A 51,984-nucleotide genomic window follows, 5' to 3' on the forward strand; every position below is an offset into this window, starting at 1 on the left:
TGTCGCGGTGCTGTTCGCGAGCGGCTTGATCATGTTCGTGCCCAATGGCGGGGAGACCGAGTTCGGCTGGGGCCTCGGCTGGTCGCTGCTCGGGAACGTCTACGTCCTCACGGCTGCGATCGCCATCACAGGCCTGGCGGTGCGGGAGCTGCGACGCGGGTCCGCCCAGGTCGTGGCGGTGGCGGCCAAGTAATCTCTCCGTCGTTATGGACAAACGAACCGGTCTTCCGATCGTGGGCATGGTGGGCGGCGGACAGCTGGCCAGGATGACCCACCAGGCGGCGATCTCCCTCGGCCAGTCCCTGCGCGTGCTGGCCGCCGGGGAGAACGAATCCGCCGGCCTCGTCGCGGGTGAGGTCGTGCACGGGCACCACACCGACCTCGAAGCGCTGCGCTCGTTCGCCGCCGGGGTCGACGTGCTCACCTTCGACCACGAGCACGTCCCCGGCGAGCACCTGCTGACGCTCGCGATGGAAGGCGTCACCATCCGGCCCGACCCGGCCGCGTTGTCGATGGCGCAGAACAAGCTCGTCATGCGCGAGATGATGGCCGGGCTCGAGATCCCCGGACCCGCCTTCGCCGAAGTGTCCTCTGTGGACGATGTGATCACCTTCGGCGACAAGCACTCGTGGCCGGTGGTGCTCAAGGCGGCGCAAGGCGGCTACGACGGTCGCGGCGTCTGGATGCTCGACACCGCGCAGCACGCCCGCGAGACCGTCCCCGAACTGCTCGACGCCGGAACCCCCTTGCTGGTCGAGGAAAAGGTCGTCATGCGGCGCGAACTGTCCGCGCTCGTGGCCCGGTCGCCGTTCGGACAGGGGGCGGCGTGGCCGGTGGTGGAGACCGTGCAGTCCGGCGGGATCAACACCGAGGTGCTCGCGCCGGCGCCGGGGCTGAGCGTCGAGCGCACGCAGGAAGCGCAGGACCTGGCGCTGCGGATCGCCGCGACGCTGAACGTGACCGGCCTGCTCGCCGTCGAGCTGTTCGAGACCGGCGAAGGCCTGCTGGTCAACGAACTCGCCATGCGCCCGCACAACTCGGGACACTGGACCCAGGACGGTTCGAAGACCTCACAGTTCGAGCAGCACCTGCGTGCCGTGCTCGACTACCCGCTCGGCGTGACCGACCTGATCGCCCCCGCCTGTGTGATGGCGAACGTCCTCGGTGCCCCCGAGGCTCCGGAGATGGGCCCGGACGAACGGCTGCACCACCTGTTCGCGCGGTACCCGGACATCCGCGTGCACCTGTACGGCAAGGGCGAGCGTCCCGGCCGCAAACTCGGCCACGTCAACCTCGTCGGCGACCGCATGGAGGAGCTGCGCGACCGCGCGCTGCTCGCCGCGCACTGGCTTTCCCACGCCGTCTGGCTCGACGGCTACGAAATTCACTAGGAGTAGGAAATGGCGCCGCAGGTTGGCCTGATCATGGGCAGCGATTCGGACTGGCCGACGATGGAAGCGGCCGGGCAGGCGCTGGCCGAGTTCGGCGTCGAATACGAGGTCGGGGTCTACTCGGCGCACCGCACTCCGCAGCGGATGCTCGACTACGCGGCTTCGGCCGCTTCGCGCGGTGTGCGCGTGATCATCGCGGGCGCCGGCGGTGCCGCGCATCTGCCGGGCATGGTCGCGTCGGCGACGGTGCTGCCGGTGATCGGCGTGCCGGTCCCGCTGAAGTACCTCGACGGCATGGATTCGCTGCTCTCGATCGTGCAGATGCCCGCGGGCGTCCCGGTCGCGACGGTCTCCGTCGGCGGGGCGCGCAATGCGGGCCTGCTCGCGGTGCGCATCCTCGCCGCGTCCGACGAGGAGCTTCAGGCGAAGATGGCGCGGTTCCAGGCGGATCTGGAACAGCTGGTGCTCGACAAGGACGCCGCACTGCGTAAACGCGTCGAAGGCTGAATCTGCTCCATTTCCTCCGGTTCTTTGGAACCTGCTTGCGGGCACCCGTCGTCACAGTAAGGTGTCAGGCGGGCACTGCCGGTCAGAACGGTCCGGTGGTGGAGGAGGGAGCACGATGCTTTGCTTTGTGATGCCGTCATGACGGCGCCGCAGGATCCGCGAGTGTTTCGCGATCGGGTGCGGGCCATGGAAGCCCGACTCACGGGGACCGTGCACATTGGACGGTCCGCGGATCAGGCGGTGGCCGCGACGGTGACCGGACGCGGCGAACTCGTCGATCTGCGGATCTCGGACCACGCACTGGACCGCGCACACCCTCAGCTGCTCGGAAACAGCATCGTGCAGGCCGTCCAGGCCGCGCGTGGCGTCGCGCACTCGGCTGCGGCACCAGAGCTGGCGGCCCTGCTCGGAAACAAGCCGGCGTCGGCATACCTGCCTGCTGACCGGGCGATACCGGGTTCAGCCCAGCCGGCGCCCGCTGGACCTCGGCGTTCTCGGAGCGTGCGAGACGAAGCGCCTTACGAAGAGAGTTTCGATCAGGTCGACTTTCTCTCCGATGACGATCCCGACGATCAGGGCGGACACCGGTGAACACTCACGACAGGTTGTATCACCTGGCCAAGGAGATCGATGCCAGAGTAATCGCGATCGAGGAGGCCGCGGAAACAGGCCGGACGGCGATGCTGACTTGGCGTATCGCAGCGGGACTCGGAACGGTCACGGTGGACGGAAAGGGGACGTTGACCTCAGTCGACTTGGACCCCGATGCCGTCGAGACGCAGACAGAGGCAAGCCTGGCCCGGCACGTCCTTCGGGCGATCAATGACGCGGAGAGTGAAGTGCGCACGAGGCGTGACTCGGTGATCGAGGAAGCGGCAAGGGGGCGGCTTCGATGAGTGGTCCGTTCGATCCACTCGACTCCGGAGGCTCGGGGTATGAGGTCTACCCGGAAGCCCTTCGGAGGGCGACCGAGGATGTTTTTCATGCCGCGGGTCGCCTTCGTGATTTCGCCGATGTCGATATCGACGGACTGCGGCTTGGCGTTCACGACGTCGGCCTGCTCGGTGAGCAATCAGGCATCATCGAAGCCTTCAACGGGATGATCGCCGAATTGCAGGAGAAGAGCACTCGCGGCTTTGAACGTTTGTTCAAAGTGGGCGATGCCATGGACAAGGCCGCCGACTATTACGACGCACAGGACGAGGAATACTACAAGCGCCTCCGTCACCTCGAGAAGGATGGGGGATGATCGTGGGTGAATTGCCGCCGTACCCGGTCGCCGCAGATCAGAAGATCCGTGATTTCGCCGGACTTCCGATTGTCGGTCGTTCTGATGTATTCTTGATGCTCGACGACATTCGGACAAGGCTTCTCGGAAACGCCGTAGGTGTCCAGTCCTTGGCCGGAACCTGGACCGGCCGGGCCGCCGATCAGTTCGTCGCGCACGCCGCCAACGTCACCAATGCGCTCAAGGCGGAGCAAGAGGCGGTGGCCAGTGTTTCCGGAGTGATGACTGATATCGCGAACAAGGTGATAGAAACCTATGCGGCGGCCATCGGATTCTCGGGTGAGTGTGCAGGAGAGCTGGCAAAGATTGATTTGAAGGCGCTTGTCGCCGCTCTTGCCTCTGTCATTCCAGTGGTGAATCTGATCGGCTTCGCCGATGTCATCGATTCGGTCATCGAGGCACTCGGGAATCTCGTGACGAGAATCGTCGCCTTGTTCACCGAAGCGGTCAAGGTGATCAATGGTTTCAAGGGGAGCGCCGTCGGTCTCGAGCAGATCAAAGCGAATTTCGTCGAGGTTCCGGACCTGCGTGCGGGTTCCGGAGTTGACGAGCAGAAGCAATGGAAGGTTGAGCCGGATGCGTTCCCGGAATAGCATGAGGCCGGCGTTCATGGTCTTGTTCGCGGTGGCCGTGCTGGTCGCCGGTTGCGATCTGGGCCAGCCGGACCCGCTCCTCGATGGTCCGCCCGTACCGGCTCGGGTGGGAGGTGCGATCCCGCTCGCTCCTGTGAAGGATCCTGTGGATCTTACGTCTTTTCGAGCGGATCCTTGTGGCTCGTTGAAGCGTGAGGATGTCGCGGCTCTGATCATTGATCCGCCGGATCAGGTCAATCCCAGTCGAGCCGATTCGGCTCCGACAGGATGTTCGTGGTACGTCTGGCGTGGGCCATTGCTGAGCGTGCGCCTTCCCGCTGGGAAAGAAAAGACCCTCGTTGAGCTGGCGGCGCTCAGTGAGCGAGACCCTGGCCTCTACCCCGGGTGGCAAGAATTGTCGATCGGCGGCCTGCCCGCAGCCCAGTACCGCTTATCCGGCGACATGAAGTCTTGTGATCTGGTGGTCGGTATGGCGGATGACGCAGCGCTCACGTTCGGCTACCGAGTCGGCGGTGAAGACAGTTCTCAGTATTGGGGTGCTGATCGGTGTGCGGCCGTGTTCAAGGCGGCAGAGCTCGTGATCGGCAATCTGCGTGGCCGTTGACCTGCGGCGAGTGACGGAAGGGCGGCGTTTGCGACCTTTGTGCTTGGGCGGCTGCATCCTGTTGACCTTGCTGGTTGCCGGTTGTGGCAGCGGGAGAATTCTCGAGAACGGACCTTCGCCTGCCCTGACGGGGCCTGCGATTCCGGTCGTGCCGGTACAAGATCCGTTGCCGCTGGATTCCTTCACCGTGGACCCTTGCGGCGTTCTCGGTCGTGCTGAAGTCGCCGCGCTGATCGCTGATCCGCCGGACAAGGTGAAAGCGGAGCGGTACTCCGTCGGATATGACCGCGCCTGCAAGTGGGACCAGTTCCGCGCGGGCTCGTTGACAGTGGGGATCCCCCGGGCGGCCACGGGCGGTCTTGAGGAGCGGGTGGACCAGCACAAGCGAGATCCGTCGAAGTTCTCACGGTGGCGTGAGTTGTCGATCCACGGTCTTCCCGCGGTCGAACAGGTCGGGAACCCGTCGGTCTTCGAGTACAACGGCTCCACCCTCAGTGCCTGCACCGTCGAGGTCGGAGCAACGGACACCGAGCTGCTGGGGTTCAGCTACTCCCAGGTCAACGACGGCAAGTCCGAGTACTGGGGCGATGATCGGTGCGCGGCGGCGCTCAAGGCCGCGGAGCTGGTGATCGGCAACCTCCGCGGCCGCTGAGCGTCAGTCGGCGAGTTGCTTCCGCAGTTCCCGTTTGAGCACCTTCCCGGCGGCCGACACCGGGATCTGGTCGACGAAGTGGATCGCCCGCAGCCGCTTGTACGGCAGGACGCGGGCGCCGACGGCCTCCAGGAGTTGCTCGGCGGTGACGTTCTCGTCGCTGCGCACCACGAACGCGACCGGTAGCTCGCCGACTTCGGTGTCCGGTTTGCCGACGACGGCCGCCGCGGCGACGCCGGGCAGGGTGATCAGCAGCTCTTCGAGTTCGCGTGGGAAGACGTTGTATCCCTTGTACAGCAGCATGTCCTTCTTGCGGTCCACAATGGACAAATAGCCGTCCTCGTCGAGGATGCCGATGTCGCCGGTGTGCAGCCAGCCGTCGACGAGCGCGGCCGCGGTCTCCTCGGGGCGGTTGCGATAGCCGGTCATCACCTGCGGGCCGCGCAGGCACACCTCACCGCTTTCCCCGGCGGGCAAAGGATCTTCGCCGCCTTCGGCCGGGACGATCTTGATCTCGGTGTCGGGCAGCGGAAGGCCGACCGAGCCCACCTTCCGGGTGGCGGAGCGATACGACGGCGCGATGACGGCGCCCATGGTGACCTCGGTGAGGCCGTAGCCCTCGGTGATGATCACTCCGGGGAAGCGTTTCTGCAGGGCGCGGATCATCTCGTGGTTCATCGGCGCCGCGCCGGAACCGATGGTCAGTACCGAAGACAGGTCGGCTGTGTGAAACTCGGGGCAGGCGAGCAAGGCGGCGAACAGCGCCGGTGCTCCGCCGATCGTGGTGACCCGCAGCAGTTCGGCGTCGGCCACATACGCCGCCGGGTCGAAGCGGTCTTGCAGGACGACGGTGCCGCCGTCGAGCAGCGGGACGTTGAGCGCGGCGATGGTGCCCATGGCGTGGAACCACGGCGTCAGGTTGAGGGCGACGCCGGTGCCGATCCGGGACGGCCATTCGTCCGGACCGCCGAGCTGCTCGACGATCACCTCTCCTGACGCGTCGAGGGCCGGGACCGCGCCCAGCCGCCAGCAAGAACTCTGAAGGCTGTTGACCACGACGTTCCGGTGCGGCAGGCACACGCCCTTCGAGCGTCCGGTGGTGCCGCCGGTGTACGCCAGATGGGCGAGATCGCGGTAGATGTCGATCTCGACGTCCGGCCGCTCGTCGGAGTGAGCGGAGGAGAACTCGGTGAACTCCACCTCTCCCTGCCCCAATGCCTCGGGCGGGTGAACGACGATGCTCAGCCGGACCGATGTCCGGTCACGGAGCGAAGCGAGTACCCGCGCGACGGGGCCGACGGTGACGGCGGCGACCGCCCCGGCGTCGGCCAGCTGGAAGGCGAGGTCGTCCGGCGGGAGCAGCGGGTTCGCCGGGCTGAAGGTGGCCCCGGCGAGCAGTATCCCGTAGTACGCGACCGGGTACGCCAGGCAGTTCGGCAGGTGGAGCGCGACGACGTCGCCTCGCCCGACGCCCTCGGCGCGCAGGGCGTTCGCGAAGCGGCAGGCCGCGCTGTACGTCTCGGCGAAGGTGAGGCTCTGGCCTCTGTGGGCGAAGGCCGTGCGGGTGCCCCAGCGGGCAGCGGCGCCGGCGAGCACCGAGCCGACCGGGACCTCGGGATAGTCGAGCGACCGGGGGAACGGGGTGAGCTCCATCACTCGAACGTACGGACTTTGCGGTCAAAGACACAAGCGCTCGCGATGTCGCACAATGTGAACGAGCGCTAACATCGGTCAAACTCCCAAACGCGGTTAGAAGAGGTGACGAAGGTGTCTGACGGCCCGGGTCTGTACCAGCTTGCCGAAGAGCACGAGGAGCTGCGGGCCGCGGTGCGTGCCCTCGCGGAGAAGGAGATCGAGCCGTACGCGGCCGAGGTCGACGAGGACGAGCGCTACCCGATCGAGGCGTACAACGCGCTGGTCAAGTCGGGTTTCAACGCCGTCCACATCGGTGAGGCCTACGACGGTCAGGGCGCGGACGCCATCGCCGCCTGCATCGTGATCGAGGAGGTCGCGCGTGTCGACGCGTCGGCGTCGTTGATCCCGGCGGTGAACAAGCTGGGCACGGTGCCGATCATTCTTTCGGCGTCGGAAGACCTCAAGAAGCTGGTGCTGCCGTCGATCGCCTCCGGTGAAGCGTCGGCGTCGTACGCGCTTTCGGAGCGCGAAGCCGGCTCGGACACCGCGTCGATGCGCACCCGCGCGAAGCTCGACGGCGACCACTGGGTGCTGAACGGCACCAAGTGCTGGATCACCAACGCGGGTGAATCGTCCTGGTACACCGTGATGGCGGTGACCGACCCGAACGCCGAAAAGAAGGCCAACGGCATCTCCGCGTTCGTCGTGCACAAGGACGACCCCGGCTTCACCGTCGGCTCGAAGGAGCGGAAGCTCGGCATCAAGGGCTCGCCGACCCGCGAAATCCACTTCGAGAACTGCACCATCCCGGCCGACCGCATCATCGGCGAGCCCGGCACCGGCCTGAAGACCGCGCTGCGCACCCTCGACCACACCCGCCCGACCATCGGCGCGCAGGCGCTGGGCATCGCGCAGGGCGCGCTCGACGCGTCGATCGCGTACGTCAAGGAGCGCAAGCAGTTCGGCAAGTCGATCTCGGAGTTCCAGGGCGTCCAGTTCATGCTGGCCGACATGGGCATCAAGATCGAAGCCGCCCGGAACCTCGTCTACGCCTCCGCCGCGGCGACCGAGCGTGGCGACAAGCGCGGCGGCTACATGGCCGCGGCCGCGAAGGCGTACGCGTCGGACATCGCGATGTCGGTGACGACGGACGCCGTGCAGCTCTTCGGTGGCGCGGGCTACACGCGCGACTTCCCGGTGGAGCGCATGATGCGCGACGCGAAGATCACCCAGATCTACGAAGGCACCAACCAGATCCAGCGCATGGTCATGGCCCGCGCCCTGCTCAAGGGCTGATTCGTTCCCGCGTGAAGGCCCCCTTCCTCGGCTCAGCCGAGGGGGCCTTCACGCGCTTCGGGGCTCGCATTCAGGTGACGAAATGCGCAGGTGAGATCGCCCCTCGGTGAGATGCTTCACGGAAGTACGGCGATCATGGACCGCCGATGTCACTCTCGAAAGATGTTCTGGTTCGCACCGGTGTCGTGGACACCGCACGACGAGGCCGAGCTGATCGCCGGCTGGCGGTTGTGGCTCGAACTCGGGGATCGCATGTGGCCGTCGGCCGCGTGGGACGGGACGGCGGCCGACGTCGTCAGGCCGTTGCGTGAGCTGGTCGCGGCCTGCGACGAGATCGAGACGGGCTACCGCGAGGCTGTCGACGAGCCGTCGGAGGGGTTCATCCGGATCATCCAGTTCCTCGTGTGGACCGTCAGCACGGTGATCGAACTGTGGGCCGACGACGAGGTTCCGCTCGACGCCGAGCGGATAGCGTTGCTGCACGCCGATCTGGCCGGCTTCGCGGAGCAGGCCGAGCGGGTGCTCGAGGTGCTGGCCGTCAGTGGCGGGTGGACGGGTCTGGCCGCGGAGCACCGGCGGACGGGTCGCTGAGCGACTCCGGTTTCTCGACCCACGCGAACCGCGAGCCCGCCAGGTGCTCGGTCAGCGGGCGGTCCAGCGAGAGCAGGGTCACCGGGGTGCCGAACGGGTCTTCACCGCGCGCGATTTCGTACCCCAGCTCGATGACGGACTCCTCCTTCTCATCGGACTCGACGTCGTGACGGGTGACACCGTTGTCGATCGACCACGTGCCCTCGATGGTGCGATGGAACTTCAAGACCAGGTCGCCCGGGCTCGCCCAGGTGAAGCGAAACACCGCGAACTCTGTGCTCCAGCTCGACCAGTAGAGCCATCCGGAGCCGTCGCGGCGGAACACCAGGTCCACGGACTCGACGCTGCCGGGATGCAGGATTTCATCCGACCACAGGCCGGCCAGCCGTTCGTCCGTCACGGACGAGAGTCTGCCGTACCGGAAACGACCGGGTCCGCTTCCTGTCGGGTACCTGTCGATCACGCTCCGGAGGTGCCATCGGAGCCGCCCGGTGCCTTACCGTGATCCGAGTAAGTTGAATATTCACCGACCAGAAAGCTGATACCCGATGTTCGCTCGTTTCAAGGATGTCGCCCTCCTGCTCGGCCGGATCGGGGTCGGTGTGGTCTTCCTCGCACACGGCCTGCAAAAGTGGGAAAACGGGATCGACGGCACCGCGAAGTTCTTCGAGCAGACCGGAATCCCGCTGCCGACGCTCGCGGCGATCTTCGCGATCGCGGTGGAGATCGTGGGCGGGATCTTGTTCATCGTCGGTTTCCTGACGCCGCTGGTTGGCCTCGGCTTCGTCGTGGTCTCCGTCGGTGCTCTGCTCTCGGTGCACCTCGACAACGGCCTCACCGGTCAGGGCGGTTACGAACTTGTCCTCGTCCTGGCGGTCGCCGGGCTCGCGCTCGGTTTCAACGCCGGCAAGCTGTCGCTCGACCACGCGCTTTTCGGGCGCAAGCGTGAGGCGAAGCAGCTCCAGGACGCCTGACTCCGGATGCTATGAAGGGACCTTTCCTTGCAAATTTCGCAAGGAAAGGTCCCTTCATGGCATTTCAGGAGGGTAGATCCGCCGTCGTCCGCTCGGCTTCGCGCCGGGAAGCGAGTTTGGCCGGATCCGCGTCGGTGACCTGGACCAGATGCGCACCCGCGGCCAACGGCGTGAGAAAGCCCGCGAGAATCCCTTCCTCGCCTGCCCACTCCACAGTGGACAGAACGCGATCCTCGGCGGACAGGCCCGCAGCGGAAGCGCGAGAGCGGGCTTCGGCGAGCACTTCGTCCACAGTGGACGAACCCAGTGCCGGAGTGTCGCCGGGCACGGGGAACAGCGGGCTGAACTGGTCACCCGAAAGCCGGGCTTCGGTCAGGTAGTCCAGTGCGCCGTCCGGTACGGAACCGGCGGGCAGCCCGAGACCCATCGGGTGCAGCGAGACGACGGCCGTGGCGGCCGCGTCGGACGCGCCGCCCGGGGCGACGAACGCCACCCGTGCGCCCGCGGTCTCCGTCACCACCCTGGCGCCGCACCACCACGCGCCCAGCAGGACACCGGCGGTCTGCCAATGCGACGGCAGTACCACGGCGACCTCGTCCCCGGGTTCGACGTCGAACTCGTCGACCAGCCAGTTCGCCGTCTTGGCCGCCCAGTTCACCGTGGTCGCCACGGACAGTTCGACCCGGCTGCCCTGCTTGTCGTCGTAGTGCGTGATCAGCGGTTTCGCGGGCGACCCGAGTACGGGCCGCAGCAGCAATTCGGTGAGGCTCACGCCACGACGTTAGTTCACGCAGGGAACGCTCGACGCGGCGAGCACCGGAGCCGCGCCGGGAGCGCCGCCACCGCCGCCCCTGCCCGCCAGACCGGAGACGAAGCTCCGCACGGCGGCTGGGTCGATCTCGACGATGCTCTGGCCGTCCGCGCTGCGGCCGTTGATGTTCACCACCGGGATGGTCGTGAACGTCAGGTCGCCCGACGCGATCCCCTTCGCCTGCTGCGCGAACTCCAGCAGGTCCAGTCCTTCGTCCAGGACGATCGAGCGGCGCACGACGTCCATCAGTCCCGCCATCGTCGAAGGGCTGGTCAGCGTCCCCGCCGAAAGCACCTGATTCAGCGCCGAGGACAGGAACGTCTGCTGCCGCACGATGCGGTCGAGGTCGCCGCGCGGCAGGTTCTTCCGCTGCCGCACGAAGGAAAGCGCCTCGCCGCCCGACACGGTCTGTTCGCCGCGCCGGAAGTTCGCGCCGGAGTCCTTGTCCTCGGTCGCGTGATTCAGGCAGACCTTGACGCCGCCCAGCGCCTCGGTCAGGAGGTAGAACCCGAGCAGGTTGACCTCGGCGTAGTGGTCGATGCGGATCTGCGTCAGTTCCTGAACGGTCTGGACCAGTGCCTTGCGGCCTTCCTGGTCGGAATCACGTTCGAGTTTCGCCTGATCGGTTTCACCCCGATGGGCGTTCGCGTAGTTGGTCTTCGCGACGCCGTACGCCGAATTGATCTTGTTCGGACCGCGACCGGGGATCTCGGTCCAGGTGTCGCGCGGGATCGAGACGCCGGACGGTTTCCCGCCGTTCTTCGGAATGCGGAGGATGATGATGGTGTCGGTGTTGACGCCGGCCTTGTCCTCGGTGCGCAGCTGCTTGAGCATGCGGAGAGGCAGCGGGTTGCCCTGTGCGTCGGTCCGCGCGTCGCTGCCGACCAGGAGGATGTCGGTCGCGCCGTCGTCGGCGGGCGGCGCGGCGGGATCGTCGGCCTTGCTCAGGGCGTTCGTCGTGGGGACGTTGTTCTGCAACTGGTCCTTGGTGACGTACGCGTAGCCCGTCGTGCCGAGGGCGAGCAGGGACACGAGGCCGACCGCGATCCGCCGGGTGATCCGGCCGGCGCGGCGCAGCGGGCGCTCGGGCACGTCGAGCACACCCGAACTCGGTTCGTCTTCGTCCTCTGCGGGGGCCGACGGCTGAGGGAGCGGCGGATTCCGCGGGTACGGCGTCGGGACGGGCTTTTCGTCACTCTCGGTGTCCGAATTGCCGTCCTCTTCGGACTTCGGCTCTTCGGCGTCCAAGTGCTCAGAACGTTCGTTGACGCTCTTGTCCTCGTCGCTCATCCCTGATCACCTCCCCTGGCGCTGCAGCTGGTCCGATCGTAGGAGAAGGCTAAGCCACCGTGAGGGCGGCCACGCTGAGTACCCGGAATTAATTGACGCAGGGCATATTGCCCGCGACGATCGGCTTCGAGGTGGGCGCCGCCGGAGCGCTGGAGGGCGGCTGAGCCGGCTTCGAGGGCGCCGACGTCTTCGCCGGCGGCGTGACCGCGCCGGTGGACGCGCCCTTGAAGTCCTTGCCGAGCAGTACCCGCACCTTGCCGGGCGCGACGTCACGGTCCGCCTCGGCCTGCACCGCGGTGCCGAAGACCTGCTTGATCAGGTCCAGCGCGGCGTCGTCACCCGGCGCGTGCCGGATGACCGTCGAGTTCCGGGTGCTGAGCTTGGTGTCGGCAGTGAGTTTGAAACCCTTGCCCTGCAACAGAGTCCGGGTCTCGGTGGCCACCGTGGGCGAGCCTGTCCCGTCGAAGAGCTCGACGGTCACCGCTTCCGCGCCCGGCAGGGTGGCCGGGGTCTCGGACGGCGCCGCCTCCCCATCAGCGGTCAGGCGGGCGACCTCGGCCTGCACCTGAGCCGGGTCCACGCGGAGCACGGCGGCCCCGCCGATGGTCGCGTCGCCCTGGGTCGGGATCGTGTGGAACTCGACGTTGCCGCTGGTCAGCCCGCGCATCTGCGCGGCGAACTCCGGCAGATCCCAGCCCGCCGACAGCACGACCGACTTCTTCACCGCGCCGATCAGGTCCGAGATCTTCGCCGGGTTGAGCAGGACGTCCGAGGAGAGGACCTTGTTCGCCAGCCCGGACAGGAAGGCCTGCTGCCGCGCGATCCGGTCGAGGTCACCGTTCTGCAGGTCGTACCGCTGACGGACGAACGCGAGCGCCTGGACCCCTTCGACGGTCGACTTCCCGGCGGGCAGGTCCACGCCGGACTTCTTCTCCTTGACCGCGTTGTTGAGGCAGACCTCGACGCCGCCGATCGCCTTGGTGATCTCGTAGAAGCTCGACAGGTTCACCTCGGCGTACCGGTCGATCATCTTCGGCTTGCCGATGAACTTCTCCAGCGTCGTGATCAGGTTCTTGCGACCGGCGTCCTTGGCCTTGGCGTCGACGTCCTTGAGGTCGGTGTTGCCCTGCTGCTGCAGCGTCTTCGACGTGTCGTTGTAGGCGTACACGTACGCGCTGTTGAGCTTGTGCTTGCCGAAACCGCCGGTGATCTCGACCCACGAGTCGCGGGGGAAGGAGATCGCGACCGCCTTCTTGCCGTTCTGGGGGATGTGCACCAGGATCATCGTGTCTGTCTGGCGCTCGCCGTCCGAAACACCGGCGTGCAGCATGTCGAGGACCTCTCGCGGCAGCGGGTTACCCTGCGCGTCGGTGCGGCTGTCCTGGCCGACGAGCAGGATGTCGATCGCGCCGTCCAGCGGTTTCGCCGGCGGGTGACCGTCGTCCTCGAAGATGTTCGTGGTCGCGAAGCCCTGCGACAGGTCGCCGATGGACTGCCAGCCCCACCAGGTCAGCGTCAGGATCGTGATCGAGACCAGGCTGAACACGACCTTCACGCCACGGCGAGCGAACACCACGACGCCGCCACGGCGCGCCGGAATGGGTGGCCCGGGCCACTCGGTCACGTGCGGTCCTCCACGAATCTCCCCAGGGCACACGCGTGCCTCGTCCATAACTCTACTGATCCTCGTGTTAGACGCCCGTAGGCTGGTGAAAGGTTGCCCCGGTCGTGACACACTCGGCCGGTCGGGATGAAGCAGAGGGAGGATCGCGGCATGCGAGTGCTGGTCACCGGTGGCGCCGGGTTCATCGGTTCGCATTACGTCCGGCAGGTGCTGACGGGTGCGTACCCGAGCATGGCCGGCGCCGAGCTAATCGTGCTCGACAAGCTTACCTACGCGGGCAACGAAGCGAACCTGGAGCCCGTGCGCGACAACCCGCGCTACCGGTTCGAAAAGGGCGACATCTGTGACGCCGCCCTGGTCGGTGAGCTGATGCGGGGTATCGACCTGGTCGTGCACTTCGCCGCCGAGTCCCATGTGGACCGTTCGATCGCCGGCGCGGCCGACTTCGTGCTGACGAACGTGCTCGGTACCCAGACCCTGTTGCAGGCCGCGCTCGAGGCGCAGGTCGGGAAGTTCGTCCACGTGTCCACCGACGAGGTCTACGGCTCGATCGACAACGGATCCTGGGACGAGGACCACGCGCTGGAGCCGAATTCGCCGTACTCGGCGTCGAAGGCGTCCTCGGATCTGCTGGCCCGTTCGTTCTTCCGTACGCACGGATTGCCCGTCTGTGTCACGAGGTGCTCGAACAACTACGGTCCGTACCAATTCCCCGAAAAGGTCATCCCGCTCTTCGTGACCAACCTGCTCGACGGCAAGAAGGTCCCGCTCTACGGCGACGGGCTCAACGTGCGTGACTGGCTGCACGTGGACGATCACTGCAACGGCATCCAGCTCGTCGCCGACGGCGGCAGGCCGGGCGAGGTCTACAACATCGGCGGCGGCACCGAACTGACCAACCGCGAGCTGACCGAGCGGCTCCTGGCCGCCGTCGGCGCCGGCTGGGACAGCGTCGAGCCGGTCGAGGACCGCAAGGGACACGACCGCCGGTACTCCGTCGACATCACCAAGATCTCGCGGGAGCTCGGTTACGCGCCGCGGAAGTCCTTTGAGGACGGTCTGGCCGACACTGTCGCCTGGTACAACGAGAATCGGTCTTGGTGGGAGCCGCTGAAGAAGCGCGCGGGGGAGTGAAGAAGTGCTGAGCATTCTCGTACCGGGCGGATCCGGGCAGCTGGGGCGGGACCTCGCGGCACTGGCTGTGGACTCCATCGACGCCACGACCCCGTCGTCGTCTGAGCTGGACGTGCGCGACACCGGTCAGGTCGTCGCCGCGGTGACCGAGCTGGCCGGCCGGGCGCGGGCGGCGGGAACGTCGCCGGTGGTGATCAACGCGGCGGCGTACACCGCGGTCGACGCGGCGGAAACCGATGAGGAGCGGGCGTTCGCGGTGAACGCCGACGGTCCCCGGGTACTCGCCGCGGCGTGCTCGTCGCGCGGGGTGCCGCTCATCCACGTGTCGACGGATTACGTGTTCGCGGGCGACGCGACTTCGCCGTACGAGACCGATGATCTGCTGGGCCCGCTCAACGCCTACGGCCGGACGAAGGCGGCAGGGGAGGACGCACTGCTCGGTTCGGGTGCCCGTTCGTGGATCGTGCGGACGTCCTGGGTGTACGGCAAGGCCGGGTCGAACTTCGTGGAAACCATGGCACGGCTGGAAAAGGAGCGCGACGAACTGTCCGTAGTGGACGATCAGACCGGTTCGCCGACCTGGTCCCGTGACCTCGCCGCGGGCCTGCTGGAGCTGGCGGGCCGGGTCGCCGCCGGTGCTGGGCCGTCGCAGCGGGTACTGCACTGCACGGGTGGCGGGTCGACGACGTGGTGCGGGTTCGCGAAGGCGATCTTCGCGGAGCTGGGCGCGGATCCGGCGCGCGTGAAGCCTTGCACGACGGCGGAGTTCCCGCGTCCGGCGGCGCGCCCGGCATATGGGGTGCTGTCGAACGCGTCGTGGCGCGAGGCGGGTCTTACGCCGCTTCGGGGTTGGCCTGACGCACTGAAGGCCTACTTCGCTTCCTGACCCCGCTCGCATTCAGAGGACGAAATACGGAGGTCAGTGCTTCGTGCTCGCCTGGCGGTACGCGGCGACGGTGAGTTCGGCGCACGCGCGCCAGGTGAAGTTCGCGACGTGCGCGCGGCGCGCGGCCGAAGTGGCCACGGCGTGCGGGTCGCTGACGGCGATCCGCAGCGCCTCCACGAGCCCGTCGACGTCCTCGTAGGGGACCAGGCTCGCGCAGTTCCCCGCGACCTCGCGCAGCGCCGGGATGTCCGTGCACACCACGGGGACGTCCGACGCCAGCGCTTCCAGCACCGGGAGCCCGAAGCCTTCGTCGCGCGACGGCAGCACCAGTGCGCTGGCCCCGGCGACGACCCGCCGGAGGTTCACGTCCGACAGGTAGCCGACGTGCCGCGAACGAGAGCCCACCGCGAACGAACCGGGACCGACGAACACCAGATCCGGCAGATCCGGCGCGGCTTCGTGCGCCTGCCGAAGCCAGTGCAGGCCCTTCCTGGGCCCGGGGGCGCCGGCGAAGAGCAGGTACTTGTCCGGGAGCCCGAGTTCCTTGCGGCGTTCCGGGTCCGGCGGGCGGGCGGTGAACCAGGCCGGGTTCACGCCTAGCGGGGTGACGATGATCTTGCCGCGGTCCACGTCGAGCCGTTCGGCGACCTGGTCGGCGACGGCGTTGGTGGGCGTGCAGATCGCGTCGGCGAGCCGGGCGCCGCGCCGCACCAGCCGCGGCAGCTCGTGATCGCTCGGCGCGAGCTCCTCGGGAGCGTCCAAAAAGGCCAGATCGTGGATGGTCACCACACCCGCGGCGCGGAACCGGCCGGGCAGCACGAAATTGGTGCCGTGCACGACATCCGTCGGCCCGGCGAACAGCTCCACCGGCGGCAGTTGCGAACGCAGCCACGCCTTGCGCAGGAGCCGCGCCGCCACCGGCATGCCGCGCGCCCGGACGCCGTGCGGGAGCACGTGCCGCAGCCGTCGCCAGCCGCGCAACGTGAACGCGACCGCACGAGTGTCCACTTCGGACATCGAGGCGAGCTCTTCGGACAGCGCGACGGTGTACCGGCCGATACCCGTCCTGGCACCGAGAAGCGGGGTCCCGTCGAGCAGGACGCGCAAGGGGCGGTCAGCCACGGCCGAGCCTCTGCTTGGCGACCTTGACCACGCGGCCGCCGACGCGCCGCGCGAGCTCCTTCGGGCCGCCATCGGCTAGGTACTCGCGGATCAGGCCGACGTCGCGGCGCAGCATTTCCTTGCCGCGCACCGGTTCGGCGACCACGAGGTCGCCGGAGCCGGGTAGCCGGTCGGCGGCGGGCCGCGGGTTCCGGCAGAACTCAACCAGCGGTTTCAGGGCCTCCGGCCAGGCATAACGCCGGGCGACCGCGGTCATTCGCTCGACACAGCCCGCGGCGAACTCCTCGTCGTACAACGCCTTTTCGAGCGCGTCGGCCAGCGCGTCCACGTCTTCGGCCGGGACGACGACGCCGAGCCGTTCCTCGCGGACCAGGTCGGCGAACGAGTCACCGTCGGTGGTGACGATCGGGAGCCCGGCCCACAGGTAGTCCAGCACCCGCGTCCGGAACGCGAACGTCGTCTCGACGTGCTCGTAATGCGTGGTGACGCCGCAGTTCGCGTCGAGCAGCCAGTTCTGGCGCTCCTCGTACGGCACCCACTGCTGGTTGAAGAACACGTGCTTGCCGGTGAGCCCGAGCGTGTCGGACAGCAGCATCGTGCGCGCGCCGATGTCCATCTCGGTGACCTCGGGGTTGGGATGCTTCATCCCGAGGAACACCAGGCGGACGTCGCCGCGGCGCTGTCGCAGCTGTTCGATCGCCCGGACCAGGGTCAGCGGGTCGAACCAGCTGTAGACGCCGCCCGCCCACAGCACGACGTGGTCGGTCTCGCCGATACCGTCCAAAGTGGACCGGAGGCCGGGGCCGGTGCGCACCGGTGCCTGCGGCGGCAGGCCGAACGGGACGATCGACAGCAGCGACTGGGTGGTCGGGTCGGCATCGTACAGCCGCGGCGACAGCCTGCCCATCGCGGCGAGATGGCCCAGCCAGAAGTGCCTCTGACGCTCCGACGCGCACAGGAAGAAGTCGCCGCGTTCCAGCTGCGCGTCGAGGACCTTGGTGACCCCGATGAGGTCCAGTGCCCGCTTGTCGTCGGGAACGCCCTTGCCCTGTTCGAGCAGTTCGAGGTGCATCGGGTCGTACAGATCCGCGACCACGATCTTGTGCGCGTACTGATTCTTCAGCGAGGGCGCGAGTTCCAGCACGTGGCCCTGCAGGACGATGATGTCGGCCCAGGCGATCGGCGTCTCCAGATCGCGCCGGGTGGCCGCGCTGACCCGGAACGCCGCGGGTGGCGGATCGGCGAGCGGATTGACCGTCACCAGGTGGACGTCGTGTTCGGTGGCCAGCGTCGTGGCCATGTTCCACGCGCGGATCGCCGGGCCCGCCATCCGTTCGGTGATCGCGTCGCCGGTGATCACCAGTACCTTCCGGCGCTGCCCGAAGAGCGCGTCGATGCCGAACGTCTCGACCAGGACGTCGTGCGCGGCGAGATAGCGCGGCAGCGGATACGCGGGCTCCAACGCCTTGCGCAACAAGGGAAGCAGATCGGTGTCGGTGCGGACGCGGGCGGCCTGTTCGGTGGCGCGGGACTCGGTGAGCGAGGGCAGCAGTTCGACGAACCGGTCGATCGCCAGCACGCCGGCCAGCGTCGTCCTCGGCACCTCGACCGGGCCGGTTTCGGCCGGGCCGACACCCTGGGCGAGATCGAACCGGGTGGCGTCGAGGTCCCCGCGCGCCGTCGCCCGGCGGACGGCCAGCGCCAGCGCGGCGGGCAGCGCGCGCGCCAGCGTTTCGTCGGAAAGGTTCTTGTACAGCGCCGCCAAGGCGTTGCGTTCCAGCAGGAACGTCTCGCGTCCGGAGTCCGGTGCGTCCACTGTGGACATCGTGGCGTGGTGCCGGTGGTAGGTCAGCGATTCCGGCACGTAGCGCACGCGCCAGCCGCGCAGGTTCAGGCGCCAACCGAGGTCGACGTCCTCGTAGAACATGAAGAACCGCTCGTCGAAGCCGCCGAGTTCGGCGAACACCCCGGCGCGGACGAACATCGCCGAACCCGTCGCGAACAGGACGTCCTTGGCGATCTCGTGTTCGGCGGCGGGGACGTCGGCCAGGGGGCTGCCCGCGTGGCGCTTGTAGCCCATGCCGAACCAGGTGAGGCCCGCGTCGACGAAGTCGGTGCCGGTGCCGTCCCAGTCGAGGACCTTGCTGGCCACCGCGGCGACCGTCGGCTGCGCGCGCAGCTCGGCCACTGCCGCGCCGACCCAGCCGGGAGCCGGGCGGGCGTCGTTGTTGAGGAAGGCGAGGACGGTGCCGGTGGCGTGCCGCGCGCCGAGGTTGCAGCCTCCCGCGAAGCCGGAGTTCACCGGGGATTCGACGAGCTTGACGCCCGGGGCCGCGGCTCTGATCTCGGCCACGTCGGTGCCGCCGGAGGCGTTGTCGACGCAGATGACCTCGAGGTTCGGGTAGTCGTGTTCGGCGAGAGCGCGCAGGCAGGTGACGGTGTCGGCCGCTCCCCGGTAGTTCACCACGATCACCGAGACGACCGGTTGCGTTTCCCCCTGCGCCAAAGCCGTACTCCCTGCTCTCGATTGGGGCAAGCTTAATTGCCCGCCCACGCGTCCCAGACCGCGCCTCGGCCCAGTGTCGCCCGCCGCCCGATGGCCCGCCGCTCGAGCAGCGTGCGCGGCAGGCGGGCGGCGACCACGCCCAGTACCCGGCACCGGAGGCTCAGACGGAAGTTCGGCGCGTCCGGTTTCCCTCGAAGGGGGAGTACCGCGGTCAGGACCGCGAACTTCACCAGCTGGCGGATCGCCACCGCGCGGGGAGCGCACCGCAGGAGGGTCAGCAGGCGGTTGCGTTCATTCCACAGATGGAACGGGACCGAACCCGGCCGGGTGCTCGCGCCATGCCGATGGGTGACCTCGGCCTCGGCCCCCACGACGTCCCAGCCCGCCAGCCGCAGCCGCCACGCGGTGTCGGTGTCCTCGTAGTAACAGAAGTAGGACGCCGGGACGCCGCCGACGGAACGGAGTGCCTCGACGTTCAGCACGGCCGCGCCTCCGCAGAAACCGAAGACCTCGTCCGCGGGTTCCGGCAGGTCGGCACCGTGGCCGTCGGCGGTCAGGCGGACGCCGGTCGACTGGACGGTCCCGTCGGCCAGCGTCAGCCGGGCGCTCACAGCGGCGGCGAGCGGAGCTTTGGCGAGAGTGTCTTCGCAGGTCGCGAGCCACTCCGAGGTCGGCGTGGCGTCGTCGTTCAGCCAGGCCATCAGCGGAGTGTCCACTTTGTCGAGTGCGGCGGCCATGGCGCCCGCGTAACCGGTGTTGCGCCGCAGCCGGAGCACCGCGGGCTTCGAGGGATGGGCGGCGAGGAGGGCGGCCGTCCCGTCGTCGGAGGCGTTGTCGACGACCAGCGTCCGATGCGGGCGGGATTGTGCGGCGAGGGCGTCGAGGCAGGCGGTGATGTGCGCGGCGCCGCGCCAGGTGACCACGACGACGGTGGTGCTGGTCATTCCAGAGAGAATAGAGACCATGCCCGAACTGGTCGTGCTCGCCGAGCAGCTGCTGGCGCCGGTCCCCGGCGGGACCGGCCGCTACACCGGTGAACTGCTGCGGGCGCTCGCCGAGACCGCGCCGCCGGGATGGACGGTGTCGAGCGTGGTAGCCCGGCATGCCGGTGTCGACGCTGTCGGGGCCGCGGTCGTCGAAGGTGTCGAGGGCCCGCGCGTGCTGCCGATCCCGCCACGGGCGCTGATCGCCGCTTGGCAGCTGGGCCTGCCGTGGTGGCCTGGTGGCGACGCGGTCCACGCGCCGACGCCGCTGGCGCCCGCCCGGGTGCCGAAGGGGCGGACGCTGTCGGTCGCGGTGCACGACACCGTGCCCTGGACGCATCCCGAGACGCTGACCCCGCGCGGCGTCGCGTGGCACAAGGCGGTGATCGCGAGGGCCGCGGCGCGGGCGACCGCGCTGACCGTGCCGACGCAAGCGATTGCGGACGAGCTCACCGCGCTGGTGCCGGTGTCGGTGCCGCTGCGCGTGATCCCGCACGGTGTGCGGCCGCCCGCCGGGTTCGCCGAGGTCCCGCTGCCGGAGCGGTACGTGCTCGCGATCGGGACGATCGAGCCGCGCAAGGGCATCGACGTGCTGATCGACGCCGTCGGCCGGATCGGGGTGCCGTTGGTGCTGGCTGGCCAGCCGGGCTGGGGTGGCATCGACCCGGTGGCGCTGGCACGCGAGCACGGCGCCGACGTCCGGGTGCTGGGGAAGGTGAGCGACGCGGAACTGGCGTTCACGTTGCGGGGCGCGTCGGTGCTGGCGATGCCGAGCCGGGCGGAGGGTTTCGGGTTGCCGCTGATCGAGGCGATGGCGGCCGGGGTGCCGGTGGTGCACTCGGACGTCCCGGCCCTGGTCGAGGTGGCCGGGGGAGCGGGCGTGGCGGTGCCTGCCGGCGAGGCGCAAGCGCTTGCGGACGCCCTTCGTGACGTACTCGACCATTCGGAGCATGCGGATGCGCTGCGTGACCGTGGTCTCAGCCGTTCGAGTGAGTTCACCTGGCAGCGCGCCGCTTCGGCTGTTTGGGGTCTCCACCAGCGCGATCAGTTTGTCGGTTCCTCACCGCGGAGCCGGTGAGCCGCCGTACCCTCCTAGGGTGACCGATGACCCTCGCGTGCTGATCGACGCGACCGCCGTCCCAGCGGACCGGGGTGGCGTCGGACGTTACGTGGATTCGCTGGTCGCGGCGCTGGACGAGGACGGCGCGCGGATCACCGTCGTCTGCCAGCCGCGGGACGCGGTGTTGTACGACCGGCTGGCGCCCGGCGCGCGGATCGTGCCCACCTCGCCGTCGACCTCGACCAGGACGGCCAGGCTGACCTGGGAGCAGGCGACCCTGCCCCGGCTGGTCCGGCGGCTCGCCGCCGACGTCGTCCACTCACCGCACTACACGATGCCGCTGGCCAGCCCGGCCGCTTCGGTGGTGACACTGCACGACGCGACCTTCTTCACCGACGCGGTGCTGCACTCTTCCGTCAAAGCGCGTTTCTTCCGCGCCTGGACCGCGACGGCGCTTCGCCGCGCGACGCTGTGCGTCGTGCCGAGCATCGCGACGGCAGCCGAACTGGAGCGCGTCGGCCAGGTGCGTACCGCGGAATTGGAGATCATCCATCACGGCGTCGAACCGGACCGGTTCCATCCGCCCTCGCCCGCCGAGATCGAGGCCGCGCGGCAGGCCGTCGGACTCGGGAAGACCCCGTACGTCGCCTTCCTCGGCGCGCTGGAACCGCGCAAGAACGTGCCCGCGCTGATCCGCGGCTTCGCGCACGCCGTGATCGGCAGGCCGAACCCGCCGGCGCTGGTGCTGGCGGGGCAGCCGGGCTGGGATTCGCAGGTCGAACGCGCACTCGACGCCGTACCTCACCGGCTGCGCGTGATCCGGGCCGGATACCTGCCGTTCGACACGCTCGCCGGCTTCCTCGGCGGCTCCGAACTGGTCGCGTACCCGAGCCTCGGCGAGGGATTCGGGCTGCCGGTGCTGGAGGCGATGGCGTGCGGCGCGGCCGTGCTCACGACCCGGCGGCTTTCGCTGCCGGAGGTCGGCGGGGACGCCGTCGCCTACTGCGGGGTCGGCGCCGGAGACGTCGCGGCGGCCATCTCGGAGCTGCTCGATGCCCCGGCGAGGCGGGCCGAGCTGGCCGAAGCCGCGCTTCGGCGGGCGAAGGAGTTCTCGTGGGCGATGACCGCGGAGCGGCATCGGGAGGCTTACGCGAAGGCTTGGTACCGGCACGCGCAGCGGCGGGCCGGCTGAGTCTCACTCCTGGCCTCGTGAGTGGTAAGGACGGTTCTAACCGTCCTTACCACTCACGAGGGGACCTGGACCAGCCTTAACGTGCCGTTGCCGGCGTTCTGGTGTCCGTGAAGGCCTCCTTCCCTACCTTGAGCGTAGGGAAGGAGGCCTTCACGGACCCGCGATCGACCGGCAGCCACCTCCGGTAGGTACGCAAGACACCGTTGGCTCTAACCGTCCTTACCACTCACGAGGTGGGTTGGGGTGGGTGCGGCGTGGTCGCGTTCGGTGACGGGTGGACAATGGCCGCGTGACTGAGCACCCCAGCTACGGCGACGGGCTCGCCGTCGTGACCGTGACGTACTTCCCCGGCGAAACCCTGGAGAAGTTCCTCGACACGCTCGAGAAGGCGACGGACCGGGACGTCCAGGTCGTCGTCGCCGACAACGACTCCACGGACGACGCGCTCGACAAGGCCGCCCGCCGGGACAACGTCGAGCTGCTCAGGATCGGCGAGAACGTCGGTTACGGCACGGCCGCCAACCGGGGTGTCGCGGAACTCGACAACAGTTACGGCTGGGTCGCCGTGGTGAACCCGGACGTCGAATGGGAACCCGGTTCGCTCGACGCGTTGCTCGAGGCGGCCGAGCGCTGGCCGCGCGGTGGCGCGTTCGGTCCGCTCATCCACGACCTCGACGGCACCGTCTACCCGTCGGCCCGGCTGCTGCCGTCGTTCGGCCGCGGGATCGGGCACGCGGCGTTCGGCAAGATCTGGCCGGGCAACCCGTGGACGCGGCAGTACCGGCAGGAGACCGGCACCCCGGTCGAGCGCACGGCGGGCTGGCTTTCCGGATCCTGTCAGCTGTTCCGCCGCGAGGCCTTCGACTCGGTCGACGGGTTCGACACGCGCTACTTCATGTACTTCGAGGACGTCGACCTCGGTGACCGGCTGACCCGCGCGGGCTGGCTGAACGTGTACGCGCCTTCTGCCAGCGTCATACACATCGGCGGGCACTCGACTTCGCAGGCTTCGGAGAAGATGCTGCGCGTGCACCACGAAAGTGCGTACCGCTACCTCGCGGACCGTCACCGCGGACTCCTGTGGAAGCCGGTCATGCTCGCGGTGAAGGCCGGTCTCGCGCTGCGGCTCAAGCTCGAAACGCGCCGGAAGTAGCGGTTCCGACCACCGGAATTCGCGCGACTCTGCTCCCTGCCGTCGTTACCGTCGGTGCATGGACTTCGTCGCACTGGACACCTGGCTGACGGAACGCGCCGGGGAGGACGGCTTCTCCGGGGTCGTGCTGATCCGGCGCGGAGACGGGACACTGTTCGAACACGGGTATGGCCTGGCCAGCCGCCGCTGGTCGGTGCCGAACGCGCCGGACATCCGGTACGACACCGCGTCGATCACGAAGGTCGTCACCGCGATCGCCGCGTTACGCCTCGCCGACGAGGGGCGGCTGGACCTCGATCGCCCGATCGGCGAGATCATCGACCTCGATGGCACTGCGATCGCGCCCGGGGCGACGACGCGGCAGCTGCTCACGCATACGTCCGGGATCGCCGACGACGCCGACGAGGAAGCGGGCGAGAGTTACGAGGCGTTGTGGGTCGACAAGCCGGTGTACTCGGTGGTCGACACGCGGGACCATCTGCCCAATTTCGCTTACCGGGTACCGAATTTCGCGCCGGGCGCGGGCTGCCGGTACTGCAATTCGGGCTACGTCCTCGCCGGGCTGGTGATCGAGGAGATCACCGGTAGGCCGTATCGCGACCACGTCCGGGAGATCGTGCTCGACCGTGCGGGGATGACCGATTCGGGTTTCTTCGACCGACGCGATCCGGAGCCGAGAGTCGCCGAGGGCTGGGATCCCCTCCTGGACGGTGAGCGGGTCACCGGCTGGAAGCAGAACATCTTCAGCTACCCGCCGATCGGGTCACCCGATGGTGGCATGTACTGCACCGTCGGCGACCTCGTCCGGCTGCTGCGGGCGATCCGCGAAGAACGACTCCTGAGCCCTGCGCGCACGAAGGAGTTCCTCACGCCACAGGTGCTTCACAGCAGCGGCGTCTGGTACGGCTTCGGCCTCGAATTCGTCCTGGCGCCGGACGGCTCGGTGCGGCACTACTACAAGGACGGCGGGAACGTCGGCGTCTGCTCGCTGATGCGGCACTATCCGGCCGAAGGGCTGGACGTCGCGATGCTGTCCAACGCCACGTACGGCGGGGGAGCGGCGATCAAGGAGATCGACCGGGTGATCCAAACCGGCTGAGGTGGGTGCCCCGGATGCTATGAAAGGTCCTTTCCTTGCAAAATTTGCAAGGAAAGGACCTTTCATAGCGCATGAAGGGGGCTAGATGCCGTCCAGGCGGCGCGAGAGGTTCGACCGGCCCGAGGGGTTCTGCTTCACCGTCGGCACCAGGCCGCCGACCTCGTTCTCGACGGTCTCCGGCTCCGGCTGCTCGATCAGGGGACTCTGCACCGGCGCGGCGGGCGGCCGCCGGGTGAGCGGCGTCGTCGCCTGCGGCAGAGGCCTGGTCTGCTGGGGAGCGCCGGGACGGCGGGGGTACGGCTGCGGCTGAGTCAAGCCTTCACCCCGCGCCGGCGGCAGGTCCAGCCGCGTCGTCGGTTCGGCTCCCGCGAGCGGGTGATCGTTCTCGGCGATCAACGAAGCCGGTAGCTGAGTGGTCGTATCCGGGTCCGAGGAACGGTCGATCTCGGCGACCACCGATCGGGGGATCTGCTGAGTGTTCGCGGAGTCCATCGGAGACGTCGCGTTGTCCGGTGTCACGACGAAGGCTCCACGCGCGCTTGCGCGTGCGAGCAAGGCGTCCGCCCGAGCACGGGGGTCCATTCCCCTAGGCCTCCCGACTGACCTGGGGCCCTCTGGGTTCAGGGCCGACTGTGTGTTGTCTAGGGTAGGCCCTAGGTGCGGCTGCCGTCAGCAGACCCGCAAACGTCTTCCGACAAATGTCGGTGTCAGGCTTCCATGTCCGAGAGGATCCGCGTGCTGGAGTCGGCCTTGTCCGTGCCGCCGATGCCGTAGACCATCGTGATGTTGTTCCGCGCCCCGGCTTCGATTTCGTCGGCAGGGAGCTCTTCGATGCTGCGCCTGTCGCCACCGTTGCAGAACTCGAGCTCCGTGTCGGGGTACGCCGCGCGGATCTGGTCGAACGATTCGTCGATGCCCGGCCCCTGCTCGACGGCGATGTACACGTCGTCGACGATGCGCAGCGCGCGGACGATCCGGGCCCGGACGTCCTCGGTCTGGATCACCCTGCCCTTCTTGAGGACTTGCTGGTGATCGTTGTTGACGATGACGATCAGGTAGCCGGACCGCGCCTGCGCGGACTCGAACAGGTCGAGATGGCCCTGGTGGAGCGGGTTGAAGTACCCACTGACGATCGAGGCCTTCGCCGGTCGCTCGGTCATCGTCCAGTCCTCCATAGGCTTACGGTTTCAGGTGGCCCGCTCACCCTAGCCGAGTGCCGGGTAGTTTCACCGTGTGCTGTTCCGTCCCGGGTTCTCGCTTGATCTGGACGCGGTCCTGGGGCCGCTGAGCCGGGGATCGCGTTCGCCCAACGTCGTCCGCACCGAGGGCGGGGTCACCTGGCTGGCCGCCAACACCGCGGACGGCGCGGGCACACTCGCGCTGCTGCGGCGCACGGACGGCGAGATCGAGGCGGAGGCCTGGGGACCCGGCGCGGACAGGCTGCTCGAAGGCGTTCCGGCGATGCTGGGCGCGCACGACGACGACTCCGAATTCGTCGCGCACCACGACGTCATCGCGACGGCGCGCCGCCGCAACCCGGGGCTGCGCCTCGGCTCGACCGGCCGGGTGTGGGACGCGCTGGTGCTCGCCGTGCTGGAACAGAAGGTGACCAGTGCCGAGGCGCTGCGGTCGTGGGGCGAGCTGTGCCGCTGGTTCGGGGAGCAGGCGCCAGGGCCTGGACCGGCACGGCTGCGCGTGCCGCCGACGCCCGTCGCCATCCGATCCATTGTGGACTGGAAATGGCATCGCGCCGGGGTGGACCTGAAACGGCGGACGACGCTGATCGCGGCGGCCCGCGTCGCGCCCCGGCTGGAGAAGGCCGTCGAACTGAAGGGTGTCGAAGGCCGGGCTTGGCTGCGGAAAGTGCCGGGCATCGGAGTGTGGACCGCGGCGGAGATCGCGCAGCGCGCCTGGGGCGACCCGGACGCGGTGAGCTTCGGTGACTACAACATCCCGTCGATGGTCGGGCACGCGCTGGTCGGCACGAAACTCGACGACGCCGGGATGTCCGAGGTGCTGGCGCCGTACTCACCGCAGCGGCAGCGCGCGGTTCGCTACCTGTCGACGGCCGGCTTCCGCCGCCCGAGGTTCGGGCCGAAGATCGAACTCCGCGACTACCGCGCGATGTGATCGCGCTACCGCCGCATTTGGTCCTCTGAATGCGGGAGTCAGTTGCCCCAGTCCTGCGGCGGGTAGGGCTGCTGGCTCGGGTACTGCGGCGGCTGCTGAGGATGCTGCTGGTGCGGGACGTGGGGCGGGTACTGCTGCGGCGGGTACATCGGGGGCTTGGGCTTGCTGAGCGCTTTCACCAGGAAGAAGATGCCGACGCCGACACCGGCGAGGACCAGGAAGATGATCAGCAGCATCAACACGGAGACTCCCATGCGGTGAGGTTAGCCGGTGGATGATCGCCGTGAGCGGTCGCGAGGGGTGGATCAGCCCAGCGCGGCGTCGATGATCGCCTTGGCCTCGTCGCGGCCGAGACCCAGCTTCCTGGTCAGCGCGGCGTAGTCGGCGGCCGCCTGCCTCGCCCGTTCACGGGACTCGTCACCGACGGCGCTCACGAACGTCCCGGCCCTGCCGCGGGTCTCGATCAGGCCCGCTTCTTCGAGCTCTCGGTAGGCCTTGGCGACCGTGTTCGGGGCGATGCCGAGGTCTTCGGCGAGTTTCCGCACGGTCGGGAGTTTCGCCCCGACGGGCAGCGTGCCGTCGTTGATCCGCTCCGCGTAGGCGGTGCGGACCTGTTCGAAAGGTGGGACCGGAGAGTTCGGGTCGACCCTGACCATGCGGTTTTCTCCCTGCTGGAAATGCCGTGAAGGCCTCCTTGCCTACCTTGAGGGTAGGGAAGGAGGCCTTCACGGACAGTCGGACTACTGGCGGGGCGGGACGACCTGCGTCCGGTCGCCGCCACCGCCGGGAACGACCTGGGTGGCGTCACCGCCGCCACCGGGCACCACCTGCGTCCGGTCGGCGCCCGCGGGCGGGACGACCTGCGTGCGGTCGGCGCTCGCGGGGGAGACCACCTGGGTGCGGTCGGCGCCGGCATCCGCTTGCTGCTGCGGGGACACGACCTGGGTACGGTCCGCGCTGCCGTCGATCGGCGGCCCCGGCTGCGGGGGAGGCGGCGGGAAACCGGGCTGAGCCATGCCGGGCGCGCCGAACGGATTGGGTGCCGGGGCGCCCGGAGGTGGCGCGAAACCCGCGGGGGCGCCGGGCGGGGGCGGGAACCCCGCCGGGCCCGGAGGCGGCGGGAAACCGGGCGCCTGGCCGTAACCGGGCTGAGGCGGCGGGAAACCGGGCTGCTGCTGCCAGTTGCCCTGAGGGGCGGGGCCACCGGCGGGCGGGGGAGGCGGCGGGAAGCCGGGGGCCGGGCCGCCACCGCCGAAGTTCGGGTTCTGCGGGAAGGTCATCGGCGGCTTCTTGGCCTGGTTGACCTTCACGATGATCACCACGATCACGATGATGATGACGATGATCGCCAAGATCAGCAGAAACCAGCCGAAGCCGTCACCGTCACCGCTGCTGTGGACCCGGACCCGGTCCAGGTATGGCGTCAGCGTCGTCAGCATCATTCCCCCTTAAGAACGTCAGCCGACACCCTAACGGCCGGACGCCGCGGGCACGGCGGCTTCCAGCAGTTCGGCGAGATCTTCCGACCCTTCCGGCAGGGAATCCACCGGCCACCAACGAAGATCGTCCGATTCGTCGCTTTGGACCGGTTGCGCTCCCCGTGGCGCGCGCACCACGAAACGCACGTCGAAATGCCGGGTCGGCACGCCGAGCGAGCACGTGATCGGGTGGACGTCGAGATGCACCGGGGCCGGGTCGATCACGAGGTCCTCGATACCGGATTCCTCTCGTGCCTCACGAAGCGCGGCGTCCGCGAGCGTCGCGTCGCCTGGTTCGCAATGCCCGCCGAGCTGCAACCAGCGCCCGACTCGCGGATGCAGGGTGAGCAGCACGTTTTCCGCGTCGGCGTCGAGAAGGACGGCCGACGCGGTGATATGCCCGGCCGCGCATTCGCGGCGGCAGACGTCGTCGCGGGCGGCGAGGAAGCCGAGATAGGCCTGGCGCAAGGATTCCTGGGCCGCGTCCCCCGGTCGCCAACCGGACAAAGTGGACACAACGTCGTCGTGCAGGGTCACAGTTCGAGAAGTCCTTCACCGGGTTCGACGGGACCGCGCGCGGGCGGGAGGACGGCGGGATGCCCGATCGCGACGGCGCCGAGCGGTTCCCAGCGCTCGTCCAGGCCGAGGACGTCACGCACGATGTCTGCCGCGAAGATGGTCGACCCGATCCAGCACGAGCCGAGGTCTTCGGCGGCGAGCGCGACCAGCAGGCCCTGCACGGCGGCGCCACCGGCGACGGTGAACATCGTGTGCTCACAAGCGTTCCGCCGGTCGTCGCGGTAGGTGTGCGCGCCCTCGGCGACGAGGAACGGCACCACGACTTCGGGCGCGTTGTACAGGATGTCGCCGCGGCTGAGGCGCTTCGCGACCTGTTCGGCGGTGAAATCGTCGCCTTCGAGATCGGCCTGCCACGACACCTTCATCGCGTCGAGAAGCTTGCGGCGCAAGCCTTCCTCGCGCAGCCACACGAACCGGACCGGCTTCGTGTGATGCGGAGCGGGAGCCGTGAGCGCCGTCCCGACCGCGCGGCGCAGCACCTCGGGATCGACCGGTTCGTCGGTGAACGACCGGATCGAACGCCGCGCGAGCACGGCTTCCCGGCGGCCCTGGGCGATGGATTCGTCGGTACCGAGGCGGAACAGGTCTTCTTCGACCGGGCGGAGCAGTTTGCGGGCGGTCGAACCGTCGTCGGTCAGCCGGAGGCCGCGCACGACGGCGACCGGGGTCCCGCCGAGCTTGCCCTTGACCAGATCCGCCGCGGCGGCGAGTTCGTCGGCGATCGCCACCTCGGTGACCGCGAGTTCGTTGCCCTGGCTGTCGACCTCACCCGCGTACGAGTGCAGCACCCGCAGGCCGGACGCACCGATCGCGGCGTCGGTCTGCCCGACCCGCCACGCACGGCCCATCGTGTCGGTGACGACGACGGCGACCTCGACACCGAGCCGTTCACGCAGCCCGTTCCGCAGCGCGAGCGCGGAAGCGTCGGGATCGGACGGCAGCAGCGCGACCTCGCCGGAGGCCACGTTCGACGCGTCCACACCGGACGCGGCCTGCACGATGCCGAGCTTGTTCTCGGTGATCACCGTCCGGTTGATCCGCGCGATCACGCGGACGGACTCCTCTTCGACGAGCTTGCGCCGGGCGGCGTCGCGCTCCTCCGGATCGGACGGGACCCGGATCAGCATGCCTTCGACCTTGGAGACGATCTTGCTCGTCACGACCAGGACGTCGCCCGGCCGCAGCCAGGGGGCCGCCTCGACGATCGCCCCGGTCAGGTCGTCGCCGGGGCGGAACTCCGGCAGGCCCTCGACCGGCAGGATCTCGATCTTCGCGGAAGCGTGGTCACTCAACGGAAACTCCCGCCAGATCGAAAGCGGCGCGCACCATGGCCGCCGTAGCGTCCACATCGGACATCAGCAGGGGTACGTCGCGGACGGCGACTCCCGGCACGTCGACGGTCTCCCCCTCGGAGACCAGCCAGCCGTCGAGCACGCCGTCGGATTGCTCGCGGGATCCGTAATGCCGTCCGACGGCCTCGGCCGAGGTCTCCACGCCGATCGCGCTCAGGCACGCGTCGGCCATACCGCGCAACGGCTTACCGCCGATGATCGGCGAGACACCGACGACCTTGGCACGCGTCTTCCGCAGTGCGTCGCGGATTCCCGGGACACCGAGCGTCGTGCCCACCGAGACCACCGGGTTGGACGGTGCGAACAGCACGATGTCGGCGGCCGCGATCGCGTCGAGCACGCCGGGCGCCGGCTTGGCCTCGTCGGCGCCGACGGCGATGATCGAATGCGCCTTCGGCTCCGCGCGGTAGCGCACCCACCACTCCTGGAAGTGGATCGCCTTGCGCTGGTCCGGATCCTCGGGGTCGTCGATCACGACATGCGTCTCGACGCGGTCGTCCGACATCGGCAGCAGGCGTACGCCCGGCTGCCAGCGATCGCACAGCGCCTCGGTGACCTGCGACAGCGGATAGCCCGCGCGCAGCATCCGCGAACGGATCAGATGCGTCGCGATGTCCTTGTCGCCCAGGCCGAACCAGGTCGGCTCGGCACCATAGGCGGCGAGCTCCTCCTTGACCGTCCAGGTCTCCCCGGAGTGACCCCAGCCGCGCTCCTCGTCGATCCCCCCGCCGAGGGTGTACATGCAGGTGTCCAGGTCCGGGCAGATGCGCAGACCGTGCATCCACACGTCGTCCCCGGTGTTCACCAGCGCGGTCACCTCATGCGGCGATTCCGGCGCGGAACCGGTCGCGGGCAGACCCAGTGCTTGTTTGACCCCCAGCAGGAAGCGGGCCCCGCCCACTCCGCCGACCAAAATGACGACCTTCACGACGGGCGATCCTCGCACGCCCCCGGAGCCGGGGCCCAGTAGCGGTACCTGTGGTGCTCCGTACAGCCCAGGCTTTCGTACAGCTTCAGCGCGCCGGAGTTCGCCACCGCGACCTGCAGCACCATCCCGGTCGCGCCCTGAGCGGCGCCCCAGGCGCCCACGGCGTTCATCAGCCCGCGTGCGAGCCCTCGCCGCCGGAACTCCGGCCGTACCTCCAAACGGGCGATGTGCAGCCACTCGCCGACGACCGCTCCGCGCACCGCGCCCGCCGTGACGCCGTCGATTTCGACCACCCCGAAGCCGACCTTGCCGGTGCCGAGGACGTGCCTTGGCGCCTCCGCCGGATCCGCGCCGCCCGCCGTCATCTCCCACCATCCGGACGTCGGTTCGTCCAGAATCACCGTTCCCGCCGAGGTCCCGTGCGAGAGCGGCCCGGTCAGCACGCGGACCTCGTGCGCGGGGCGGTGTTCCACATAGTGGACCCAGCCGCGGGCGGCGATGGCGTCCTCGATAGACGTGTTCTGGATCACCTGAACGACGGGCGGGATGGCATGATCGTGGGCGAAGTCACAGACCGTCCGCAGGGCGTCTGGCAGCGGTTTTCCCGGGTCACCGATCGCCAGGGCACTGTTGGCCCGCGCGGTGAACCCGTCCGCCCAGCGGAGCCTCCAGTCACCGATCCGGCTCTCGAGCAGGGGAGTCCAAGCCTGGCTACAGGTGAGCTCGAGCATTTCCGCACTGTTCACGGTTAGATTGTGCCAAGGAAGGCAGTGGAGGGACCCCGATGAGCATCGCGCGCAAGGACGACAGGCACAACGAAGACCTCGTCCGCGAGATCTCGGACGGCTTCAACCGGGCATTGGGCGCGGAAAAGGCCGTCGAGAAGGACGCGGAAGCGGCGAAGCCCGCCGCGCCGAAGTTCGTCATCACTGGGGACAGCAGGGCCACTCCGCCGCCTCGCCGGAAAGACCGCTGAACGCCCATCCCCGGAGTGCCGATAAGGGTGGCCTAAGCGGGCCGGTCGCGCCCGTGGGCGCGTAATGTCCGTTGCAGACTGGTGAAGCAGAGATAAAGCAGGAGTGCGCAGTGACCTACGTGATCGCCGAGCCCTGCGTCGACGTGCTCGACAAGGCGTGTATCGACGAGTGCCCCGTGGATTGCATCTACGAGGGTGACCGCATGCTGTACATCCACCCGGACGAATGCGTCGACTGCGGTGCCTGCGAGCCGGTCTGCCCTGTCGAGGCGATCTACTACGAGGACGACGTCCCCGACGAGTGGAACGACTACACCAAGGCCAACGTCGACTTCTTCGACGAGCTCGGCTCGCCCGGTGGCGCCTCCAAGGTCGGCAAGACCAGTCACGACCCCGCCTTCATCAAGGCTCTTCCCCCGCAGGGCGAATGAGCCGGGTCGCTCTTCCCGATTTCCCCTGGGACTCCCTGGCCGAGGCGAAGGCGAAAGCCCAGGCGCATCCCGGCGGCCTCGTCGACCTGTCGATCGGCACGCCGGTGGACCCTGTCCCCGAGAGCATTCGCGCGGCGCTCGCGTCCGTGTCGGAGATCCCGGGGTACCCGACCACGCACGGGATCCCCGAGCTCAGGGCCGCCGCGATCGACGCGCTTTCGCGGCGGCACGGCATCGAGGGTGTTCCCGCGGCGGCCGTGCTGCCGACGATCGGTTCGAAGGAACTGGTCGCTTCGCTGCCGCGGCAGCTGGGGTTCGGCCCCGGCGATCTCATCGTGATCCCCGAGGTGGCGTACCCGACCTACGAGGTCGGAGTGCTGCTGGCGGGTGCTTCCCTGCTGCGCGCGGACAGCACCTTCGCGGTCGGTCCGCAGCGGCCGTCCATGCTGTGGATCAACTCGCCGTCCAACCCGACCGGGCGCGTGCTCGGCGTCGACCACCTGCGCAAGGTCGTCGAATGGGCGCGGGAACGCGATGTCGTCGTGGTCTCCGACGAGTGTTATCTGGCGCTGGGCTGGGAAAGCGAGCCCGTGTCGATCCTGCACCCGGCCGTGCACGGCGGCTCCCTCGACGGCCTGCTGGCCGTCCACTCGCTGTCGAAGTCCGCGAACCTCGCCAGCTACCGCGCCGGATTCGTCACCGGTGACCCGAAGCTCGTCGCCGGGCTGCTGGAGATCCGCAAACACTCCGGGCTGATCGTGCCGCGGCCGGTGCAGGAGGCCATGGTCGCCGCGCTGAAGGACGACGAAGCGCTTGCCGCGCAACGGGAACGCTACGCGCGCCGTCGGCTGGTGCTGCGTAAGGCGTTGCTGGACAGCGGTTTCGAGATCTCGCATTCCGAGGCCGGGCTGTATCTCTGGTCCACGCGCGGGGAATCCGCGCTCGACACGGTCGATTGGCTGGCCGATCGCGGCATCCTGGCCGCTCCGGGCACCTTCTACGGGCCGACCGGTGGACGGCACGTCCGGATCGCCCTGACGGCGACGGACGAGCGCCTCGACGCGGCCGTGGAGCGGCTCGCTTCCTGACTAGGGCACGTCGCGGCCGGTGAAACCCCGGTAGACGAACCGCGTCAGCGCCTCGACGGCTTCTTCTTCGGAGATCGCTGACGGGTCGAGCAGCCACGTGTGCGCGAAACCGTTGACCAGTTCGGCCATCATCGCGAGCGTGACCCGCTCCGACGCCGGGAGTTCCATGCCCGCCGCGGTGATGTACCCGAGGTGGTCGAGGATGTCCGCCGCCTGAGCGGCGCCGAAGCGCGCATAGGTGCGTGCGAACTCGTCGCTGACCATCGCGGCCTGGCGCAGCGCGAGCATCGTCGCGGCGTTGTCGCGGTGGAAGTTCCAGTACTCGCAGACGTGCCAGCGCACGGCTTGCGGGTCGGTGAAGTCGGGTATGTGCTCCGGTGAGGCCGCGTTGACGTCGCTCGCCGCCGCGAGGTCCTCGAGGAGAGCTTCGAGCAGCTCTTCCTTGCTCGCGAAGTGGTTGTAGAACGAGCCCGCCGCGCGTCCGGCCTCCGCCGTGATGTCGGTGATCTTGGTGTTCAGGTACCCCTTCGCCGCGAAAACGCGCTTCGCCGCCTCCTTGAGCGCGGCCTCGGTCTCCGCCGCCTTCTCCTTGCGGCTCATCGCCGTCATCGGCACCTCCTTGACACGGAAGGCTAGCAACGAGCATAGTGAATTCTAATTCACTGAATCTCAATTCACCGGAGGCGGAGATGACCGAGGTGCTGATCGCGGGAGCCGGACCGACCGGCCTCACGCTGGCCATCGATCTCGCGCGCCGCGGCGTCGCCGTGCGGATCGTGGAGAAGGCCGAGACGTTCTTCGAAGGCTCGCGCGGCGATGGCCTGCAACCGCGCACGCTCGAGGTCTTCGAGGATCTCGGGGTACTGGACGCGGTCCTGGCCGCCGGGCAGCCGCCGGTGGCGGTGAAGATCCATCTGGGTGGCGAGGTCGTCGGCGAGCGGAGGATGGCCGAACTCGCCGAGCCGACCCCGGACGTGCCATACCCGAACGGCCACTTCCTCGGCCAGTCGCGGACCGAGGGGATCCTTCGTGAGCGGCTCGCCGAATTCGGCGTCCAGGTCGAGCTCGGCACCCCGCTGCTCGGCTTCGAGCAGGACGCCGACGGGGTGACCGCCGAACTGCCGGGCGAGCGCGTCCGGGTCGGCTACCTCGTCGGCGCGGACGGGGGGAAGAGCTTCGTGCGCAAGGCGCTCGGGATCGCGTTCGAGGGCACCACCGACGAATCGGTCCGCATGCTGCTGGGGGACGTCCAGGCCGAGGGGCTCGATCGCGCGTACGGGCATTGGTTCGCGAAGCCCGAGGACCCGATGTCGGGGATCGTGCTCACGCCGCTGCCGGGGGTGCCGCATTTCCAGTTCGCCGCGCCACTGGGTGAGGAGGAGGTCGAGGCGTCGCTCGGCACCTTGCAGTCCCGGCTCGACGAACTGTCCGGCGGCGGGGTCCGGCTGCACGACCTCGCCTGGTCGACGGTGTGGCGGCCCAATATCCGGCTAGCCGAGCGGTTCCGTGACGGTCGCGTGTTTCTCGCCGGCGACGCGGCGCACGTCCACCCGCCGACCGGTGGGCAGGGCCTCAACACTGGTGTCCAGGACGCGTACAACCTGGGCTGGAAACTCGCCGACGGTTCACCGGAGCTGCTCGACAGCTACGAGCCCGAACGGCGCGGGGTCGCCGCGCGGGTGTTGAAGATCAGCACCGAGATCCTCGAGAAGTACAAGGAAGGGGCGGAAGACGCGCACGAGCGCGGGGAGAACACGCGTCAGCTCGACATCGGGTATCGCGGCGGCCCGCTCGCGCCCGCGGCGACCGGCCGGATCCGGCCCGGCGACCGCGCGCCGGACGCGCCGCTGAGGGACGCGAACGGCAAGTCCGTCCGGCTGTTCGAGGTGCTGCGCGGCCCGCGGGCGACAGTGCTGGTGTTCGGCGACGGCCCGGCGCCCGAAGGCGCGCGGCGGATCCTGCCCGCGGGCAGCGCGCTGTCCGACACGGACTTCGAGGACTTCGACGGGCACGCCTTCGCCGCGTATGAAGCCGAGAACGGGCGGCAGGTGCTGGTTCGCCCGGACGGCTATATCCGCGGGCTCACCGCCTGAGCGGCTTCGTCGACTTCGGCCCAGACGTCGCGCCACACGGCACGGACCTCGGCGCGGCGCAGCAGTTCCTTCTCCGCGATCCGGCCGGCGATGAAGGCGACCTCGGAGTCGACGGAGGCTGCGACGCCGCGCATCCGATCGGCGGCGACGCAGGCGTCCTGGTGGTCCCCGAGGACGGTCTGGAAGTTCTTCGTGGCCTTGATCAGCCGCTGGATCCGCTCCGCCTGCTTCTTCTTCGCGGCGGGCTTGGCCATCTCGGCGGCGTAGCGGAGTTTCTTGCCGTAGATGCGAAGCGCGTGAAGGTCGTCGTCCGGAGGATCGGCGGGAAGAGCCTTCACGGCCTTCGCGAGCTTTCGATGCGGCTTCGCGAGACCGGCGACGAGATCGGCCGAGGTGGGGGCGGCCTCGGCAGTGGGTTCTTCGGCGGCGGGCTGCCGGGCGAGGCGGCCGATATCCTGCAGCATCGAGGCGTACCGGGGGCTGGCGAGCGCGCGGGTGAGCCGCCGCTTCGCGACGCCGCGCTCGGTGACGAACTTCGACACCAGACGGCGCGCGGCCGGCTGGTCGCGCACCTCGAACTCGGCGACGACCTCACGGAGATGCCCGATCAGGACGTCGTAATCGCGGACGTCGCCGAGGGACTGGCCGAGCCAGCCGAGCTCGGCGCGCACCGGCTCGGCGTCCGGGCCGACGAGGCGACCGGAGAGCTTGAGGACGCTTCGCATGCGGCGCAGCGCGACCCGCATCTGGTGCAGATCTTCGGGGTCGGCGCCGGATTTGGTGCCCGGCTCGTGCGCGAGGAGCGCGCGGATCTCGACGTCGAGTTTGACCCGGACATGGGTGGCCGCCGGATCGCCGGGCCCGGCTTTCGCGGGACGGTCGCCGAGCCCGAGCGCGGCCGGAGTGGTCGAAGGGGCGTTCTTGCGCGGCAGGGTCTCGGCTGTCACAAGATGAATTCTAGGTGAACCGGCAAGGTGGTCCAGGCCGTGAGAGAAGCAAGGGACCTTTGCTCCCGCCCTCCGGGGAGAGTGGTAGCAAAGGTCCCTTGCTCCCCGCGCGCGCAGCGGCCCCGGGCGCCTCAGGTGACTGTGTGGGTTTCGGGACATCTAACGTCCCAAAACCCACACAGTCGGTCAGTGTCGCTACGCGGGGTGAGGGGTGTGTGGGAATAGGGACACTCAACGTCCCTATTCCCACACACCCTCCCGCCCTCCGGGGGAAAGTGGTAGCAAAGGTCCCTTGCTCTCTTTCCGCAGGTCAGTTCGCGTGCAGGGCCGCGTTCAGCTCGATGCCGACGCCGGTGCGCGCGACGACCTCGACGGCGCCGGTCCCCGAGTTCCGCCGGAACACCGCGCCCGAGATGCCGGACAGTTCCAGCGCCTTCACGACCTTGCCCTCGAAGGTCACCTTCGTGCCGGCCGTGACGTACAGGCCCGCTTCGACGACCGAGTCGTCGCCGAGCGAGATGCCGACGCCGCCGTTCGCGCCGATCAGGCAGCGCTCGCCGATCGAGATCGTTTCCTTGCCACCACCGGACAGCGTGCCCATGATCGACGCGCCGCCGCCGACGTCGGAGCCGTCGCCGACCACGACGCCCGCCGAGATCCGGCCTTCGACCATGGAGGCGCCGAGCGTGCCGGCGTTGAAGTTGACGAAGCCCTCGTGCATGACCGTGGTGCCGTTGGCGAGGTGCGCGCCGAGGCGGGCGCGGTCGGCGTCGGCGATGCGGACTCCGGTCGGCACGACGTAGTCCACCATCCGCGGGAACTTGTCCACGCCGTAGACGGTGACGTTGCCGCGCGCCCGCAGCCGCAGCCGGGTCGCCTCGAAGCCCTCGACGGGGCACGGTCCGTGGTTGGTCCACACGACGTTCGCCAGCAGGCCGAAGATGCCGTCGAGGCTCGCGCCGTGCGGCCGGACCAGACGGTGCGACAGCAGGTGAAGACGCAGGTAGACGTCGTGCGTGTCGCCGGGGGCGTCGGACAGCCGGGCGATGGTCGTGCGGACCGCGACGACCTCGACACCGCGATCGGTGTCCGGGCCGAGCTGGGCGGCCGCGGCCTCGCCGAGGGCTTCGGAGGCCTCTTCGGCGGTCAGCCGCACCGTGCCGGCCTTGCTGTCGGAGCCGTCGGTCAGCTTGGGCAGCGGGAACCAGGTGTCCAGTACCGTGCCGTCGGTCGTGACGGTGGCCAGTCCGACGCCGGTGGCGCCGGTCGTTTCGGGGTCAGGGGTCTGCTCGCTCACGACCTGAACGGTAACCCAGTGACGCTCCTCAGCCGCCGACGAGGCTCTTCACACTGGTCAGCGCCGTCGCCATATCGGTGAGCGCCTGGCCGCACGGTCCCCCGGGAGCCGCCTGGGCCTGGCAGTTCGCGGCGCGGAAGGCGGCGATCGGGCGATCGAGGACGTCGGCGTGCGACGACAGGTCCGGGCGGCGCTTGCGGACGGTGCCCGCGGCGCTCGAGAGCTCGGTGACGTACTTCTGGCAGCCCTTGGGCGATTCGGTCCCCGGCGCCAGATAGCACTGATCGGTGGTCAGCGCCTTGAGCTTGATCGGCAGCACGTCCGGGCCGGTGCTCTGGGTCGGCCGGACCTTCACCGGGACTTCGCTCGATCCGCACCCGCTGAGCACCAGGAGGAGGGCGACCAAGATCGTTCGCATGCGCACTCCTTCACGGTAGCCCCGGGCCCCCGGCGGTACGGTGCGGGCATGCCTTCGCTCGACTTGCACGCCGATCCCGTCGCCCTCACCGCCGCGCTGGTGGACATCTTCAGCGTCTCGGAGCAGGAGAAGGTGATAGCGGACACCGTGCAGGCCGCGCTCCAGGCGCAGGCGCCGCATCTCGAGGTGATCCGCAACGGCGACGCGGTCCTCGCCCGCACGAACCTCGGCCGCCCTTCGCGGGTGCTGCTGGCCGGGCATCTCGACACCGTTCCGGTCAACGAGAACCTGCCCGTGCGCCGCGAGGGGACCGGTGACGACGAGATCCTGCACGGTCTCGGCACCGTCGACATGAAGAGCGGTGACGCCGTCTTCCTGCACCTCGCCGCCGCGCTCCGGGAGCCGAGGCACGACATCACCTTCGTGTTCTACGACTGCGAAGAGATCGAAGCGACGAAGAACGGTCTCGGGCGCATCGAGCGTGAGCTGCCCGAGTGGCTGCGAGCCGACCTCGCGATCCTCGGCGAGCCGTCGAACGGCGGGATCGAAGGCGGTTGCCAGGGCACGATGCGGATCGAGATCCGCGTCGACGGCGTCCGGGCGCACACCGCGCGCGGCTGGATGGGCGTCAACGCGATCCACGGTCTCGCCGAACCGCTGCGCAGGCTGGCCGAGTACACGCCGCGGGTGGTCGACATCGACGGCCTGACCTACCGGGAAGGGTTGCAGGCCACGAAGATCGGCGGCGGCGTCGCGGGCAACGTCGTCCCGGACGAAGCCGTGCTCACGATCAACCACCGCTTCGCTCCCGACCGCTCCCCGGAGGATGCCGAGGCGCACCTTCGCGAGGTCTTCGAGGGCTACGACGTCAAGATCGTCGACTTGTCGCCAGGGGCATTGCCCGGCCTAAGCGCTCCCGCGGCGGCCGAGCTGGTAGCCGCGGCCGGGGGCAAAGCGGTCGCGAAGCTGGGCTGGACCGACGTCGCGCGCTTCGCGGCACTCGGGATCCCGGCGGTGAACTTCGGTCCGGGCGACCCGACGCTGGCGCACACCCGCCAGGAGAACGTCCGAGCGGGCGAGATCCGGCAAGTGGCCGCCGTGCTGCGCGAATTCCTCAGCTAGTCAGGGCGAGCAACTCGTCGAGCGCCTGCTCCGGGCCGCCATAGGTCAGGTGCGAGATGGCGAACATGGGGGCGACCACCCGGCTCCAGGCGTACAACCTGTCCCCGTCGAGCCCGCAGGCGTTCGCCACCGTATGGCAACGGGCCTCGACGCCTTCGTGCCCGGCGCCGCTCACCACGTAGTCGACGGCGTCGAAGCACGGATCACCCACGCACGCCTTCGGATCGATCGCGATCAGGCCGCGCGAGCCGCCGTCCAAGGCGTTGCCGAGATGCAGATCGCCGTGGAGCAACACGACGCCGGCCTGGGTGTCCAGCAACTTCTCGCAGCGCTCGATCGCCAGGCGCCAGTTTTCCGGGCCGATCCTGGCGGCGATGGCCGGTTCGGTGATCCGCTTGCCGATCCGGTCGAAGGATTCCTCGAACCGGCCGCGCAGGCTCCACGGCCAGTCCGCCGGCGGGGCGACGGAATGCAGCGCGCTGAGCAGGTCTCCCCAACGTTCCGGCAGGGTCGGCAGCGGCAGGTCCTCGGCCGGGGTGCCCGGCTGGATCTCTTCCAGCACCATCGCACCGGCGTCCGCGTCGGCGGCGAGGACGGCGGGCACCCGGCCCGACGGCGCGAACACCCGCAGCATTTCGAGCTGTTTGGTCAGCAGCGCCCCGTCCGGGCTGAGTTTGAGCACCGACGGCGTCCCATCGGACCAACGGCAGCGCAGGACGACGGACGAGGCGCCGCTCTCGAACAGCTCGCCGAGCTCGAAGTCCCATCGAGAGGCCAGCCTCGCGGCGAGTGCGGGGACCCCGGCGAGCCATCCGTCGGCGTCGGCGCCGAATCGGCTCACCAAACGAGCTCTGATGTCTTCCAAGTCCACTTCGGTCACTGGGAAACGTCCTCCTCGGCTCCGAGAAGGAGCAGTCCATGCCGCAGTAGGTCCGCGGCCTCTTCGAAACGCCCCTGATCGCGCAGTAGCTCTCCAGCTTTGTCGATTGAAGCGGCCAAGACGCCGCGGGTGTCGTGGAGGGCGGCTACGTCGATGGCATGCGCGAAGCCTGCTTCGGCTGCTTCGAGGTCTCCACGGGCCAGGGCCAGTGAGCCCTGCTGGAACGTGAGTGAAGCTGACAGCGGCGAGTCCTCAGGGATGGCTTCGGTTGCTTCGGAGAGTAGCGCGGAGGCGTCGCCGAGACGACCGAGTTCGCGGCAGACGTCGGCGAGTTCCAGCGTGACGGTGTGATCGGGTGCGGCCGCGCGTGACGCGCGAAGGTCCGCCAGAGCGCCTTCGAGATCGTCGGCACGCCGGTTCAGGGCTCGCGCGAACAGGCACCGGGCCAGCACCGGCCGCAGGGCGCGTTCGTGGAGCAGATCGTGCAGCGCCGACACGGCGGCGACGGCGTCGGCCAGCCGTCCTTCGCCGAGATAGGACTCGGCCAGCCGTCGCTGGTTCCCGGCGAGTTCGGCCAGAATCTCCTCGCTGCCGCGAGCGAGCCGAAGTGCCTCTCCCGCGTGATGCGCGGCCTGGGCGTTCTCGCCGAGGCGGAGCTGCCCGTCGGCGAGGTACGCGTGCAGGGTCAGCAGGAGCACCGGATGCGGATGGCGGACGAGGCTCGCGTCGAGCGCCGTCCGGAGCAGGTGCATCGCGTGATGCGGCTCGCCCCGGCCGATCAGGACGTTCGCCCGCAGCGCGGCGGCCAGTTCGCGATACGGCGGGATGTCGTCGGCGAGCGCGGCTTCGGCGGCGGCCACCGGCCGTGCCCTGGCGTCGCCCTCGGTGAACCGCGCGAGCCACATCCAGGCGAGTCCGGCCTGGCGGTGACGGCCGATCTTCTCGGCTCGCCGGGCCAGGCGCCGCATCTTCGGCGCCGAACCGGTCCCCGCCAGGAAATCCGCCGCGGCCGCCGCGATGTCCAGATCGAGCCGGACGTCGTCGCGGGGCGACGTCACGCCGAGGAGTTCGCCGGTGTCCACGCCGAGTCGCGCGGCGAAATGGCGCATCGCGTCACCGGAGGGTGTCCGCGCGCCCGTCTCGACGGACGAGACGTACGCGGCGGTGTAGTGCGGTTCGGCGAGTTCGCGCTGGGTGAGGCCGCGTTCGGCGCGGAGCCGCCGTAGCCGTCCGCCGACCTCCTCGTCCATGACCGAGAACGATACGGGCGAACCCGCCGATGACGTGAGTTCGCCGTTCGATCACGCGAGTTCGCCCCCTGATCACGCGAGTTCGCCGGTTCCGCACAGCAAGCTCGCGTGATCAGAGGCGGGACTCGCGTGATCAGACGGACGACTCAGCGGCCCTGCAGGGATTTCACGTTCTGCCCGAATGTCCAGTTCCGTGAACCGTCCCAGTTGATCGACCAGGTCATCAGGCCCTTCAGCGCCGGAATGCTGCGGTACGCCTGGGAAACCAGGCTCGGCGACATGTAGCCACCGCCGGCGCCGGCCTGCGCGGGCAAGCCCGGAGCCTGCTTGTCGTAGGGCACGCGGATCGTCTGGCCCTGGATCACCAGGCCCTTGTCGAGGCAGTTGGTCTGCGCGACGAAGCCCTGGACCGTCCCGGCCTGGTACGAATCACCGGAGCAGCCGTACATGCTTCCGTTGTAGTACTGCATGTTCAGCCACCACAGCCTGCCGTTGTCCGCGTACTTCTTGATGATCGGCAGGTACGCGCCCCAGATCGAGCCGTAGACGACGCTGCCGCCGGTGACGTACGCCGTCTCGGGCGCCATGGTGAGCCCGAAGTTCGGCGGCATTGCGGCGAGGACGCCGTCGATGATGCGGATGAGGTTCTTCTGCGAAGCGGAAAGCGTGTTGATGTTCCCGCTGCCGGTGAGGCCGGTTTCGATGTCGATGTCGATCCCGTCGAAGTTGTACTTCTTCAGGATCGGCACGATGGTCGCGACGAATTTGTCCGCCACGGTGGCCGAATTCAGGTCGATCCCCGCGGTGGCGCCGCCGATGGACATCAGGATGGTCGCGCCGGCGTCCTTCGCGGCGCACATTTCGGAGGGGGTCGCGACCTTCACAGTCGCGTCCATCCCATCCTCCCATTTTGCCGTTCCGTCGGACAGGATGACCGGAAAGGCCGCGTTGATCACGTTGTACCCATTGGCCTTGATCCGGGCGTCGGTGATCGGGATCCAGCCCATCGGCGGATGGACGCCGTTCGAGGCGCCGTCCCAGTTCTCCCAATAGCCCTGCAGGACCTTGCCCGCGGGCTTCGATTTGACCGCGCAGACCTCGGCGTCGGGAGACGCCTGCGCCGAGCCCAAGGCGACGAGTGTGGTGACGGCGAGTACCGCCGCGCCGGTGATTGCGAGCAGCCGTGAGACGCGACCGAACATACCCAGCTCCCATCTCGAAAGCGGTTTGAACGAACAGGAAGCGGCCGTTCGGCTCAACATAGGTCGCCGCGCATGAGTGGCGCTACCGACGATCGGGTGGTCTAGACCAGATATCCAAGAGTTGCCCGAAAATCTCCCTCACGCGCGAAGGCCATCTCACGAGGCCGGGTGTCCTCGTGAGATGGCCTTCGTCATTCGGATGGTCAGACGGTGATGGTCCAGCTGTCGAGCGTGCCGGTGTCCTGCGCGTAGGCGTCGTAGAGCACGAGCGTCCAAGTGCCGGAAGCGGCCTCGTTGGTCACGGGGACCGAGTACGTCCTGGTGCCGAGATCCGTACAGGGCAGGGAACCGGTGGGTTTGACCGAGTACGTGCTGCCGTCGGGGGCCTTCAGGCTGATGCGGAGGTCCTCGGAGCAGGTGTGCGTCCCGGTGATCGACACCTTCACCGGCGAGGTCGCCGTGCCCGTCGCGGTGGACGTGATCGGGCTGTTGACCGTCGCGTAGTCGTTCAGCGCGTAGTCGGTGCCGTTGGTGAACGTGCGCACGCTGACGTCGCCGACGGTGAGCGTGTACTGCGCCGTGCGGTCCACCGAGGTCCCGTCACCGGTCACCGTGATCGTGCTGGTGCCGTTGGGGGTGCTCGCCGACGTCGCGATGGTGAGCGTCGATGAGCCGCCGGACTGCACCGAAGCGGGGTTGAACGTCGCGGTCGCCCCGGCGGGAAGACCGCTGGCACTCAGCGAAACCGCTTGTGCCGCACCGGAAGTCGTCGTGGTGTTGACCGTGACGGTCGCTGACTGTCCCGCTTGGACGGTGCTGGAGGACGGCGAGAGACCGAGCGAGAAGTCGGGCCCCGTCGACGTGCCGACGGCGAGCTTCCAGAGCGCGTACGCGATCGCGTCGCTGTTCTTCTCCAGTGGGGTGTCCGGGATGTTCGACAGCGTGTCGCACGCGCGGTGGTAGCAGCTGTCGAACGCCCTTCCGGCGGTGCCGCCCCATTTCTGTTGCTGCGCCGCGCTCTTCGTGTACCCGGCACCGGTCGCGAGACCGCCGACCGGGATGCCCGCGCTCTTGAACGACGCGTGGTCCGAACGGCCGTCGCCCTCGGTGTCGCCCTCGGTCTGGATGCCGATCGTCCGGAAGTACTCGTCGAACACGGCCTTGACCGAAGCGACGTCGTCGTAGACGAAGTAGCCCCAGTTGTCGGAGCCGATCATGTCGAAGTTCAGGTAGGTCTTGATCTTCGTGCGCTCGGTCTGCGGCAGGCTGTTGACGTAGAACCTGGACCCGCGCAGACCGGACTCCTCGTCGGCCCACCAGCCGAAGCGGACCCGCTTCGCCATCGCCGGGTTCTCGCGGGCCAGAGTCAGCGCGACTTCGAGGATCGAGGCCGAACCCGAGCCGTTGTCGTTGATGCCGGGGCCGGCGCTGACGCTGTCGAGGTGCGCGCCGAGCATGATGACCTGGTTGGCGTCACCCTGCGGCCATTCCGCGATCACGTTCTGGTTCGAACCCGCGCAGCTCGTGCAGGACTGCAACGTGACGTTGTAGCCGGCGTCGCGCAGTTTCTGTGCCACATAGGACACCGACGCCGGGTAGCCCGGCCGTCCGGCGGCGCGGTTGCCACCGTTCTGGTTGGCGATGGTCTGCAACGCGCTCAAGTGCGCCTTGACGTTGGCGAGCGAGATGTCCGGTGCGGCGGCGGCCGTGACCGCCTGCGCGGGCGCCGTGACGACACCCAGTACGGCGGCCATGCCGACGACGGCCGCTCCTATTCGCTTTCCCCACTTCATGCCGGGGTTTCCTTTCTGGGTAATGGTCCGTGAAGGCCTCCTTCCCTACGCTGAAGGTAGGGAAGGAGGCCTTCACGGAACGGGAATCAAACGGTGATCGACCAGCTGTCGAGCGTGCCGGTGTCCTGCGCGTAGGCGTCGTAGACCACGAGGGTCCACGTGCCCGCCGCGACTTCGTTGGTCACGTTCACCGAGTAGTTCCGGGTGCCCAGATCGGTGCAGGGCAGGGAACCGGTGGGTTTGACCGAGTACGTGCTGCCGTCGGGGGCCTTCAGGCTGATCCGGAGGTCCTCGGAGCAGGTGTGCGTCCCGGTCACCGTCACCTTCACCGGCGAAACCGCGTTGCCGGTGGCGGTCGAGGTGATCGGGCTGTTCACCGTGCCGTAGTCGTTCAGCGCGTAGTCGGTGTCGTTGCTGTAGGTGCGCACGTCGCCGCCGGTGCCGACGGTCAGCTTGTACTGAGCGGTGTGCGTGCCGCTCGCCGCGGTGCCGGTCACCGTGATCGTGCTGGTGCCGTCAGGGGTGCTCGCCGACGTCGCGATGGTGAGCGTCGAGGAACCGCCCGACTGCACCGAAGCGGGGTTGAACGACGCGGTCGCCCCGGTGGGAAGACCGCTGGCGCTCAACGAAACTGTCTGTGCCGCACCGTTGGTGGTCGCGGTGTTCACCGTGACCGTGGCCGACTCGCCCGGCTTGACGGAACCAGCCGCCGGGGTGACGCCGACCGAGAAGTCGTCACCCTGCGGGGTGCACGAGGCCGGTTCACCGGTCGCCGCGGGAACGCTGATGGCGTTCCACGCCGCCTTGGTGGTGTTGAACTCGGTGCAGGAACCCGGGTACAGCGCGAGCGCCGCTTCCAGGGTGGCCTTGCGGGCCGCGCGGTGGTTCCAGCTGGAGGTCTTCTTCAGCAGGCCGTTGTAGAAGATCTTCGCGGCCTTCTGGATGCCGATCCCGGTGATCGAGGTGTTGTTGCAGGTCGGGCTGGCCGGTTTGCCGACCGGCGCGGTGCCCTCGGCGAGCAGGTAGAACCAGTGGTTCTGCGGGCCCGCGGCGGCGTGCACCTCGGTGTTCGGGATGGACGACGAGTAGCAGTCGGGGTTGCCGGAGATCCTGCTCGGCTGGTTCATGTAGCGGATCGGGCCGCGGCCGACCAGGTTCACGCCCTCGCCGACGTCGTAGTCGGGGACGTCCTTGGCGTTGTTGGCGTAGTGCTCGGTGACGGCACCGAAGATGTCACCGGTGGACTCGTTGAGGCCGCCGTTCTCGTTGCCGCTGCCCGCGCCGCCCGGCGTGGTCTGGAAGATGGCGTGGCCGTACTCGTGCGCGACGACGTCCATCGGGGTGGCCTGGCGCTGGCCGTCCTGCGAGCGGCCGTAGGTGGTCGAGGAGCCGTTCCAGTAGGCGTTGGCCTGGTTGAGGCCGACGTAGGCGGGGAAGCCGCCGCCGCTGCCGTTGATGCCGTTGCGGCCGAGCCATTCGCCCAGCATCTTCCACTCGGTCTGGACGCCGAAGAGCGCGTCGACGCAGGCGGTTTCCAGGTCGGTGCCGGAACCGTTGCCCCAGTTGTCGTCCGGTCCGCTGTAGGGCGAGCCGTTCTGGCGGGCGCAGCTGATGTTGGTGCGCTGCGGGTCGCGCATCGTGTACGTGCCGCCGGAGTTCGTCGTGTCGATGGTGACGTTGCCGACGTAGTAGCTGTTCCCGGCGCCCAGCGTGCTGACGTCGTTCGACGTCGCCTTCGGCGCGGCGGCGGGGAAGTTGGACATCTTGACGTCGTCACGGGTTTCGAGCACCGCGCCGGTGACGCCGTCCACGAAGACGTGCAGGTTGCTCGGGTTCGCCGCCTTGGTACCGGCGACGACGACCTCGTAGGCGAGCTTGGGGGAGTTCCCCGCCAGTACGACGAGCTTCGGCGCGGCGACACTGTCTACTTTGGATAGCTGGCCGCGCGCGACCTCGGTCGCCTTCGCCGCGGAGATCTTGGCCTTCGTGTCCACCGAGATCGCCGCGGTCTCCGCGGCGCTGGTGCCGCGGACGCGCCCGGCGCCGTCGGCGACCACCACCGCGTCCCCGCCGACGACCGGCAGGCCACGGTAGGTTCGTTCGTAAGCGGCGTAGAAGAGTCCTCCGCCACCGGGGGTCAGCCCGACGCGGCGGAAGTCTTCCTGCGCCCCCTTCCTCAGCTGGTCTACACCGGTCGCGGCGGCCCGGTCGGCCGCGCTCGCGGCCACGGCGTCAGGGCTCGCGGGCTGGATGGTGGCAGTGGTCGCATTCGCCGGGGTCACCGGGAACGTCATGCTCAGGGCAAGGCCGGCGACGGCCGCCAACCCTGTTCTGAGCCCTCGCTGAACGGTCATGTGAACCTTCCATGGGCAGGACCGTGTACCCGTCCGGCTAGAGGCGCGGCGGGGAATTCGACCTGGCGGGCGCACGGCGGGGGACGGGGAGCGTGCCCATTCGGATAACTGGAGTTATCCCGATGGACACGTCCGAGTAAAGGAGCCGGTCACAAGGTGCGTCAATGGGCCGGATGGCCTAGCGGAGCGGGTGAAGATCGACATGCAGGGAATGAAATGCCTGTGTAGTAAGAGTTTTCCCGCCATGTGCGATATATGGCGACTTTCGTATGGTTTTCAGCCGGTCGGCCCGAAATCGGACATAGCGGCCGCGCGTACACCGCGCCGATAGGCCTCCGCGGCCTTTTCGATTAATCCGCGGGCGCGCAACGTGTCGCCCAGATGCAGTGAGGTGGCGACGAGCGCGCCGCGCAGTTCGGACTTTTCCTGTGCGGTGGCGGCTTCTTCGAGTAGCGCGGTCGCCTCGGACAGGTCGCCGCGCGCGCGGGCGATGAGTCCCAGTAACCGGAGAACCTCGGCCCTGGCCTCGATATCGGGGGATCGATCCAGAAGCGGGCGGATCCCTTCGGCGAGTTCGGCGGCCTCGTCGAGCTTCCCTTGGCGGCGGCGGACATCGGCGAGTTCGATGGTCGCGCCGAGCACACCTTCCCGCGATCCCGCCTTGGCAAGGAGATCGCGCGCGAGCCGCAGTTCGGCGTGCGCCTCGTCGAGTTTGCCCAGTCGCCGCCAAAGGAAGCCGCGCGCCCAGCGGCACCGGGCGGCGTCGCGGTCGTAGCCGAGGGAGGTGAACAGGCGCAGTGCCCGCGAAAGGTCCTTCTCCGCGCGGTCGACCAGGCCGATCGCCTGCCACAGTTGCGCGGCCTGCCGGTGATAGCGCGCGGCGATGTCCGCACGGTGAGCGGAAGGGAGGACGCGCCGGCCTTCATCGGCGGCACGACGGGCGCGGCGGAGCGCGCCCATTTCGATCAGCGGATGGATCAACGCGGTCACCAACGCCAGCTCGGCGTCGGGATCGCTCGTGCCGGGGGCGCGGAGATCGGCGAGCGCGTTTTCCACGAGCGCGACCGAAGCGCCCAGATCACCCGAAAGCGCGCGGCAGGCGGCGAGGCGGTTGACGATCATCGCGCGCAGCCGGGGCGACGCCGCGTCGGCGAGTTCCATGGCGTGCGCGAATCCCTTGTCCGCCAACGGGATGTCGTAGCGCTGCCACTGGACTTCGCCGAGATGGAAGCGCGCGTGGCATTGGACGTCCGGCAGCCGGTACTCCGCCGCTCGGTGTTCCACCCGGGTGAACTCGCGTTCGGCGGCCTCGAGTCCGCCTTGCTGCAACTCGCGGTACGCGGTCTCGAGCGCCTCGGTGAGTTCCTCGGCGGCGCCCGGTGGCCGGTCGAAGCGGAGTTCGTCCGCGGTGAGGCCGAGCCGTCGCGCGAGGTGGGAGAGCACGTCGTCCGAGGGCAGACGGCGGCCCGACTCGACCTTGGCGAGGAAACCGCGGTCGTAGCGCGGCTCGGCGAGCTCACGCTGAGTCAGCCCGCGTGCCCGGCGCAACCGCCGGATCCGCGCGCCGAGTGGTTCTGCCCTGGACGGCACCGATCCACGGTAGACGATTTCCCGGCGGGTATCCGGCTGAGCTGGGCGGATACCCGCCAACAACGGCCGGATCCGGTGACTTCCGACCGGCGAAACGGACATATTGACTGGTGGCGTCCCGGGCGCTAGCGTCTTGCGCCATAAAAAGGAAACTTTCTTAACTAATCCATGAGCGGGGCGCCGATGATGGTGAGTTCCTGGTCCCGGACGGTGGCCGCGGTTTCGGCACTGGTCCTCGGGGGTTTGACGGTTCCGGCGGTTTCGGCCGCGGCGGCGGTCCAAGGTGAGGTGCGGGTCGATCAGGTCGGCTACGGCATCACCGAGACCAAGTACGCCTATCTCCTGTCCAGCGCGCCGGGTGCGTTCTCGGTGATCGACGAACGCGGCCGGACCGTCCATCGTGGACGGACCGGGCAGTCGCTCGGCGCGTGGAACGCGAAGTACTCGGCGGTGTACCAGCTGGACCTGTCGAAGGTCTGGCTGCCGGGCAAGTACCGGATCGAGGTCACCGGCGAGACCAAGGCGACGTCGCCGACGTTCCGGGTGGACACCAAGGACCGGCTCTTCACGCCGCTCGTCCGTGCCACCAACGAGTTCTTCCAGGCGCAGCGCGACGGTGACGACATCATCCCCGGCCGTCTCGACCGCAAACCCTCGCACCTGGCCGACAAGCAGGCCACGGTCTACGAATGGCCCGCGTTCGGCGGTGAATTCGGCGACGAGATCACCGAACCGCTGAAGCCGGCGGGCGGGCCGGTCGACGTCGAGGGTGGCTGGGTCGACGCGGGCGACTTCGTCAAGTTCACGTCGAACACGGCGTACTCGCTGGCGGAGCTGGGTTACGTGCTCCGCGAGGACTACGATCGGGTGCTGGCCAAGGAGGTCAAGCTCGGCCTCGACTGGCTCGACAAGATGTGGGACGAGAAGAGCAAGACGCTCTACGCCCAGGTCGGGATCGGGACGGGCAGCGACAAGTTCGGGTTCCTCGGCGACCACGACGTCTGGCGGAATCCGCACGACGACGACCCGCTCGACGTGAAACCCGGTGACCCCAAGTACTTCGTGAAGCACCGGCCGGTCTTCCCCGCGAACCCCGGCGGATCCGCGCTCAGCCCGAACCTCGCCGGCCGCGTCGCCGCCGCGTTCGCGCTCGGCGCCCAGGTCGAGGCGAAGCGGAATCCCGCGCTGGCAAAGGAATACCTCGCCGAGGCCTCGTCGGTCTTCGCGCAGGCCAAGACCGAGAACGTCGGCGAACTGGTCACCGCGTTCCCGCACGCGTACTACCCGGAATCATCCTGGCGGGACGACATGGAACTCGGTGCGACGCAGCTGGCCCTGGCGGCCAAGGCCTTGCGTGACCCGCGGTCCGCCGAGTGGACGCGGCAGGCGGCGCACTGGGCGAAGGCCTACATCGACGTCGAAGAGAAGAGCACGCTCAACCTGTACGACACCAGCGCGCTGGCGCACGCCGATCTGGCGAAGCTCCTGCGGCACGGCGTCCCGGGTGCCGCGCTCGGTCCGAAGGAACTGATCGGCGACCTCCGCCGTCAGCTCGACGAAGGGGTCGCGAGCGCGGCTCAGAGTCCTTTCCGGACCGCCGTCTCGGTGAAGGAATTCGACGCGGCCAGCAAGAGCTTCGGGTTCGCCGCGACCGAGCGGCTGTACGCGGACCTGACCGGTGACCGCCGGTACGCGGCGTTCGGTTCGCAGCAGCGGAACTTCACCCTCGGCGCGAACGCCTGGGGCATCTCGCTGGTCGTCGGCGTCGGCACCACGTACCCGCGGTGCCCGCATCACCAGGCGGCGAACCTCGCCGGAGAGGAGAAACTGCTCTACGGCGCCGTCGTGAACGGACCCAACGGAGCGGAGAACTTCGAGCACATGGAGCTCCCGCCCGGTTCGAAGGACTGCAGGAAGCCCTTCGAAGCCTTCGACACCCCCGAGGCCCGCTACGCCGACGACCTCGCGTCGTGGCCGAGCAACGAGCCCGCCATCGACTTCACCTCGACGGCCATGCTCGCGTTCGCGCTGACCGGACGTTCCTGAGGCGTGATCGCGGGGCCCGCTCACCGGCGGGTCCCGCGTTCGCGTATCCGACAACTCCTGTTCGCGGCGATGCTGCCGCTCCGGACGGTGACGACGTCGTAGGCTTGGCGGGGTGAGCGAGACAAGCGAGTTCCCCGACGGCCAGTACCCGGAACGTCCGATCGAGCGCCACAAGGGTCCGGTCGTGCTGCGGCGGGATCGCCGTGACCAGGACAGCACCACCGACCAGCGCCTGCTGGACTCGCGGGGTCCGAGCGACTGGGTGCACACCGACCCGTGGCGCGTGCTGCGGATCCAGGCGGAGTTCGTCGAGGGCTTCGGTGCGCTGGCCGAGGTGCCGCGCGCGGTGACGGTGTTCGGTTCGGCGCGGACCAAGCGGGACCACCCGGAGTACGAACTCGGCCGCAAGATCGGCGGCGCGCTCGCGAACGCGGGCTTCGCGGTGATGACCGGCGGCGGCCCCGGCGCGATGGAAGCGGTGAACCGCGGCGCCAACGAGGCGGGCGGGTTCTCGGTCGGCCTCGGCATCGAGCTGCCGTTCGAGCAGGGCCTGAACCCGTGGGTCGACCTCGGCGTCAACTTCCGGTATTTCTTCGCGCGCAAGACCATGTTCATCAAGTACTCGCAGGCGTTCATCTGCCTGCCCGGCGGTTTCGGCACGCTCGACGAGTTGTTCGAGGCGCTCACGCTGGTGCAGACGAAGAAGGTCACGAAGTTCCCGGTCGTGCTGTTCGGCAGCAAGTACTGGGGCGGCCTGTACGACTGGATCGCCAGTTCGCTGCTCGCCGAGGGCAAGATCGGTCAGAAGGACCTCGAGCTTCTGCACGTGACCGACGACATCGAAGACGCCGTACGCGTCGTGCAGGATTCGTACAAGGCTTGGGAGGACACCCACTGATGGCGGCTCCGCGCCGGGTCTGTGTCTTCTGCGGCTCTTCGATGGGCTTCGACCCGCGGTACGCCGACGAAGCTCGCGCCCTGGGCACGCTGCTGGCCTCGCGGGGCATCGGGCTGGTCTACGGCGGGGCTTCGGTCGGGACCATGGGCGTCGTCGCGGACGCCGCGCTGGCCGCGGGCGGCGAGGTGATCGGCGTGATCCCGGAGGCGCTGGGCAGCGTCGAGATCGCGCACGCCGGCCTGACCGAACTGCACGTCGTCGCCGACATGCACCAGCGGAAGGCGAAGATGGCCGCGCTGTCCGACGGCTTCCTCGCGCTGCCCGGCGGCGCGGGGACGCTGGAGGAGCTGTTCGAGGTGTGGACGTGGGCGCAGCTCGGGCTGCACGAGAAGCCGATCGGGCTGGTCGACGTCGGCGGGTACTACGCGCCGCTGCTGAAGTTCGCCGACCACATGGTGTCGGAGGGCTTCCTGTCGGCTGGGTACCGGGACATGCTCTCGATCGACTCGGACGCTTCGGTGCTCCTGGACGGCTTCGCGGACTACGTGCCTCCGCCTCGGCCTAAGTGGGCTAAGTAGGGCTTGGTCGCGTGGGTCGTGGGGGGGGGTTTGGGGTTTCCCCCCAAAAACCCCCCCCCACCCCCCCCCCAAAGCCCCAGGCCAGGAAACCCGGAGAGGGGACCCTCGTAACCCCCGCCCACTCCTACCCCAACCCCCCCCCCAAACCCCCCTCCACCACCTT

54 protein-coding genes (1 of these 54 running past the window's edge) are annotated in these 51,984 nt (G+C 68.8%); 27 read left to right on the top strand and 27 right to left on the bottom strand.

Annotation, left to right across the window (positions count from 1 at the left end; translation table 11 throughout):
• The 9 genes from AC0685_RS09940 to AC0685_RS09980 all read left to right on the top strand — a co-directional run.
• Window positions 1-193: the end of a glycosyltransferase 87 family protein gene (locus AC0685_RS09940; protein ID WP_478225180.1), read on the top strand. It extends 1,013 nt beyond the left edge of the window; only the last 193 of its 1,206 coding nucleotides appear in the window; its start codon lies beyond the left edge, outside the window; the stop codon is at window positions 191-193.
• A gap of 13 nt (window positions 194-206) precedes the next feature.
• On the top strand, window positions 207-1,391 hold the full coding sequence (locus tag AC0685_RS09945; protein ID WP_478225181.1) for a 5-(carboxyamino)imidazole ribonucleotide synthase: 1,185 nt from the start codon (window positions 207-209) through the stop codon (window positions 1,389-1,391).
• A gap of 9 nt (window positions 1,392-1,400) precedes the next feature.
• Window positions 1,401-1,898 carry a 5-(carboxyamino)imidazole ribonucleotide mutase gene (gene purE / locus AC0685_RS09950; RefSeq protein WP_340684515.1) on the top strand — a complete coding sequence of 166 codons (498 nt, stop codon included), beginning with the start codon at window positions 1,401-1,403 and terminating at the stop codon, window positions 1,896-1,898.
• A gap of 138 nt (window positions 1,899-2,036) precedes the next feature.
• On the top strand, window positions 2,037-2,489 hold the full coding sequence (locus AC0685_RS09955) for a YbaB/EbfC family nucleoid-associated protein (RefSeq protein ID WP_478225182.1): 453 nt from the start codon (window positions 2,037-2,039) through the stop codon (window positions 2,487-2,489).
• Window positions 2,486-2,794, top strand: a complete 309-nt coding sequence (locus AC0685_RS09960; RefSeq protein WP_478225183.1) for a YbaB/EbfC family nucleoid-associated protein — start codon at window positions 2,486-2,488, stop codon at window positions 2,792-2,794. Before AC0685_RS09955 ends, AC0685_RS09960 begins: the two co-directional genes overlap by 4 nt.
• Entirely contained in the window at window positions 2,791-3,147 is a 357-nt protein-coding gene (locus tag AC0685_RS09965; protein WP_478225184.1) for a hypothetical protein, read from the top strand. The genes AC0685_RS09960 and AC0685_RS09965 overlap by 4 nt, the downstream gene beginning before the upstream one ends.
• The gene (locus AC0685_RS09970) at window positions 3,144-3,779 is read left to right on the top strand and encodes a hypothetical protein (protein WP_478225185.1); all 636 of its coding nucleotides are present in this window, start codon (window positions 3,144-3,146) and stop codon (window positions 3,777-3,779) included. The genes AC0685_RS09965 and AC0685_RS09970 overlap by 4 nt, the downstream gene beginning before the upstream one ends.
• Before the next feature lie 16 nt (window positions 3,780-3,795).
• Window positions 3,796-4,383 carry a DUF3558 domain-containing protein gene (locus tag AC0685_RS09975; protein ID WP_478225186.1) on the top strand — a complete coding sequence of 196 codons (588 nt, stop codon included), beginning with the start codon at window positions 3,796-3,798 and terminating at the stop codon, window positions 4,381-4,383.
• Between the two features lie 10 nt (window positions 4,384-4,393).
• Entirely contained in the window at window positions 4,394-5,035 is a 642-nt protein-coding gene (locus AC0685_RS09980) for a DUF3558 domain-containing protein (protein WP_478225187.1), read from the top strand.
• 3 nt (window positions 5,036-5,038) lie between these two features.
• On the opposite strand, the gene AC0685_RS09985 is transcribed toward AC0685_RS09980, so the two are convergent.
• Window positions 5,039-6,688 carry a class I adenylate-forming enzyme family protein gene (locus AC0685_RS09985; protein ID WP_478225188.1) on the bottom strand — a complete coding sequence of 550 codons (1,650 nt, stop codon included), beginning with the start codon at window positions 6,686-6,688 and terminating at the stop codon, window positions 5,039-5,041.
• Window positions 6,689-6,793: 105 nt separating this feature from the next.
• Between AC0685_RS09985 and AC0685_RS09990 the strand changes: the two genes are divergently transcribed.
• The gene (locus tag AC0685_RS09990; protein WP_478225189.1) at window positions 6,794-7,966 is read left to right on the top strand and encodes an acyl-CoA dehydrogenase family protein; all 1,173 of its coding nucleotides are present in this window, start codon (window positions 6,794-6,796) and stop codon (window positions 7,964-7,966) included.
• A 162-nt stretch (window positions 7,967-8,128) separates the two neighbouring features.
• Window positions 8,129-8,557: a hypothetical protein gene (locus AC0685_RS09995; RefSeq protein ID WP_478225190.1), complete on the top strand. Its 429-nt coding sequence runs from the start codon at window positions 8,129-8,131 to the stop codon at window positions 8,555-8,557.
• Here the strand turns inward: AC0685_RS09995 and AC0685_RS10000 are convergent.
• Window positions 8,505-8,957: a hypothetical protein gene (locus tag AC0685_RS10000; RefSeq protein ID WP_478225191.1), complete on the bottom strand. Its 453-nt coding sequence runs from the start codon at window positions 8,955-8,957 to the stop codon at window positions 8,505-8,507. The genes AC0685_RS09995 and AC0685_RS10000 overlap by 53 nt on opposite strands.
• Window positions 8,958-9,105: 148 nt before the next feature.
• On the opposite strand from AC0685_RS10000, the gene AC0685_RS10005 reads away from it, so the two are divergent.
• A complete protein-coding gene (locus AC0685_RS10005) occupies window positions 9,106-9,531 on the top strand; it encodes a DoxX family protein (RefSeq protein ID WP_478225192.1) in 426 nt (141 codons plus the stop codon).
• Window positions 9,532-9,595: 64 nt separating this feature from the next.
• On the opposite strand, the gene AC0685_RS10010 is transcribed toward AC0685_RS10005, so the two are convergent.
• The 3 genes from AC0685_RS10010 to AC0685_RS10020 form a co-directional block, all read right to left on the bottom strand.
• Window positions 9,596-10,303: a TIGR03089 family protein gene (locus AC0685_RS10010; protein ID WP_478225193.1), complete on the bottom strand. Its 708-nt coding sequence runs from the start codon at window positions 10,301-10,303 to the stop codon at window positions 9,596-9,598.
• Between the two features lie 9 nt (window positions 10,304-10,312).
• Complete coding sequence (locus AC0685_RS10015; protein WP_478225194.1) at window positions 10,313-11,632, bottom strand: LCP family protein; 1,320 nt, start codon at window positions 11,630-11,632, stop codon at window positions 10,313-10,315.
• Window positions 11,633-11,720: 88 nt separating this feature from the next.
• Window positions 11,721-13,256: an LCP family protein gene (locus AC0685_RS10020; RefSeq protein WP_478225195.1), complete on the bottom strand. Its 1,536-nt coding sequence runs from the start codon at window positions 13,254-13,256 to the stop codon at window positions 11,721-11,723.
• Window positions 13,257-13,406: 150 nt separating this feature from the next.
• Between AC0685_RS10020 and rfbB the strand changes: the two genes are divergently transcribed.
• On the top strand, window positions 13,407-14,390 hold the full coding sequence (gene rfbB / locus AC0685_RS10025) for a dTDP-glucose 4,6-dehydratase (protein ID WP_478225196.1): 984 nt from the start codon (window positions 13,407-13,409) through the stop codon (window positions 14,388-14,390).
• Window positions 14,391-14,394: 4 nt separating this feature from the next.
• The gene (gene rfbD, locus AC0685_RS10030) at window positions 14,395-15,276 is read left to right on the top strand and encodes a dTDP-4-dehydrorhamnose reductase (RefSeq protein ID WP_478225197.1); all 882 of its coding nucleotides are present in this window, start codon (window positions 14,395-14,397) and stop codon (window positions 15,274-15,276) included.
• Between the two features lie 33 nt (window positions 15,277-15,309).
• Here rfbD and AC0685_RS10035 read toward each other — a convergent pair whose 3' ends face one another.
• Genes AC0685_RS10035 through AC0685_RS10045 form a run of 3 tightly spaced genes read right to left on the bottom strand, consistent with a single transcriptional unit; the run spans window position 15,310 to window position 19,848 of the window.
• Entirely contained in the window at window positions 15,310-16,398 is a 1,089-nt protein-coding gene (locus tag AC0685_RS10035) for a glycosyltransferase family 4 protein (RefSeq protein WP_478225198.1), read from the bottom strand.
• The gene (locus tag AC0685_RS10040; protein ID WP_478225199.1) at window positions 16,391-18,904 is read right to left on the bottom strand and encodes a glycosyltransferase; all 2,514 of its coding nucleotides are present in this window, start codon (window positions 18,902-18,904) and stop codon (window positions 16,391-16,393) included. The genes AC0685_RS10035 and AC0685_RS10040 overlap by 8 nt, the downstream gene beginning before the upstream one ends.
• A gap of 32 nt (window positions 18,905-18,936) precedes the next feature.
• Window positions 18,937-19,848 (bottom strand): glycosyltransferase, encoded by a 912-nt coding sequence (locus AC0685_RS10045; RefSeq protein ID WP_478225200.1) that lies wholly within the window; start codon window positions 19,846-19,848, stop codon window positions 18,937-18,939.
• Window positions 19,849-19,867: 19 nt separating this feature from the next.
• Between AC0685_RS10045 and AC0685_RS10050 the strand changes: the two genes are divergently transcribed.
• The 4 genes from AC0685_RS10050 to AC0685_RS10065 all read left to right on the top strand — a co-directional run bounded on the left by AC0685_RS10050 (window position 19,868) and on the right by AC0685_RS10065 (window position 24,391).
• On the top strand, window positions 19,868-20,965 hold the full coding sequence (locus tag AC0685_RS10050) for a glycosyltransferase family 4 protein (protein WP_478225201.1): 1,098 nt from the start codon (window positions 19,868-19,870) through the stop codon (window positions 20,963-20,965).
• 37 nt (window positions 20,966-21,002) lie between these two features.
• A complete protein-coding gene (locus AC0685_RS10055; protein WP_478225239.1) occupies window positions 21,003-22,139 on the top strand; it encodes a glycosyltransferase family 4 protein in 1,137 nt (378 codons plus the stop codon).
• Window positions 22,140-22,428: 289 nt separating this feature from the next.
• Complete coding sequence (locus AC0685_RS10060; RefSeq protein WP_478225202.1) at window positions 22,429-23,292, top strand: glycosyltransferase family 2 protein; 864 nt, start codon at window positions 22,429-22,431, stop codon at window positions 23,290-23,292.
• A gap of 58 nt (window positions 23,293-23,350) precedes the next feature.
• On the top strand, window positions 23,351-24,391 hold the full coding sequence (locus AC0685_RS10065) for a serine hydrolase domain-containing protein (protein WP_478225203.1): 1,041 nt from the start codon (window positions 23,351-23,353) through the stop codon (window positions 24,389-24,391).
• An 81-nt stretch (window positions 24,392-24,472) separates the two neighbouring features.
• Here AC0685_RS10065 and AC0685_RS10070 read toward each other — a convergent pair whose 3' ends face one another.
• Window positions 24,473-24,973 (bottom strand): hypothetical protein, encoded by a 501-nt coding sequence (locus AC0685_RS10070; RefSeq protein WP_478225204.1) that lies wholly within the window; start codon window positions 24,971-24,973, stop codon window positions 24,473-24,475.
• A 125-nt stretch (window positions 24,974-25,098) separates the two neighbouring features.
• A complete protein-coding gene (locus AC0685_RS10075; protein WP_340684492.1) occupies window positions 25,099-25,551 on the bottom strand; it encodes an adenylyltransferase/cytidyltransferase family protein in 453 nt (150 codons plus the stop codon).
• A gap of 73 nt (window positions 25,552-25,624) precedes the next feature.
• On the opposite strand from AC0685_RS10075, the gene AC0685_RS10080 reads away from it, so the two are divergent.
• A complete protein-coding gene (locus tag AC0685_RS10080; RefSeq protein ID WP_478225205.1) occupies window positions 25,625-26,521 on the top strand; it encodes a DNA-3-methyladenine glycosylase family protein in 897 nt (298 codons plus the stop codon).
• 38 nt (window positions 26,522-26,559) lie between these two features.
• On the opposite strand, the gene AC0685_RS10085 is transcribed toward AC0685_RS10080, so the two are convergent.
• From AC0685_RS10085 to AC0685_RS10115, 7 genes are all read right to left on the bottom strand, one after another.
• On the bottom strand, window positions 26,560-26,775 hold the full coding sequence (locus AC0685_RS10085; protein ID WP_478225206.1) for a hypothetical protein: 216 nt from the start codon (window positions 26,773-26,775) through the stop codon (window positions 26,560-26,562).
• 51 nt (window positions 26,776-26,826) lie between these two features.
• Entirely contained in the window at window positions 26,827-27,177 is a 351-nt protein-coding gene (locus AC0685_RS10090) for a GntR family transcriptional regulator (protein WP_340684489.1), read from the bottom strand.
• Between the two features lie 84 nt (window positions 27,178-27,261).
• Window positions 27,262-27,963: a hypothetical protein gene (locus AC0685_RS10095; RefSeq protein WP_478225207.1), complete on the bottom strand. Its 702-nt coding sequence runs from the start codon at window positions 27,961-27,963 to the stop codon at window positions 27,262-27,264.
• A 27-nt stretch (window positions 27,964-27,990) separates the two neighbouring features.
• A complete protein-coding gene (locus AC0685_RS10100) occupies window positions 27,991-28,536 on the bottom strand; it encodes an NUDIX hydrolase (protein ID WP_478225208.1) in 546 nt (181 codons plus the stop codon).
• On the bottom strand, window positions 28,533-29,870 hold the full coding sequence (locus AC0685_RS10105; RefSeq protein WP_478225209.1) for a coenzyme F420-0:L-glutamate ligase: 1,338 nt from the start codon (window positions 29,868-29,870) through the stop codon (window positions 28,533-28,535). Before AC0685_RS10105 ends, AC0685_RS10100 begins: the two co-directional genes overlap by 4 nt.
• A complete protein-coding gene (cofD, locus tag AC0685_RS10110) occupies window positions 29,863-30,858 on the bottom strand; it encodes a 2-phospho-L-lactate transferase (protein ID WP_478225210.1) in 996 nt (331 codons plus the stop codon). The genes AC0685_RS10105 and cofD overlap by 8 nt, the downstream gene beginning before the upstream one ends.
• Window positions 30,855-31,589, bottom strand: coding sequence for a GNAT family N-acetyltransferase (locus AC0685_RS10115; RefSeq protein ID WP_478225240.1), 735 nt, complete (start codon window positions 31,587-31,589; stop codon window positions 30,855-30,857). Before AC0685_RS10115 ends, cofD begins: the two co-directional genes overlap by 4 nt.
• Before the next feature lie 53 nt (window positions 31,590-31,642).
• Between AC0685_RS10115 and AC0685_RS10120 the strand changes: the two genes are divergently transcribed.
• From AC0685_RS10120 to dapC, 3 genes are all read left to right on the top strand, one after another.
• Window positions 31,643-31,834, top strand: a complete 192-nt coding sequence (locus AC0685_RS10120; RefSeq protein WP_478225211.1) for a hypothetical protein — start codon at window positions 31,643-31,645, stop codon at window positions 31,832-31,834.
• Between the two features lie 110 nt (window positions 31,835-31,944).
• Window positions 31,945-32,265 carry a ferredoxin gene (gene fdxA / locus AC0685_RS10125; RefSeq protein WP_016331413.1) on the top strand — a complete coding sequence of 107 codons (321 nt, stop codon included), beginning with the start codon at window positions 31,945-31,947 and terminating at the stop codon, window positions 32,263-32,265.
• Window positions 32,262-33,353: a succinyldiaminopimelate transaminase gene (gene dapC / locus AC0685_RS10130; protein ID WP_478225212.1), complete on the top strand. Its 1,092-nt coding sequence runs from the start codon at window positions 32,262-32,264 to the stop codon at window positions 33,351-33,353. Before fdxA ends, dapC begins: the two co-directional genes overlap by 4 nt.
• Here the strand turns inward: dapC and AC0685_RS10135 are convergent, their stop codons facing one another.
• The gene (locus AC0685_RS10135; RefSeq protein WP_478225213.1) at window positions 33,354-33,962 is read right to left on the bottom strand and encodes a TetR/AcrR family transcriptional regulator; all 609 of its coding nucleotides are present in this window, start codon (window positions 33,960-33,962) and stop codon (window positions 33,354-33,356) included. It lies immediately after the preceding gene.
• A gap of 80 nt (window positions 33,963-34,042) precedes the next feature.
• Here AC0685_RS10135 and AC0685_RS10140 point away from each other — a divergent pair, with 80 nt between their 5' ends.
• Window positions 34,043-35,446, top strand: a complete 1,404-nt coding sequence (locus AC0685_RS10140; RefSeq protein WP_478225214.1) for an FAD-dependent monooxygenase — start codon at window positions 34,043-34,045, stop codon at window positions 35,444-35,446.
• Here AC0685_RS10140 and AC0685_RS10145 read toward each other — a convergent pair.
• From AC0685_RS10145 to AC0685_RS10155, 3 genes are all read right to left on the bottom strand, one after another.
• Window positions 35,422-36,393 (bottom strand): CHAD domain-containing protein, encoded by a 972-nt coding sequence (locus AC0685_RS10145; RefSeq protein WP_478225215.1) that lies wholly within the window; start codon window positions 36,391-36,393, stop codon window positions 35,422-35,424. The two genes, AC0685_RS10140 and AC0685_RS10145, sit on opposite strands and share 25 nt — an antisense overlap.
• 310 nt (window positions 36,394-36,703) lie before the next feature.
• Complete coding sequence (gene dapD, locus AC0685_RS10150; RefSeq protein WP_340684479.1) at window positions 36,704-37,690, bottom strand: 2,3,4,5-tetrahydropyridine-2,6-dicarboxylate N-succinyltransferase; 987 nt, start codon at window positions 37,688-37,690, stop codon at window positions 36,704-36,706.
• Between the two features lie 28 nt (window positions 37,691-37,718).
• Window positions 37,719-38,108 carry a hypothetical protein gene (locus tag AC0685_RS10155; protein ID WP_478225216.1) on the bottom strand — a complete coding sequence of 130 codons (390 nt, stop codon included), beginning with the start codon at window positions 38,106-38,108 and terminating at the stop codon, window positions 37,719-37,721.
• 48 nt (window positions 38,109-38,156) lie between these two features.
• On the opposite strand from AC0685_RS10155, the gene dapE reads away from it, so the two are divergent.
• Entirely contained in the window at window positions 38,157-39,230 is a 1,074-nt protein-coding gene (dapE, locus tag AC0685_RS10160) for a succinyl-diaminopimelate desuccinylase (protein ID WP_340684477.1), read from the top strand.
• Here the strand turns inward: dapE and AC0685_RS10165 are convergent.
• The 6 genes from AC0685_RS10165 to AC0685_RS10190 form a co-directional block, all read right to left on the bottom strand.
• Window positions 39,223-40,110: an aminoglycoside phosphotransferase family protein gene (locus tag AC0685_RS10165; protein WP_478225217.1), complete on the bottom strand. Its 888-nt coding sequence runs from the start codon at window positions 40,108-40,110 to the stop codon at window positions 39,223-39,225. The genes dapE and AC0685_RS10165 overlap by 8 nt on opposite strands.
• Window positions 40,107-41,360: a helix-turn-helix domain-containing protein gene (locus AC0685_RS10170; RefSeq protein WP_478225218.1), complete on the bottom strand. Its 1,254-nt coding sequence runs from the start codon at window positions 41,358-41,360 to the stop codon at window positions 40,107-40,109. The genes AC0685_RS10165 and AC0685_RS10170 overlap by 4 nt, the downstream gene beginning before the upstream one ends.
• Before the next feature lie 146 nt (window positions 41,361-41,506).
• On the bottom strand, window positions 41,507-42,562 hold the full coding sequence (locus AC0685_RS10175; protein WP_192746609.1) for a chitinase: 1,056 nt from the start codon (window positions 42,560-42,562) through the stop codon (window positions 41,507-41,509).
• A 203-nt stretch (window positions 42,563-42,765) separates the two neighbouring features.
• Window positions 42,766-44,355, bottom strand: a complete 1,590-nt coding sequence (locus tag AC0685_RS10180; protein ID WP_478225219.1) for a M28 family peptidase — start codon at window positions 44,353-44,355, stop codon at window positions 42,766-42,768.
• A gap of 86 nt (window positions 44,356-44,441) precedes the next feature.
• Window positions 44,442-46,709, bottom strand: a complete 2,268-nt coding sequence (locus AC0685_RS10185; protein WP_478225220.1) for a M4 family metallopeptidase — start codon at window positions 46,707-46,709, stop codon at window positions 44,442-44,444.
• A gap of 276 nt (window positions 46,710-46,985) precedes the next feature.
• The gene (locus AC0685_RS10190; protein WP_478225221.1) at window positions 46,986-48,299 is read right to left on the bottom strand and encodes a helix-turn-helix domain-containing protein; all 1,314 of its coding nucleotides are present in this window, start codon (window positions 48,297-48,299) and stop codon (window positions 46,986-46,988) included.
• A 183-nt stretch (window positions 48,300-48,482) separates the two neighbouring features.
• On the opposite strand from AC0685_RS10190, the gene AC0685_RS10195 reads away from it, so the two are divergent.
• From AC0685_RS10195 to AC0685_RS10205, 3 genes are all read left to right on the top strand, one after another.
• A complete protein-coding gene (locus AC0685_RS10195; RefSeq protein WP_478225241.1) occupies window positions 48,483-50,345 on the top strand; it encodes a glycoside hydrolase family 9 protein in 1,863 nt (620 codons plus the stop codon).
• Window positions 50,346-50,457: 112 nt separating this feature from the next.
• The gene (locus AC0685_RS10200) at window positions 50,458-51,243 is read left to right on the top strand and encodes an LOG family protein (RefSeq protein WP_478225222.1); all 786 of its coding nucleotides are present in this window, start codon (window positions 50,458-50,460) and stop codon (window positions 51,241-51,243) included.
• Window positions 51,243-51,821 carry an LOG family protein gene (locus AC0685_RS10205; RefSeq protein ID WP_125680437.1) on the top strand — a complete coding sequence of 193 codons (579 nt, stop codon included), beginning with the start codon at window positions 51,243-51,245 and terminating at the stop codon, window positions 51,819-51,821. Before AC0685_RS10200 ends, AC0685_RS10205 begins: the two co-directional genes overlap by 1 nt.
• The last annotated feature ends 163 nt before the right edge of the window (window positions 51,822-51,984 follow it).

Source organism: Amycolatopsis sp. NPDC043889 (assembly GCF_056435645.1).

Excerpts from the sequence above, each read along its gene's own strand:
- AC0685_RS09945 (WP_478225181.1), top strand. The coding sequence starts at position 207 with ATGGACAAACGAACCGGTCTTCCGATCGTGGGCATGGTGGGCGGCGGA.
- purE (WP_340684515.1), top strand. The coding sequence starts at position 1,401 with ATGGCGCCGCAGGTTGGCCTGATCATGGGCAGCGATTCGGACTGGCCG.
- AC0685_RS09955 (WP_478225182.1), top strand. The coding sequence starts at position 2,037 with ATGACGGCGCCGCAGGATCCGCGAGTGTTTCGCGATCGGGTGCGGGCC.
- AC0685_RS09965 (WP_478225184.1), top strand. The coding sequence starts at position 2,791 with ATGAGTGGTCCGTTCGATCCACTCGACTCCGGAGGCTCGGGGTATGAG.
- AC0685_RS09970 (WP_478225185.1), top strand. The coding sequence starts at position 3,144 with ATGATCGTGGGTGAATTGCCGCCGTACCCGGTCGCCGCAGATCAGAAG.
- AC0685_RS09975 (WP_478225186.1), top strand. The coding sequence starts at position 3,796 with ATGGTCTTGTTCGCGGTGGCCGTGCTGGTCGCCGGTTGCGATCTGGGC.
- AC0685_RS09985 (WP_478225188.1), bottom strand. The coding sequence starts at position 6,688 with ATGGAGCTCACCCCGTTCCCCCGGTCGCTCGACTATCCCGAGGTCCCG.
- AC0685_RS09995 (WP_478225190.1), top strand. The coding sequence starts at position 8,129 with ATGTTCTGGTTCGCACCGGTGTCGTGGACACCGCACGACGAGGCCGAG.
- AC0685_RS10005 (WP_478225192.1), top strand. The coding sequence starts at position 9,106 with ATGTTCGCTCGTTTCAAGGATGTCGCCCTCCTGCTCGGCCGGATCGGG.
- AC0685_RS10015 (WP_478225194.1), bottom strand. The coding sequence starts at position 11,632 with ATGAGCGACGAGGACAAGAGCGTCAACGAACGTTCTGAGCACTTGGAC.
- rfbB (WP_478225196.1), top strand. The coding sequence starts at position 13,407 with ATGCGAGTGCTGGTCACCGGTGGCGCCGGGTTCATCGGTTCGCATTAC.
- AC0685_RS10045 (WP_478225200.1), bottom strand. The coding sequence starts at position 19,848 with ATGACCAGCACCACCGTCGTCGTGGTCACCTGGCGCGGCGCCGCGCAC.
- AC0685_RS10050 (WP_478225201.1), top strand. The coding sequence starts at position 19,868 with ATGCCCGAACTGGTCGTGCTCGCCGAGCAGCTGCTGGCGCCGGTCCCC.
- AC0685_RS10065 (WP_478225203.1), top strand. The coding sequence starts at position 23,351 with ATGGACTTCGTCGCACTGGACACCTGGCTGACGGAACGCGCCGGGGAG.
- AC0685_RS10070 (WP_478225204.1), bottom strand. The coding sequence starts at position 24,973 with ATGGACCCCCGTGCTCGGGCGGACGCCTTGCTCGCACGCGCAAGCGCG.
- AC0685_RS10075 (WP_340684492.1), bottom strand. The coding sequence starts at position 25,551 with ATGACCGAGCGACCGGCGAAGGCCTCGATCGTCAGTGGGTACTTCAAC.
- AC0685_RS10085 (WP_478225206.1), bottom strand. The coding sequence starts at position 26,775 with ATGGGAGTCTCCGTGTTGATGCTGCTGATCATCTTCCTGGTCCTCGCC.
- AC0685_RS10090 (WP_340684489.1), bottom strand. The coding sequence starts at position 27,177 with ATGGTCAGGGTCGACCCGAACTCTCCGGTCCCACCTTTCGAACAGGTC.
- AC0685_RS10095 (WP_478225207.1), bottom strand. The coding sequence starts at position 27,963 with ATGATGCTGACGACGCTGACGCCATACCTGGACCGGGTCCGGGTCCAC.
- AC0685_RS10115 (WP_478225240.1), bottom strand. The coding sequence starts at position 31,589 with ATGCTCGAGCTCACCTGTAGCCAGGCTTGGACTCCCCTGCTCGAGAGC.
- AC0685_RS10120 (WP_478225211.1), top strand. The coding sequence starts at position 31,643 with ATGAGCATCGCGCGCAAGGACGACAGGCACAACGAAGACCTCGTCCGC.
- dapC (WP_478225212.1), top strand. The coding sequence starts at position 32,262 with ATGAGCCGGGTCGCTCTTCCCGATTTCCCCTGGGACTCCCTGGCCGAG.
- AC0685_RS10135 (WP_478225213.1), bottom strand. The coding sequence starts at position 33,962 with ATGACGGCGATGAGCCGCAAGGAGAAGGCGGCGGAGACCGAGGCCGCG.
- AC0685_RS10140 (WP_478225214.1), top strand. The coding sequence starts at position 34,043 with ATGACCGAGGTGCTGATCGCGGGAGCCGGACCGACCGGCCTCACGCTG.
- AC0685_RS10155 (WP_478225216.1), bottom strand. The coding sequence starts at position 38,108 with ATGCGAACGATCTTGGTCGCCCTCCTCCTGGTGCTCAGCGGGTGCGGA.
- dapE (WP_340684477.1), top strand. The coding sequence starts at position 38,157 with ATGCCTTCGCTCGACTTGCACGCCGATCCCGTCGCCCTCACCGCCGCG.
- AC0685_RS10170 (WP_478225218.1), bottom strand. The coding sequence starts at position 41,360 with ATGGACGAGGAGGTCGGCGGACGGCTACGGCGGCTCCGCGCCGAACGC.
- AC0685_RS10175 (WP_192746609.1), bottom strand. The coding sequence starts at position 42,562 with ATGTTCGGTCGCGTCTCACGGCTGCTCGCAATCACCGGCGCGGCGGTA.
- AC0685_RS10180 (WP_478225219.1), bottom strand. The coding sequence starts at position 44,355 with ATGAAGTGGGGAAAGCGAATAGGAGCGGCCGTCGTCGGCATGGCCGCC.
- AC0685_RS10185 (WP_478225220.1), bottom strand. The coding sequence starts at position 46,709 with ATGACCGTTCAGCGAGGGCTCAGAACAGGGTTGGCGGCCGTCGCCGGC.
- AC0685_RS10195 (WP_478225241.1), top strand. The coding sequence starts at position 48,483 with ATGATGGTGAGTTCCTGGTCCCGGACGGTGGCCGCGGTTTCGGCACTG.
- AC0685_RS10205 (WP_125680437.1), top strand. The coding sequence starts at position 51,243 with ATGGCGGCTCCGCGCCGGGTCTGTGTCTTCTGCGGCTCTTCGATGGGC.